34 protein-coding genes (2 of these 34 cut by a window edge) are annotated in these 57,671 nt (G+C 45.8%); 29 read left to right on the top strand and 5 right to left on the bottom strand.

Going from position 1 to position 57,671, the window contains the following annotated elements; genetic code table 11:
• Nucleotides 1–207: the 5' end (the start) of a DUF3667 domain-containing protein gene (locus B0I21_RS17715; RefSeq protein ID WP_133641823.1), read on the bottom strand. Its footprint begins 849 nt before the window's first position; only the first 207 of its 1,056 coding nucleotides appear in the window; the start codon lies at nucleotides 205–207; the stop codon falls past the left edge of the window.
• An 822-nt stretch (nucleotides 208–1,029) separates the two neighbouring features.
• Here B0I21_RS17715 and B0I21_RS17710 point away from each other — a divergent pair.
• From B0I21_RS17710 to B0I21_RS17685, 6 genes are all read left to right on the top strand, one after another.
• A complete protein-coding gene (locus B0I21_RS17710) occupies nucleotides 1,030–1,374 on the top strand; it encodes a hypothetical protein (RefSeq protein WP_133641822.1) in 345 nt (114 codons plus the stop codon).
• A 526-nt stretch (nucleotides 1,375–1,900) separates the two neighbouring features.
• On the top strand, nucleotides 1,901–3,406 hold the full coding sequence (locus tag B0I21_RS17705) for a sulfatase family protein (RefSeq protein ID WP_133641821.1): 1,506 nt from the start codon (nucleotides 1,901–1,903) through the stop codon (nucleotides 3,404–3,406).
• Between the two features lie 218 nt (nucleotides 3,407–3,624).
• Entirely contained in the window at nucleotides 3,625–5,064 is a 1,440-nt protein-coding gene (locus B0I21_RS17700) for a sulfatase-like hydrolase/transferase (RefSeq protein WP_133641820.1), read from the top strand.
• A 979-nt stretch (nucleotides 5,065–6,043) separates the two neighbouring features.
• A complete protein-coding gene (locus B0I21_RS17695; RefSeq protein ID WP_133641819.1) occupies nucleotides 6,044–9,106 on the top strand; it encodes a beta-L-arabinofuranosidase domain-containing protein in 3,063 nt (1,020 codons plus the stop codon).
• A 423-nt stretch (nucleotides 9,107–9,529) separates the two neighbouring features.
• Complete coding sequence (locus B0I21_RS17690) at nucleotides 9,530–12,763, top strand: SusC/RagA family TonB-linked outer membrane protein (protein WP_133641818.1); 3,234 nt, start codon at nucleotides 9,530–9,532, stop codon at nucleotides 12,761–12,763.
• A gap of 16 nt (nucleotides 12,764–12,779) precedes the next feature.
• Nucleotides 12,780–14,264, top strand: a complete 1,485-nt coding sequence (locus B0I21_RS17685; RefSeq protein WP_133641817.1) for a SusD/RagB family nutrient-binding outer membrane lipoprotein — start codon at nucleotides 12,780–12,782, stop codon at nucleotides 14,262–14,264.
• 235 nt (nucleotides 14,265–14,499) lie between these two features.
• Here B0I21_RS17685 and B0I21_RS17680 read toward each other — a convergent pair whose 3' ends face one another.
• Nucleotides 14,500–17,220: a DUF5695 domain-containing protein gene (locus B0I21_RS17680; protein WP_208292388.1), complete on the bottom strand. Its 2,721-nt coding sequence runs from the start codon at nucleotides 17,218–17,220 to the stop codon at nucleotides 14,500–14,502.
• Between the two features lie 524 nt (nucleotides 17,221–17,744).
• Here B0I21_RS17680 and B0I21_RS17675 point away from each other — a divergent pair.
• The 10 genes from B0I21_RS17675 to B0I21_RS17630 all read left to right on the top strand — a co-directional run bounded on the left by B0I21_RS17675 (nucleotide 17,745) and on the right by B0I21_RS17630 (nucleotide 30,328).
• Nucleotides 17,745–18,608 (top strand): AraC family transcriptional regulator, encoded by an 864-nt coding sequence (locus B0I21_RS17675; protein WP_133641815.1) that lies wholly within the window; start codon nucleotides 17,745–17,747, stop codon nucleotides 18,606–18,608.
• 96 nt (nucleotides 18,609–18,704) lie between these two features.
• Nucleotides 18,705–19,604: a dihydrodipicolinate synthase family protein gene (locus tag B0I21_RS17670; RefSeq protein WP_133641814.1), complete on the top strand. Its 900-nt coding sequence runs from the start codon at nucleotides 18,705–18,707 to the stop codon at nucleotides 19,602–19,604.
• Between the two features lie 4 nt (nucleotides 19,605–19,608).
• A complete protein-coding gene (locus B0I21_RS17665; RefSeq protein ID WP_208292387.1) occupies nucleotides 19,609–21,072 on the top strand; it encodes an aldehyde dehydrogenase (NADP(+)) in 1,464 nt (487 codons plus the stop codon).
• 10 nt (nucleotides 21,073–21,082) lie between these two features.
• Nucleotides 21,083–22,081, top strand: a complete 999-nt coding sequence (locus B0I21_RS17660) for a 4-hydroxyproline epimerase (protein WP_133641813.1) — start codon at nucleotides 21,083–21,085, stop codon at nucleotides 22,079–22,081.
• Between the two features lie 27 nt (nucleotides 22,082–22,108).
• The gene (locus tag B0I21_RS17655) at nucleotides 22,109–23,368 is read left to right on the top strand and encodes an NAD(P)/FAD-dependent oxidoreductase (RefSeq protein WP_133641812.1); all 1,260 of its coding nucleotides are present in this window, start codon (nucleotides 22,109–22,111) and stop codon (nucleotides 23,366–23,368) included.
• Between the two features lie 26 nt (nucleotides 23,369–23,394).
• Nucleotides 23,395–25,161, top strand: coding sequence for a DUF885 family protein (locus B0I21_RS17650; protein ID WP_133641811.1), 1,767 nt, complete (start codon nucleotides 23,395–23,397; stop codon nucleotides 25,159–25,161).
• Nucleotides 25,162–25,166: 5 nt separating this feature from the next.
• Entirely contained in the window at nucleotides 25,167–26,585 is a 1,419-nt protein-coding gene (locus B0I21_RS17645; RefSeq protein WP_133641810.1) for an APC family permease, read from the top strand.
• A complete protein-coding gene (locus B0I21_RS17640; RefSeq protein ID WP_133641809.1) occupies nucleotides 26,578–28,815 on the top strand; it encodes a S9 family peptidase in 2,238 nt (745 codons plus the stop codon). Before B0I21_RS17645 ends, B0I21_RS17640 begins: the two co-directional genes overlap by 8 nt.
• Nucleotides 28,816–28,946: 131 nt before the next feature.
• The gene (locus B0I21_RS17635; protein WP_133641808.1) at nucleotides 28,947–29,135 is read left to right on the top strand and encodes a hypothetical protein; all 189 of its coding nucleotides are present in this window, start codon (nucleotides 28,947–28,949) and stop codon (nucleotides 29,133–29,135) included.
• Between the two features lie 188 nt (nucleotides 29,136–29,323).
• Complete coding sequence (locus B0I21_RS17630) at nucleotides 29,324–30,328, top strand: 2-hydroxyacid dehydrogenase (protein WP_133641807.1); 1,005 nt, start codon at nucleotides 29,324–29,326, stop codon at nucleotides 30,326–30,328.
• Between the two features lie 474 nt (nucleotides 30,329–30,802).
• On the opposite strand, the gene B0I21_RS17625 is transcribed toward B0I21_RS17630, so the two are convergent.
• Nucleotides 30,803–33,334: a Kelch repeat-containing protein gene (locus B0I21_RS17625; protein WP_208292386.1), complete on the bottom strand. Its 2,532-nt coding sequence runs from the start codon at nucleotides 33,332–33,334 to the stop codon at nucleotides 30,803–30,805.
• Nucleotides 33,335–33,607: 273 nt separating this feature from the next.
• Here B0I21_RS17625 and B0I21_RS17620 point away from each other — a divergent pair, with 273 nt between their 5' ends.
• From B0I21_RS17620 to B0I21_RS17580, 9 genes are all read left to right on the top strand, one after another.
• Nucleotides 33,608–35,086 carry a glycoside hydrolase family 76 protein gene (locus B0I21_RS17620; protein ID WP_133641805.1) on the top strand — a complete coding sequence of 493 codons (1,479 nt, stop codon included), beginning with the start codon at nucleotides 33,608–33,610 and terminating at the stop codon, nucleotides 35,084–35,086.
• 131 nt (nucleotides 35,087–35,217) lie between these two features.
• Entirely contained in the window at nucleotides 35,218–37,026 is a 1,809-nt protein-coding gene (locus B0I21_RS17615; RefSeq protein WP_133641804.1) for an MSCRAMM family protein, read from the top strand.
• 2 nt (nucleotides 37,027–37,028) lie between these two features.
• Nucleotides 37,029–38,468 carry a glycoside hydrolase family 76 protein gene (locus tag B0I21_RS17610; RefSeq protein ID WP_133641803.1) on the top strand — a complete coding sequence of 480 codons (1,440 nt, stop codon included), beginning with the start codon at nucleotides 37,029–37,031 and terminating at the stop codon, nucleotides 38,466–38,468.
• A gap of 26 nt (nucleotides 38,469–38,494) precedes the next feature.
• On the top strand, nucleotides 38,495–41,674 hold the full coding sequence (locus B0I21_RS17605) for a SusC/RagA family TonB-linked outer membrane protein (protein ID WP_133641802.1): 3,180 nt from the start codon (nucleotides 38,495–38,497) through the stop codon (nucleotides 41,672–41,674).
• 49 nt (nucleotides 41,675–41,723) lie between these two features.
• The gene (locus B0I21_RS17600) at nucleotides 41,724–43,784 is read left to right on the top strand and encodes a RagB/SusD family nutrient uptake outer membrane protein (RefSeq protein WP_133641801.1); all 2,061 of its coding nucleotides are present in this window, start codon (nucleotides 41,724–41,726) and stop codon (nucleotides 43,782–43,784) included.
• 61 nt (nucleotides 43,785–43,845) lie between these two features.
• Complete coding sequence (locus B0I21_RS17595; protein WP_133641800.1) at nucleotides 43,846–44,661, top strand: DUF3823 domain-containing protein; 816 nt, start codon at nucleotides 43,846–43,848, stop codon at nucleotides 44,659–44,661.
• Between the two features lie 21 nt (nucleotides 44,662–44,682).
• Nucleotides 44,683–46,863, top strand: coding sequence for a hypothetical protein (locus tag B0I21_RS17590; RefSeq protein ID WP_133641799.1), 2,181 nt, complete (start codon nucleotides 44,683–44,685; stop codon nucleotides 46,861–46,863).
• A 128-nt stretch (nucleotides 46,864–46,991) separates the two neighbouring features.
• Entirely contained in the window at nucleotides 46,992–49,280 is a 2,289-nt protein-coding gene (locus B0I21_RS17585; RefSeq protein WP_133641798.1) for a GH92 family glycosyl hydrolase, read from the top strand.
• Nucleotides 49,281–49,428: 148 nt separating this feature from the next.
• Nucleotides 49,429–51,909 (top strand): glutaminase family protein, encoded by a 2,481-nt coding sequence (locus B0I21_RS17580; protein ID WP_243836224.1) that lies wholly within the window; start codon nucleotides 49,429–49,431, stop codon nucleotides 51,907–51,909.
• A gap of 231 nt (nucleotides 51,910–52,140) precedes the next feature.
• Here B0I21_RS17580 and B0I21_RS17575 read toward each other — a convergent pair whose 3' ends face one another.
• Together B0I21_RS17575 and B0I21_RS17570 are read right to left on the bottom strand one after the other, a co-directional pair.
• Nucleotides 52,141–53,676 carry a family 43 glycosylhydrolase gene (locus B0I21_RS17575; RefSeq protein WP_133641797.1) on the bottom strand — a complete coding sequence of 512 codons (1,536 nt, stop codon included), beginning with the start codon at nucleotides 53,674–53,676 and terminating at the stop codon, nucleotides 52,141–52,143.
• 208 nt (nucleotides 53,677–53,884) lie between these two features.
• Complete coding sequence (locus tag B0I21_RS17570; RefSeq protein WP_133641796.1) at nucleotides 53,885–54,778, bottom strand: helix-turn-helix domain-containing protein; 894 nt, start codon at nucleotides 54,776–54,778, stop codon at nucleotides 53,885–53,887.
• A gap of 201 nt (nucleotides 54,779–54,979) precedes the next feature.
• Between B0I21_RS17570 and B0I21_RS17565 the strand changes: the two genes are divergently transcribed.
• The 4 genes in view from B0I21_RS17565 to B0I21_RS17550 are tightly spaced (at most 43 nt apart) and all read left to right on the top strand, a layout consistent with a single transcriptional unit that may run on beyond the window.
• The gene (locus B0I21_RS17565) at nucleotides 54,980–55,615 is read left to right on the top strand and encodes a flavodoxin (RefSeq protein ID WP_133641795.1); all 636 of its coding nucleotides are present in this window, start codon (nucleotides 54,980–54,982) and stop codon (nucleotides 55,613–55,615) included.
• Nucleotides 55,616–55,625: 10 nt separating this feature from the next.
• Entirely contained in the window at nucleotides 55,626–56,372 is a 747-nt protein-coding gene (locus B0I21_RS17560; protein ID WP_166637893.1) for a carboxymuconolactone decarboxylase family protein, read from the top strand.
• 43 nt (nucleotides 56,373–56,415) lie between these two features.
• Complete coding sequence (locus B0I21_RS17555; protein ID WP_133641839.1) at nucleotides 56,416–57,462, top strand: alpha/beta hydrolase; 1,047 nt, start codon at nucleotides 56,416–56,418, stop codon at nucleotides 57,460–57,462.
• Between the two features lie 26 nt (nucleotides 57,463–57,488).
• On the top strand, nucleotides 57,489–57,671 hold the 5' portion of the coding sequence (locus tag B0I21_RS17550; RefSeq protein ID WP_133641794.1) for a nuclear transport factor 2 family protein. 264 nt of this gene lie beyond the right edge of the window; only the first 183 of its 447 coding nucleotides appear in the window; it begins with the start codon at nucleotides 57,489–57,491; its stop codon lies off the right edge, out of view.

The following is a 57,671-nucleotide window of genomic DNA, read 5'->3' as shown; positions in this document are numbered from 1 at the left end:
CCTTCCCGGTCTGAAGATTAGATTATTCATGGTTCCCCAGAATTGCCCATCGTAATGCGTGAAGTCTTCTACAAAATGCGTGAATAGATAATGAAAAGGTTGGCGGGTATGGGTATTTTCTTGCCCACAATGCGGGCAAAATCTTTGTTCAACAGTATGTCCGCAATTCAGACAATTTTTATCATCTCTTCGTTTTCCGTGGCTCATTTATTAGATTTTGAAAAAAAAACAACAACACTTCAATAAAAAGTGATATAAATAATTGAAAACAAGCAAGGTGGGTTTTTTAAAATAAATATTTTAAATTACTGATAGTTAGTGTTTTGCTTGTGTGTAGTGGTTGTTAAAAATTGACAGTTATCCCGTTTCAAAGATATTGTATTTTCTGTACTTCAGGAAATTTAAGAGAAAATAGATTATAATATACCGTTGTAATCGCACTAAAAAAGCTGCAATTGTTCCTGTGGTCATTTAATTCTGTGAGTATGTCGATCCCAGTGTTGCTTTTAAGATTTTATCCGGAAGATATTACGAGACGTGGTGCAAAAAATCGTATGTAAAATTTCCGCGTATCTGAAGCCTTCCCGTTGACCATATTTACATTATTCACAATGTGTTCGAAGGAATCTCAGTTGCCGGATCTGAGTAATAAAAAGACCATTGAGTTAAGATTCAAAACGGAACTATAAAAGAAAAATTATATTTGGAGAAAGGTGTCTGGAACACAGAATCTAAAACTTTGATCAAAAAAGAATTCAGGAATTCCAAAACAGGTCAAAATTCTTATGGATATACTATTAAAAACGAAGATAAAAATCGTTCGTCAGATAAGAAATCGAAGGCGTATTCTATAGAAACTGGTTTGTATGGTTGGAACGGACGCTGTTTTTGTATGGGGAACACTTTAAACCGGCGACAATGGAGAAAGTATCTTTGTGGCCGCAAGTATCTCTACACAACTATTGCTGAATGTTTGTCCTGAGGATGGGAGTGTTTATTCAAAGAAAAAACGTAAATAAATTGCTGATTATGAATAGGAAAAACATTGTTTATATAGCTTTAATGCTTATGTTATGCCCAATTTTAACAAAAGCGCAAAATAAGAAAGATACGCTGGCTATCCTCGAAAACGAAAGTGAAAAGCAAAGAATATTAGACTACAATTTCAATGAAAGCAAAAAAAAGGACTCCGTACTTATCCTTTACAACAACAAGTTTTATCGTTTAACAGATTTCGATTTAGCCAGTGTAGTTTCTGAAAATCGTCCATTCAAAATAATAAATGGACGAGATTCTATAGCTGAAATTATATCAAAAAGTGTAAAATCACTAATTATCATTGAGGATACAAGTAGCAGCAAGAAAAGTAAATAATAAGATTTCTCCAACTTATTTCAAGTTTTACCGTTTTTAAATCCTCTGCTTATCTAATAAGCGAAGTGTTAGCCTTGTATGCTTTCCACACAAAATAGATATAGTTGAATGTAACAACGTGCTTTACACTGCATGTGATCAACCATCTGCCAAAGGTAAATGTGAGCAAACAGTTAATCGTTTCTTTGGATTTATTTTATTGATATTTAGATATTTGCGGGCGATACGGAACGCCCTGATACTTCAATACAAAGAGCTCGACGAAAGTCGCGCTTTTTATGTTTAAGTACCAGTCAACTAGTGATTTTCGGTTTTTTGATACAAATCGACAAAAGACTGAGCTGCTATGGAAGATAATTTTGATTTACTTTGATCGTGTGTTAATGATACCGTAGGATTATTGCTGTCGTTCGGGATTCGTCTTTCACGCAACAACAGCATGTAAGCGATTTATAACTTTTGTGCGTCAGGATATGAATCGATTGTTTCATAAACCTATCCAGGAAACGGTGTTAGACTAGCCAGTATGATCATCTACTATTATAAAAAATATCTTTTGCCACATGGGAGACTGTTTGGCTTATTGCTAACACTGTTTTGCGTTCAGCTGGCTTTAGGTCAAAGCCCAGCTAAAGATAAGCCTAATATTGTTCTTATCATTGCCGACGATATAGGCTGGGCTGACATAGGGTTGTATGGCAATAAGGATGTTAAGACGCCAAATATCGATGCATTGGGGAAAGCTGGATTGCTGTTTAAGAATATGTACGTAACCACAAGCAGTTGTAGCCCAAGTAGAAATAGCATCATTACCGGTCGTTACCCACATAATACCGGTGCGCCCGAGTTGCATGAACCGCTACCTAATGATCAATTTATTTTTCCCGAGAAATTAAAAGATGCCGGCTATTACACCGCGCTTTCGGGTAAAAATCACATGGGTGGCACTGTAAAAAAAGCTTTTAATCGGCTGTCTGCTGGTGAAGGTCCTGGAGGAGAAGAAGATTGGGTTCGTATACTGCAGGATAGGCCAAAACATAAACCGTTCTTTCTGTGGCTTGCAGCGCATGATGCGCATCGGGACTGGCAAATAGATGATAAGGGCGTGATCTATGACCCCGATCAGCTAAGCGTACCGCCCATGTTGTACGATGGTGCCGAAACCCGAAAGGATTTGGCCAATTACTATCATGAGGTTTCGCGATTAGATTACTACGTGGGTCGTGTTGTGGATGAACTGAAAAGGCAAGGGGTATTAGAAAATACCTATATCATTTTTATGAGCGATAACGGCAGCCCATTTCCAAGAAACAAGGTTCGGCTTTATGATAGTGGCGTAAAAAGCCCCTTCATCGTGAGAGGTCCTGGTGTGCAGAACGCTCAAACCGAAGCTTTGCTCATGGCGATCGATATAGCCCCTACCGTACTCGAGATCGTTGGTTTACATAAACATCAACGTATACAGGGTGTCAGCTTTAATGCGCTATTAAAAGGAAAGTCGCAAGCTATTCGTGACTTTGTGTTTACCGAGCATAATTGGCATGTTTTTCAAGGTTACGAACGCATGGTGAGAAGCGGAAGTTGGGTATATATTAGAAATGGTTTTCCAGAGCGCCGTGTGATGGCAACGGAGTCGTCTAAATTATTCCCGGCCGGGAAAGAACTCTGGGAAAAACATGATCAAGGCCTTACCCAAGCCACACAAGAAGATGTTTTTCTCGTGCCCAGACCGTCAGAAGAACTGTTTAATGTCACCGAAGATCCATTTCAATTTACCAATGTAGCGACCGCTGAAAAAAATAAGAAGATACTTGATTACTTGCGTGTAGCGCTGGATACATGGATCCTAGAAACCGGAGACTCCAAGCCGAAAAATCCTACCCCGGATCGTGATGATATAGATGGCAATAAGTTACCGGGAAAATGGGGTAGAGGAGAAAAGCCTGGCGATATCCATCATGCAAGTCAGATCAACCTGCCTGGGCCCATCTTACAAAAGGATGTTAAAATGGAAAAACCTGTTGATTTATAAGTCTTAACGGTACGTGAGGAAATAAGGAAATAATAAGGCTGAACTGAACTCGACGCAAAGTTAACCGGAAATATTTCTTAACTTAATTCCGTTACTAGGATGGTGTTATGAAGTGTAAAAAACTGAAGGGAGCCATGACAAGGTAGTAAGTCGATGACTGTACACGAGTAACCTTTCCGTATTTTTTCGCTACGCCGTACTTAATTCAATGATCAATTATGCGTTTATATAAGACTAAAGGAAAGTTTTCATGGCTATTAGCCTTGGGAACTCTTATTATTTTGGGGTTTACACACGATGCGGACCCTGCCTTTGTTCATCCCGTGGAGTCCCAGAATAAGCCTAATATCATTATGATTTTTATCGATGATATGGGATGGTCTGATCTTTCCAGCTTTGGCAACACGGACGTTAAAACACCTAATATCGATAAACTAGCGGCTGAAGGCCTTAGCTTTGACCAGTTTTATGTAAATGCCCCTATCTGTTCGCCTTCGCGGGTGGCCATGATGACAGGTACCTATCCACAGCGATGGAACGTCACGTCTTTTTTATCCAACCGAAACGATAATGCCCAGCGGGGAATGGTCAATTGGTTAGATCCTGCTGCGCCAATACTTGCCAAAGACTTGAAACAGGCAGGTTATGCCACGGGGCATTTTGGTAAATGGCATATGGGCGGTCAGCGTGATGTCGATGAAGCGCCCAAAATTACCGAATATGGCTTTGATGAATCGCTGACCAATTTTGAAGGAATGGGTCCTAAATTACTGCCGTTGACCAAGGATGCCACCGGAAAGGTCGGCCGAATTTGGGAAGATGCGCAGCGGCTTGGGGGGCCTTATACATGGATGCAGCGGTCAGAGATCACTACCGGCTTTATCGATGCCGCCATGAATTTTATGCAGCGATCAAAAAAAGAGAGCAAACCCTTTTTCGTGAATATTTGGCCGGATGATGTGCATAGCCCCTTTTGGCCGCCTTTCGAGGAATATGGTCTGGCAAAAGCAGATGGCAAAAGGGCTTTATACTTAGCGGTGCTTGAAGCCATGGACAAGCAGTTCGGAAAGCTGTTCGACTATATTCATAACGATGATGAGCTTCTTAAGAATACACTCATCATCTTTTGTTCGGATAATGGACCCGAGGATGGTGCCGGAAGATCCGCTGGCCTTAAGGGCTATAAGGGACATCTATATGAGGGAGGAATTCGTTCGTCTTTAATCGTCTGGGGGCCTGGTTTTATTGATCAAGATGCTGTCGGGACTCGCAACAGCACGAATTATTTTTCGGCCATCGATCTTAAACCATCCATTTTGAAATTTATTGGGTTGGATACAGAAGCGAATGCAATGGTTGACGGGGAGAATATCTTGCCAACCTTGCTCGGTAAAACTTCGCAATCGAGACAATCGTCCATATTTTGGGCTCGTCCACCAGACCGGAAAAACTTTAAAGATTTTGACAAGCCGCTACCTGATCTAGCTGTTCGTGATGGGGATTTTAAACTCCTCTGTGATTTTGACGGCAAAAGGCCAGAACTTTATGATCTAACCAGCGATCCAGCAGAAAATAACAATCTCGCGAAGCGATATCCCAATAAAGTCAAACAGATGAGCAAAAGAGCGACAGAATGGTATCATGATATAAGGCCGTAAAAAGTATGTCGTTTTACAGCTGCCTGTACGTCTTTTTATATGACGTGTACTGCGGGCAAATGGCAGAACAACAAACAGATCGACTTGTAACAGCAGGAAATGCAGAAAAGGTTAAATACTGGTTTCTAAAGCAAATCAATCACCATTCCTGTGCGAGGACCGGAACTGGTAACGGGTAGTAAGCTGAAAATAAAATCCCTATCTATCAAAAACGATTGGACGACATTACTAGTAGAACATGCTGATTTTCATACTTATGGAAACCGAACTTAAAACGCACTCGTAAAATCAACGGATATCCATAAGGCGTAGATACGCTTTGCACATGTCTTAGATGCCTGTTATCGGAAAAACTTGAACCATATAATTATTACAATCACGCATATAAGGCACAATAATGTTTGACATGTAAATTTCACTTTCACGAACATTTTCTCCAATCGGTTTTTTACACGAGAAGAGCGTTGTCAAGGCTATTGCAACATTGATTTATTGGGTAATTATGCGAATATTTAAATCAAGAGTGCGGAATGAAAAAGATCCGTGAGATTTGATGGAAAGTTTCAGAACCGGACGGCTCCGACATAAGAACTCAAGTTAGTGAGATTTTAGAAAGTGGTGAAGCCGCGTTCAATGAAAGGGCAAAATGCTGACGTGTTACCATTAGCTAACCTAAAACCTTCTACCTGTTAATATCAAACCATGATTAGCTAAAATTAACGAAATGAAGCAGCCGGAAACTTTATACTTTTAGCATAAACTATCAAGCACGAGATTACCGAATGGGATAAGTTGGTTTACAGGCGATTATTGCGCGTTTAGCCATATTTCGGATGCGCATTACGAACGATTTGAAAGAGAAGCGTTGTTGAACATATGGATACATACTGGCAAGCTTTACTGACCTAGCTTTTGCAGAGAACGTCTCCTAAACCAAAGCCATACACACTGGTACTACTGTGCTGAAAATAATGTAAATATGAAAATGCATAAAGTATTCTTGCGTGTTATCCTGCTCGCCGTTGTGCTGAACAACAGTTTGGGGAGTGCGCAGGCACAAAGTGGTGACCAGATACTGGATGGTATCGGCGAAACGGGAATGATTGCGCGGTATGTCTTTGATGGCGATGTACGAGATTGGTCGCGAAACAACCTGCACGCCACCTTTCATACGGGAGAAGCGAAGTTTGTGCACGATGAGCAGTTTGGAAAAGTATTATCGCTAGCCGGTGGGAAAAACGATTATTTAAGTTTGCCCGCAGCGGCATTGACGGATCTGGAATCCATCAGTATCTCCGGTTGGGTTTTTCTGCGTGCAGACCAAGCAGGACAGCACTATTTTGACTTTGGACAAGATCAAGATAAGCATTTTTCTGTCGCTCCGTTAGGAACAAAAACACGGAAAGGGCTACAAGCACAGATTACCGCAGGAGAGGGAAGTGTGCAAGCCACCGTATCCCCGAATATCGCCATGAATAAATGGGTGCACGTAGCTGTCGTGGTTGATGTGCCGTCAAAGTCGTTGACAATGTATGTTGATAGCAAGCCGGTTAGCGAAACGAAAGATATACCGTCGGAGTTGACAGCGGTCTTCGGACAAGCAGACGCAAAAAAACAACTGTTCATTGGAAAGTCGTTGTCGCCTGATCAGCCCGCATTACAAGGTCTGTTACATGACTTTAGAATCTATCGCGTGCCGTTAAGCAGGCAGCAGATTGCGCGTATCTATTATAACGCGATGAAAGATCTGCATGAAGATTCGGCTCATATGGGTAAAGCTGAAGACGATCTGCCAAGCTTTTCGCTCAGCAAAGCACAGCTTTACAATGCCTATTTGCAGCATGTTTCCAACGTAACCGTGGAAACGCAAGTAGGTGAGCTTCCTAGATTGCCAAGCTACGTGGCCGGTACGTATAAAGATAATATGGTAGGCCCGAAAGTGCGTGTGATATGGCCTTCGCCAACCGATAATAATGCGGTGTTAGAAGCTGGTACCTATACCATCACGGGGCGTGTGCCGGGTACAGATCTGCAACCGAAGGCGGTCGTTACCGTCAAAGGTACAGGTAAATCCAAAACGCCAAGTTCCAAGCTGGTCGCTTTTAATTTAGATCAGGTTGCGTTGAATACCGATGCACACAACCAGGAAACGAAGTTTATTGAAAATCGCGATAAGTTCATCGCTACGTTAGCAACGACAGATCCAAACTCCTTTCTGTATATGTTTCGTCATGCTTTTGGACAGCCGCAGCCGCAAGGTGCCAAGCCGTTAGGCGTGTGGGATAGCCAAGATACCAAGCTGCGTGGACACGCAACAGGACATTACCTGACGGCTATAGCGCAAGCCTATGCCGGCACGAGCTATGACAAAGTGCTTCAAACAAATTTCGCGGAGAAGATGGACTATATGGTCAATACGCTTTATGCATTGGCGCAATTGTCGGGTAAAGCGGGGACGAGCGGTGGCACCGCTATAACGGATCCCACAGCTGTGCCTAAAGGCCCGGGAAAAACAGAATACGATTCAGACCTGAGTGCCGAAGGCATCCGAAACGATTATTGGAACTGGGGAACGGGATTTATCAGTGCTTATCCACCGGATCAGTTTATTATGTTGGAAAATGGTGCTAAATATGGCGGCCAAAAAAATCAAGTTTGGGCGCCTTACTATACCTTGCACAAAATTTTGGCTGGCCTAATGGATGTGTACGAAGTCAGCGGCAATGAAAAGGCGCTGGCTGTAGCTACCGGAATGAGTGATTGGGTTTACGCGCGTCTCAGCAAGGTTCCAACAGAAACGCTGATCAAGATGTGGAATACCTACATCGCGGGCGAGTTTGGAGGGATGAACGAAGCGATGGCTCGTTTATACGCGATCACGAAAGAACCAAACTACTTAAAGACAGCACAACTGTTTGATAACATTGCGATGTTTTATGGCGATGCGGAACATGCACACGGCTTGGCAAAAAATGTAGATACCTTTCGTGGTTTGCACGCCAATCAGCATATTCCGCAGATTGTAGGAAGTATCGAGATGTACAAGGTTTCGAATAACCCTGATTATTATAAGGTTGCTGATAACTTTTGGTACAAAGCGGTCAATGATTACATGTATAGCATTGGTGGGGTGGCCGGCGCACGGAACCCCGCTAACGCAGAGTGTTTTATCAGCCAGCCGGCAACGCTGTATGAGAATGGTTTTTCTGCAGGCGGACAAAATGAAACCTGCGCCACCTATAATATGCTGAAACTAACGAGCAGCTTGTTTCAGTTTGACCAGCGTGGCGAATTGATGGACTATTATGAGCGCGGCTTATACAACCATATTTTGGCTTCCGTTGCCGAAGATAGTCCGGCAAACACTTACCATGTGCCGTTACGACCAGGGTCGATCAAGCAATTTGGCAATCCGCACATGACGGGGTTCACTTGTTGCAACGGGACGGCGATAGAAAGCAGTACGAAGCTGCAAAATTCCATTTATTTTAAAAGCAAGGATGATAAAGCGCTGTACGTGAACTTGTTTATTCCGTCTACGTTGGAGTGGACGGAACGTAATGTTGTGGTTGAGCAAACTACAAGTTTTCCGAAGGAAGACCATACACAATTGACGATTAAAGGCAGCGGTAAATTTGATGTACATGTGCGTGTGCCGGGTTGGGCGACCAAAGGTTTCTTTGTTCACATCAACGGAAAAAAACAACAAGTTAACGCCACGCCCGGAACCTATTTAAAATTAAGCCGAAAATGGAAAGAGGGTGATGTTATCGAATTAAAAATGCCTTTCGACTTTCATTTAGACCCCGTGATGGATCAGCAAAATATCGCAAGCTTGTTTTACGGACCAATTCTGTTGGTTGCGCAAGAGCCAGAAGCCAGAAAAGAATGGCGCCAGGTGAGCTTCGACGCGAACGACATCGGTAAATCGATCAGCGGTGATCCACAGCAGCTGGAATTTACCATCGACGGTGTGTTGTTCAAGCCGTTTTACGAAACCTATGGGCGTCATTCGGTTTACCTTGATGTTACGTTGAAATAGTAGTTAGTCTTTCCAGCAGTGTACACAACCCGGGGTGATGCCGAGAAGCGTTCCAAAGAAATATGGAACCCCTTGTGGTCGATCGAAATGGAGGATACCGAGGAATAATAGCCTAATGGATCGTTTTTTTTAGGGATTGTGCTGTGATAAGGTGATTTGGTAGTTGTTTATACAAAATATTTGTTTAGTTAGTCTAGTTTAAGCCGCATTTCTTGATAAGATAGTGTGGCTTTTTTTATTTTTTGCTTTTGCTAATGCGTTTTATCTGATTTTTAGTTGTCCTGTTAATTAAAATATTGAACAATTATCATTTTTGGTGAATATCCGGTTGTTATGTGTTAATAATCGGTCTGTATGGTCTGTCTAATCTGTCGAAATTAGATTTATTAAATATTGAGTAACTAACTAAATGACAAAAACTAAATGAACAGACGTAAAATTGCTTTTTTAGCAGCTAGTTTATTGCTTTCTACGGGTTTGTTTGCGCAAACGCAACTGAAAGGTAGGGTTGTCGACGAAAAAGGGATGCCAATTCCTGGAGTTACCGTCACCTTAAGAGATGGAACGGCTACACAGACGGGTGCAAATGGAGATTTTTCCATCACCTACCAGCAGGCCGGATCCTTAAACGTGACAGCAATAGGGTACAATCGTAAACAGGTTAGTATATCTAATCAAACAAACATTGAAATTATCCTGGATGCTGATGCGAACGATTTGGATGAGGTCGTTGTCACGGCGATGGGGATTTCCAGAGAGAAGAAATCGTTGGGCTACACGATTCAAGATGTCAAGGCAGAAGAGCTGACAAAGGCTGGGCAGATCAGTGTGACGGGTTCGCTATCGGGAAAGGTCGCCGGTTTGCAGGTTAACCAGTTTGGTGGAACGGTGGGTGCTTCATCGCGGATTTCTCTAAGAGGAAACTCGTCGCTCAATGCAGATCAGCAACCGCTGATTGTCTTGGATGGAATTCCGATTTCGAATGACACCCAACGTTCGGGCGACAATACCTACAGCGGTGTCGACTATGGATCAGGAATCAATGATATCAATCCCGAAGATATTGAGAGCGTTACTGTGCTCAAAGGTGGTTCTGCGGCGTTGTATGGTATGCGTGCCGGAAACGGGGTAATCTTGATCACTACAAAATCCGGAAAAAGTGGTGGCAGAGGGATTAAGCTAGCCTACGATGGAAACCTAACGATTGATCAGGTTTCTACATTGCCCAAGTATCAAAATTTATACGGCCAAGGCTACAACGGTAGTGAGTTTTACTTTAATCGGGATGGCAATGGCATGTCTTATCAAGATTATGCCCTAGCAAATTCTTTCGCTTACGTTGACGGAACGGGAAGCGGTGGCGGCGTATACGACGGGTTTGACGAGTCCTGGGGCCCACGACTTGATGTAGGCTTGAAATTGCCACAATTTGATAGCCCTATTGTTGGTGGCGTGCGTCAGGCGACGGACTGGATTTCGCATCCCGATAATGTTCGGGATTTCTTTCAACTCGGTCGCTCGATGAACCATAACCTCTCGGTGATGGCTCAGACCGAAAAATCAAGTACACGTGCATCGCTCTCCTTTCGCGACCAAGTGGGAACCGTACCAAATACCGATCAGAAACGGTATGGCGTTCAGCTGAATACCAACATGACTTTGTCCGATAAGTTCTCCTACGATTTGAGTACCAACTATACGCGTACAGAGAGTGATAATATTCTAAGTCAGGGCTATGATGGTAACAACCCGATGAACGGCTTCATCTGGTTCGGTAGGCAAGTAAATAATGCAAGTTTGCGCGACCGTTGGGACGAAAAAGATGATCGAGGGAACTATACCTACAATAACTGGAATACGAACTATCACGTCAATCCTTATTTCAATGTCAATGAAAATACCAACGCCTACCAGCGCGATCGCTTTTTCGGGAAGACTTCTTTGTTTTATCAGCCTATAGAATATTTGAAGATCGAAGGACGTGCTGGTTTAGACTATTACAACGCGAAGACATTTGAACGCAATTACTTCAACAGTGCCTACCCATTTGGAGGTTTCCGCAACGCTAAAACCGATAATTCGGAGCTCAACTTAGATTTGATAGCTACCTTCAATAAACAAATCGGTGATTTCAACCTGATGGCCTTGGCCGGAGCAAACTATCGTAACCTGCAGTGGGATCGGTCGATGTTGGGCGCAGATGCGTTGACCGTATTAGGGGTTTACACAATAGCCAACAAGGCTGGTGATGCAATAACCGAAATGGACCATAGCCATATCCGTTCAAATTCTGTTTATGCCTCCGGATCCTTGGGTTGGAGAGATCAGATCTATTTAGACGTCAGTGCACGTAACGATTGGAGTTCGACGATTAAGGATGATTTCTTTTACCCATCAGCTAGTTTGAGCTGGCTGCCGACCACCACATTTGAAAGCTTACGAGGAGATGTCTTGAGTTTCTGGAAATTGCGTGGTGGATGGGCGGAGATTGGATCGGCAACAACGGCTTACCGTAACCGAAGTTATTACTATCCGCAGCCACAATCTTTCAAGGGTGTAGGCCAATTTTATAAAACCATGATCTACCCCAACGAACAGCTTCGTCCGGAAAGCATCCGTACCTGGGAAGTGGGTACCGAAATCGGGCTTTTTAATAACCGCGTGCACGCAGATATTGTCTACTATTACAAGAATACGAGAAACCAGATTATGGAGATCCGCACGTCAAATACCGTAGGCTTTAGCTCGATGCTGCTCAATGCTGGTGAAATTGAAAATAAAGGGATCGAAGTGCAATTACGTGGAGATATCATCAAAAAAGAAGATGGCTTTAATTGGTCAACGACTATTAATTACGCCAAAGATCAAAGTAAAATTATCGAGCTGTATCCCCAACTGGATTTAGACGTATACCAGATTGGTTGGACTTGGGGTATCGCTAACCAAGCGAAAAAAGGCGAACGCTGGGGAACCTTGGTTGGACCTGGATTTGATCGCGTGGAAGAAGGGGACATGAAAGGTGCCATTAAAGTAAACAATAGAGGTTTGGTTGTCAATAAAAATGCGCAAAACCTAGGGAATGTCACACCAGATTTCTTGGCCAGCTGGCGCAACGATTTCCGCTATAAAGATTTTTCTTTTGGCTTCTTGTTAGACCTACGTGTCGGTGGCGACATCTGGTCGCAAACGATGAATCACAGCTATGTGGCCGGTGTGGCAGAAATTACGGCTGAGAACGGAATTCGGGAGCGTGCGATTGTTGCCGGGCGTGATGTCATGACTGACGAACGTTTTGTGATGCAAGATGCGAACGGGAATTGGGTTGAAAATACCATAGAAACCGATGCGCAGACCTGGTATGAGAGCGGCGGTATTGCGGAGATGTATGTATTTGATGGTTCATTCTTAAAAATTAGAGAGGCTTATCTTACCTACAACGTGCCGACTCGTTACCTACAACGCGTGAAAGGTATTAACCGTGTCAACCTCTCGTTGATAGGCTCCAACTTAGCGTTATTGTGGACACATAAATCAAACACCATGCGTCTCGATCCGGAGACAGGAGGCGTATCCAGTGACAGCAGAGGTGTCGGCTTGGAGCAGGCATCTGTGCCTGCGGCACGAAGTTTTGGACTGAAATTAGGCGTTACATTCTAACCTGATGCAAAAGATTATGAAAAGTAAAATTAGTAAATTCATTATAGGAGCCTTTGTACTAGCAGCTACAACGGGCAGTTGTACCAAGTCATTCGAAGAAATCAATACCGATCCGGATGCTTTCGAGGAAGTTCCGCCGACAAACTTATTGGCCAACGTGCTGCGTAATACAGGCGAGTCCTTCGGTGGCGATATCGATGGCTACGGAACCTTTGCCGGGTACATTGTTAAAATACAATATTTAGATTACATGGCAGGCCTTACGCCGACGAATAATACCTATGGGAATCGTTGGGCAGCTTGTTACTACAACATCACCCAGTTGAACGAATTGCTTGCTATTACAGAAGAAACGGCAGATATCGATAAGAACGTCCGTTATGTAGCGCGCATCTGGCAATACTATATGTGGTCTTATCTGGTCGATGGTTGGGGGGATATCCCTTACAGCGAGGCTCAGAAGGGAGCAGCCGAGTTGGGTAGTATTGTTCGTCCAAAATACGATAAACAGGAAGATATCTATCCGTCGATTTTAGAAGGACTCAAAGTGCTTGCAGATGAGATGGCCGAAGATCCGGGCACAGATGCTGTGGGCGATGGCGATTTTATCTATGAGGGCGATATGGATAAATGGCAGAAGTTCTGCAACGCGTTGCGTCTGCGGATTGCGATGCGTATTTCGGGCGTGGCTCCAGACTTGGCCAAAAGTACCATTGAAGAAATCTGCGCAGATCCGATGGCTTACCCATTGTTGGAAACAAATGCGGAGAACTGTTACCTCACCTATCCTGGAGCAGCTCCGTACTGGGAGCCTTGGTATACCACAGGCTACACCGGTGATCGTCGCGTCGACAATTTCGGTATGGCCGATATTTTTATCGATCACTTAAATGAGACGGCAGATCCACGTATCGCAAAGGTGGCTAATGTTGCGGCAGATGGCGCATATCGTGGTTACCAGAACGGTGCGGCAGCAACACCACCCAATTTGCGTAACATATCTTTTATTGGTGATAAATATATGAATGATGCGGTTGGTTTTACGCCTTTTTATAAATCTTGCGAAACGTTCTACATGCTTGCAGAAGCTGCTCTATTGGGTTATAATGTTGGCATGACGGCGCAAGAAGCTTACGAGCAAGCGGTGCGTCTTTCCATGCAGGATAACCAGATTCCTGAGGCGGCGATCACGACTTACCTTGCCGGTGCAGGGATGTGGGATGGAACGAAAGAACGCATCTGGTGGGATATGTGGGTGGCGCTGTTTAAGGAGAATTTTGAAGCGTGGAATCTATACCGTAGAACGGGCATACCGTCTACCAATTATCCATCTTTGAATTCGGTTTATGGCGATGCACACAACGATCAGCCTTTCCGTTTGCCTTACCCCAATAATGAATTCTTATACAATGCCGAAAACGTAAATAGTGCGGCAGCAAATGTCGCCGATTTCGTCTGGGGAGAGCAACTCTGGTGGGATCAACGTACTGGAGTTTATTAGATCATCACTTAAACCTGAGATAATTCAAGCCGTTGCATCGATTCGATGTGACGGCTTTTTTAATGTTGTAGACCAACGGTGGAAGTTTTTTTGTTCCGGTCTCAAGATAAGTGATCGCTCTTTCCGTGTGGATAAAAATAGCTCAGGTAGAGCTGTCGGCCGGAGTATACGCGGAAAGCGTGCACATCTGTAGAGAAGGCACGCTTTCAACGTTTACGAAAATGTAAACAAACTCTTATTCTTCGTCTTTTACCAGTTTGATAGACGGTGTCGTATTCGGAATCACATAGCGACCCTGTTGGTCTTTTTCAAATTCCTTCAAACGATAGCCACTGTTTTCCGCTACTTGAAGCAGCAGCTTGGGGGTAAAGGTCGGGTTAAGCGTCTGCAAACTAAGTTCGATTTCTTTGCTTTTTGGATCGTAGGTTAACGCCGTGATTTCTCCTGCATCCATCGTCAACCAAAGCTTTTCCGCTGCCAGAAACACGCGTGCTTTAGCCGCGGTGGTGATAGCAACGTTGATCTTGCCTTTGTTCTCGCTCAGTTTTCCGCTGAACGCTAGCCAGCCAAATTCGGGATGGTTGATAATATAGGTGCCAGAATTTACGGCATACCCGTAAAAGCCAGATCCATAGTCCCCTGAAATGCCGTCATTTGCTAATGTCGACGGGTAAGAATGGAATGCTCCCGGAGCAAAGCCATCTTGTGTAACATTGGCGAGCGCACCCATCATGCCGGCATGGCCGATACGAAGTAGGTAGAAATCATCGGGATGCTCCCGGTAGTCCGCAAGAACGGGTATCGCATTTAATGCCGAGCCATAGTGATGTATTTGCCGCTCAATTCGAGCAAGCTTGCCGCCGTATACAAAATCCCAGTAGCGCCTTGCGCTACCGTTGTACCCCCAGTGCGGTACCGTCGGCATATAGGCAAGAATAGCGTTTAACGTGACCTCTGCCTTTTCATCAAAACCAAAATATTTTGACCAGACGTAGACCTCTTCCTGTCCGGTAGAATCCCAAGGCATCTCACTTCCAAAAGGATAGTTAAGCGTTTTCCAGTGCAAAGCCCGCTCTTTCATCAAGACTTCGAGCTTTTGGGCAGCTTCTGTTCGTCCTTCTTTCTTCAAATCAAGGAGGATCAATAAAAAGATACTGCCTTCCATCTGTCCAAATTGTGCATAGTGCGGGGCTTTTTCGACCATGGCAACGGTTGTTTGAAAGGCGCGGTCTAAATAGGTTTGCCAGTTTTCTTCCGTAACGAGCTGCTTGTAATTTCGCGCCAATCGGTAAAGCACCCAATGTGCCGCTGCCACATGCGGATAGTTGTATGACCGACCAATATTATCGGCTTCTTTCTTAGGCCAAGCCGCCCATGTTTTGTAATTGATGGAGTCACTGTAGGTGCCCTTTGGAAAAGAGTCGGGTTCGTAGTAGAACAAGCTTTTTACGACAGCATATTTATTTTCACCATCTTTATGTTGGATCCTGCCAAATAAAGTCTCATTTGCAAATCGTTTGAGCTTGTTGATTTCCTCCACATTGGGCTGCAACAGCTGTTTCATAATCGCGGCCAACCAGCTTGCGGCGCCGGCCTCATCACTTAAGCCCGCAAACCAAGCATTGCGATGCTGTGTAACAGGCGTTTTGGTTTCGTAATCGTAGGTGATGACCGACGGGGAACGGCCAAACGGATCATTAGGGTTTTCGTACCATTGGCTGGTTGTCAGGAAATGTCCCAAGTCTTTCACGACTTCTTGTTCGGGTTTAATGATCTTGTATTGAATCGTTTGCACCAAGCCATCGTCATAGGTGATTTTCAGTCGTGCGCGCCCCCAGGTATTTCCCTTGACCAGGTAACTTCTCCATTTACCCGCCGTTTGCGGCAAGTTTTCCAGTGTCAATGCTCCGGCCGGATAGACCTCCATATCTTTGACCTTTTTTCCATACTTGAGAAACAATTTCGCAGGGTTGTCCAACGGTACCAGATAACCGGGTGCGCCAACAGCAACTGGTCGCTCTTGGCGAACAAGCTCTTCCTCAATTTGCTTGATACTTGGCGCCAGCACGAAGCGCAAAGCATAGCTTTTTGATTCGCCTGCTTTTAACACGATTGAACTGGCCTCATTCCACTGTTCTACGCCTTTCCACTCATTTTCTGCGTAGGCTTTGCTATGGATTGTCCATTCGTGGAAACCTTCAAAGGTGATGCTCCTGGGGGTAGGGTCGCTATTCAATGGCGTATAGGCTTCGAAACCCGCATTTTTCTGTGGTACAACAAGTAGGCTAGGCCCTTTTCCGTGCAAACGGTTCACCTGGAGGTAGCCCGCATCTTTACCGATGTAGGGGTCAAAAAATACGTTATCGGCATGAGCGCTATCTAGATTTTTCCAATCCATGTTGTTGTTGAAGATCATGGGGATGCCGAGACCGCCGATTTCGTAGGATTTTTTACTGTTGTTTTTTAGCACAAAGCGTAGGCAAAGGTTGCCGTCTTTCTCTTCCCAATAACGCATGACCTGCAGAGGGACATCGCCTAGACTCGCTGTGATATCGGCGGCGGCCAATGTTTTTCCGGATGTTTTTAGTGGCACCACAGGTTTGCGAACCGTAGCCGATGAATAGGCCGTCCATGATGTTCCGTCTACCGGACGCAGCGCTAAGGTAATATCGCCTAAATGATAAAATTGATCACGATCGCGTTTCGTCAGTAGTTCGTCTGGGGTATAATCAAACTGTTGATCGTCCTTTAATTTTAAAGCAGCTGCGGTTTGCGATGAGTTCAAAATGCTGATGTTGAGCTTAGCGAGCGAGAAACTGGTGCTGCCATTTTCTACTCCCAGTGTCGCGGGCTGTTTTTTTACTTTTTCCCAAAATGGATTTTGCGCATACAGCTGTTGCGTGATCGGCGCTTGCAAGAGCAGCAATATAAAGGGAATTTTGAGTGCGTTGCGCATAGACATGATTTATGTTTTTTTAATAAAGGTTATCTGTTGTGTGTTGTTACTCGAGAACTTCAACAAAAATAAAGGCTTCCGCTGGCCTTTTCCTGTCGGATATTGGCTTTCATTTTTCGAAAATTAACCCAAACATCCATTTTTGTAACGCTTTGGCCGCGCCTGATGTTTTCCGTCGAGGTGCAGATAAGCTATTGCTGAACATTGCCTGCTTGTCGGTGCACGGTTTACGAATCGAACTGTGAAGATTATAGTAGCAAGTTGTTGATTTAATGTAGACGGGCTTGTTTTTCTATAAGAATAAGGGCTTGTTTTGTTGAATTAGGTGGCGATTGCATTCAAAAATAAGAGTAATTAAAGTTAAGGCACTCCGTTGCAAAAATCATATTGCATTTTAACCAACTATCCTCTTATTTTCACCATAACAGTTCCCTGCTCTTGTTAATATTGTGTTAATATCGTAACTTTCAATCATACTAATCAGGAGTGTAAGCAAGGTTTTTTAAAATCTAACACGTTCTACTATGAAAATGATTCAATTTAATGTGCCGTCACCGAAGGATAAGTCTGTGTATGTGCAAGAAGACAAGTTGTCCGATTTTTACCCCTATTTTCATAAACATGAGGAATACCAATTTATGTGGATCGTGAAGGGAGAGGGCACACTGTTTCTTGCCGATAGTTTTCATCCTTTCCGCGCAGACGATATCTTCCTGTTGGGGCCGAATCAGCCGCATGTATTTAAAAGAAATGCCGATGATTTGGAACATCTTGAAGTCGAGTCGGTATCCATATTTTTTAATCTTAAAGGCTCCTTGTCCAGTCTTTTTAATATGCCTGAATTGGGCAGTATCTTGGCGTTTATTCTGCAAAATACAAATGGTTTCAAGGTTCCGCATGCGTATACCAGTCGCATAAAGCGTCGGATAGGATTGTTGAAAAAAGCCGATATGATGGATCAATTGATGAGCTTTGTCTTCCTATTAAAAGAGCTTAGCTTGGTATCGCATGAGCTGAAGCCTCTTTCGGTTACTACGGTGCTCAACAAAGACGATGGCTTCTTGCGCATAAATGATGTGTGCCGCTATATAAAAGATAATTTTAGACGAAGCATCACACTGGAGGAAGCCGCGGATCACGCTAATTTAACGCCGCAGGCATTCTGCCGATACTTTAAAAAACATACCGGACTTACCTTCGTCAGTTACCTGAGTGAACTGCGGATCCAGGAAGCGTGCAAGTTGATTACTTCGCAACGGTACGAGAGTATTGGTTTGGTTGCGTACAACTCGGGCTTCAACAGTATCACCAATTTTAATCGAGTTTTTCGCTCTGTAACTGGTTTTTCGCCAAAAGAATACTACGGAAGGTATAAAAATAACGTGTAGTAGTTTGTACGTGTTAAAATGTGGTGAGATTTGGTTCAATCTCGACTAGCAAATACCTTTAATAGGCCATAGTTTTGAAAAAAACAATTATTATTTATGGCTAATTTAAATTGGAGTGGAATTTTTCCGGCGATGTTAACACCGTTTCATGAAAATGGTGAGTTAAACTTTGACATGCTTGCTGTTAACATTGAAGCGCAAATTGCCGCAGGTATTGAAGGACTGATATTGGCAGGATCTCTGGGAGAGGCAAGCACCTTGACTACAGAAGAAAAATTTGAACTATTAACGTACACCCTGAACGTAGTAAATGGACGCGTACCTGTTCTCCTTAATCTTACCGAAAATACAACGAAGGCAGCTGTAGCGTTTGCACAAAAAGCTGAAGAATTAGGAGCTAACGGCTTAATGGTACTTCCGCCGATGCGCTATAAAGCGGATGATCGCGAGGTTGTAGCTTATTTCCGAACCATAGCGCAGAGCACGCAGCTCCCCATATTAATTTATAACAATCCCGTTGACTATTCGACCAATGTAACGTTGGATATGTTTGAAGAATTGTTGCAAGAGCCGACTATCCAGGCGGTAAAAGAATCCACTCGCGACCTTACCAATATCACGAGATTACGCAATCGCTTCGGCGATCGCCTTAAAATATTAGGTGGTGTAGATACCATCTTCCTAGAATCGGTGGCCTTAGGCGCAGATGGCGTCGTGGGTGGACTGGTTGATGCCTTCCCGAAAGAAACGTATGCAATCTACGATCTGGTTAAGCAGGGACAAATTGAAAAAGCCCTGAAAATTTACCGATGGTTCATGCCACTTTTAGAATTGGATATCCATCCTAAACTGGTACAATACATTAAGTTAGCAGCAAGCAAAGTAGATCTGTGTACGGAACATACACGTGCTCCACGTTTAGCGCTTATTGGTGAAGAGAAAGAAAGAATAACGAAAATAATAGATGATGCATTAGCATCTAGACCTCAACTTTAATTTTATGCGTATTGAAATGTCCAATGAAAAAATCCAAGCTATCATTCAAGATTCACTAATTGGATACCAGTATTTGCAACGAATTTCGTTGGCAGAGCGTGCCGTACTAATGCACGCTATTGCCGATGAAATTGAAGCGCTGGATGACGAGCTCATCCAAACGGCCCATGCCGAATCCGCCTTGCCATTAGCGCGGTTGCAAGGCGAGAAAGGAAGGACGATCCATCAATGGCGTTCGTATGCGAATGCGGTAAAGACCGGTATTTATGCCGAAGCTCGAATCGACAAAAGCGATGGCGCAGCCAAAGCAGATATCAGAAAATATAATAAAGGGATAGGGCCGGTCGCCGTTTTTGGCGCAAGCAATTTCCCTTTCGCTTTTTCAACGGCCGGCGGTGATACGGCAAGTGCTATCGGTGCCGGATGCCCAGTAATAGTGAAAGAACACCCGGGACATCCGAAAACCTCTCAATTGATGGCTGACGCCATCTCGCGTGCATTGGCTAAGTTTGGTGCACCGGCTTCTGTATTTGGTTATGTGCATGGCGAAGGAAATGCCGTAGGTGAATCCTTAGTGCTGCATCCTGCCGTTAAGGCGGTTGCGTTCACCGGATCATTCCGTGGCGGAAAAGCTCTCTTTGATTTGGGCGCAAAGCGTGAGGAGCCGATTCCTGTTTTTTCGGAAATGGGCAGTGTAAATCCCGTTTTTGTATTGCCTGAGTATTTAGAAAAGAACGTCGCCACATTTGCTAAACAGTATATGGCATCATTGACCTTGGGTGTAGGGCAGTTTTGTACCAACCCTGGATTGCTTGTCGCGTTGCAAGGACCGGTGTTGGATCAATTGAAGACCCTACTGCAACAAGAAGTACGGCAAGTATCTGAAGCAACGATGCTACACAGCGGTATCGCCAGCGCCTATAACACGAGTAAAACAAAGCTCGCCAATCAGCCTTCGGTTAGTCTTGTAGGCGAGCGGATGGAAAGCGAAAAGGAAGCGGCAGGAGCAGCAGTCTTCTGTACCGATGGAGCAGTATTCTTGAAAAACCACGAATTGGCAGAAGAGGTTTTTGGTCCGGCAGGATTAGTGATCGAATGTGCCGATGCGACGGAGATGCAGGACGTTATGGAAGGCTTGGCCGGACAGCTAACCATTACCTTTGCAGCCACTGCGGCCGACGTCCAACAGCACTTAGCTCTGTTCGAAATTGCACAAGAAAAATGTGGACGTTTGCTTTTTAATGGTATGCCTACGGGTGTAGAGGTGGTGTATGCAATGCAGCATGGCGGCCCATATCCATCCACAACGGATAGCCGTTTTACCTCGGTAGGGCCGGATGCCGTGAAGCGTTTTTTACGTCCGTTGAGTTTCCAAAACTGGCCGAACGAATTTTTGCCAGCCGAGCTTCAAGACGAAAACCCGCTGCAAATAGAACGGATAATTGACAATAAAAGAGTGTTAGGATAGGGCTGATTAAATGAAGAAAACATTTTTTTGTATAGATGCACACACCTGTGGCTGCCCTGTGCGTCTCGTTACAGGTGGTGCTCCTCTACTTTACGGAAATTCCATGATGGAAAAACGACTCCATTTTATAGAAGACTATGACTGGATCCGTAAAGGGCTCATGTTTGAACCCCGAGGGCACGATATGATGAGCGGAAGCATGCTTTACCCGCCTGTTGATCCGCAGAACGATAGTGCTGTGCTGTACATCGAAACAAGCGGATGCTTACCGATGTGCGGGCACGGCACCATTGGTACGGTCACCATTGCTATTGAAGAGGGGATTATCATACCGAAGATCCCCGGAAAATTACGCCTAGAAACGCCTGCTGGCCTTGTGTTGATAGACTATAAGCAGGTAGGCCAGAAAGTAGAGACGGTGAAACTGACAAATGTACCTTCGTTTCTGCATAGCGAAGGTCTGCTTGTCGATTGTCCTGATCTGGGTGAAATCCACGTTGATGTCGCTTATGGTGGAAATTTTTACGGCATTATTGATCCGCAGACAAATTTTGACGATATCCGTAGTTTTTCTGCTAGCCAGCTTATTCACTATGGCAAGATCATTCGCGGTTTATTAAATGAAAAATATGAATTCGTGCATCCAGAAGATCCCAATATCCATGGATTGAGCCATATCCAATGGACGGGAGCTCCAACCAAGGAAAATTCTTCTGGCCGTAACGCGGTATTGGTTGGTGAAAATGCGCTCGATCGATCGCCGTGTGGCACAGGCACCTCCGCGCGCATGGCACAATGGTATGCCAAAGGCAAGTTGCAGCAAGGACAGGAATTTGTGCACGAAAGTTATATAGGTTCTCAATTTATCGGTAAAATCGAAGAAACGGTAACCGTAGCAGGAAAGCCTGCCATTATTCCTTCGGTGGAAGGCTGGGCACGTATCATAGGATATAATACGATCATTATTGATGATGATGACCCGTATAAAGAAGGATTTCAAGTAATGTAAATGTAGATAATTCGATAATAGCGTCAAGTGGAAACAAATAAAGGAACGGTAGTGGTTATTGGTGCTGGGATAGCAGGTCTATCTTCAGCTTTTTATTTAGTGCAAGAAGGATGGAAGGTCATCATTTTAGAGAAAAATACGTTAGCAGATAACTGTTCATATGGCAACGCGGGCATGATTGTTCCGAGCCATTTTACGCCCATGGCGGCTCAGGGTATTGTTGCGCAGGGAATAAAATGGATGTTTCATAGCAAAAGTCCTTTTTATGTGCGGCCCAACCTCAGTTGGAACTTGGTCAATTGGGGGCTTAAATTTTTGAAGCATGCCAACAAGCAACACGTAGACCGGCACGCCGAGGCTATTCGTGACCTGAATCTTTACAGCAGCACCTTGTACGATGCCTGGTCGGCGCAACCGACGTTTGATTTTGAATTAGAGCAATCGGGTATCATGATGTTGTATAAAAGTAAGGAAGTACAACATGAAGAGATCGAGTTGGCCAAGCGAGCGCAAGACCTGAACCTCGACGTTGATGTGCTGGATGCCGACGGCGTACAGGCCTTAGAGCCCGCGTTAAAACTGGATGTATTGGGCGCGGCTTTTTACAAATGCGATGGCAAGCTATACCCTCCTAAACTGATGAGCCAACTCATTGCATATTTGACGGAGCACGGTGTGGAATTCCATGAGCAAACAGTTGTCACGCACTTCACGACCTCTTCCCGTAAGGTGAAAGAAGTGGTAACCAATAAAGGCAGCTTCAGCGCCGACGAGATCGTCGTCACGGCAGGGGCATACCTGCCACAGTTGACATCGAAATTAAGCCTAAAAACACCGCTGATGCCCGGTAAAGGCTATTCGTTTATGTATAGCCCGCAGCAAGATAAAACATTGAAGCACGCAGCCCTTTTGCTGGAAGCACGTGTCGCCGTGACGCCCATGAATGGGCAGATTCGTTTCAGCGGTACCATGGAGCTGGGCTCTGCCGATGACAAGATTAATAGCAATCGCGTGAAAGGTATTGTGGAGGCTATACCGAAGTATTTTCCAACGTTGGAAGTTCCCTATCCGGAAAATAAGATTTGGTTCGGTTATCGTCCATGTCCACCGGATGGATTGCCCTATCTGGGTCGTACGGCCAAGCTATCCAATGTAACGCTAGCAGCCGGCGGCGGCATGATGGGACTGAGCTTAGGCCCTGCCTTTGGGAAAGCCGTAGCTGATATCCTTTCTGAACGCAAAACAGCAACCGATATCAGCGCGTTTAACCCAGATCGATTTGATTGAAAATAAACATAACACCCTGAACGATTATGATATCCTTAGAAGCATTAACCAAAAAGTCTATACTCTGTCTTTCGCTACTTTTCTCCAACAATATAACGATGGCCCAATCTACCGATTTATACGCGCACACCACCCCCATAGAGCCACTCGTTGTTCAATACGGTCATGATGTACAGGCAATAAACTATTTTTATGGCCCGATGCCGAAAGGTTGGGGTAATCAACCTGCAGCAGAATCGCCAGAACAAGTAGATAGGCTGCTGCAGCTGGATCAATCCTACTTGGATAAACTAAAAGCTTTTCCCTATAGCTCCTTGGAAACCAATGGACAAGTTGACTTTGTGCTCTTGAAGCGAAAAGTAAAACAGGATATTGAACAACTGACAGAAAAAAAAGAAACGTATCGGCGGCTTGAAAAACACCTCCCGTTTGCCCAAGATATTTATGCTTTTGAAAAGTTACGCCGACGAGGTACCGCTATCGACGGAGAGGCTGTTTCAAAAAGCCTTTATGATGCGGCAGGTAAGGTAGAGAAAGCGACTGCACAGCTCGAATCACTCCAATCGTTGCCCTCTTCCGATGTTGACTTTCTCAACAATATGGTGACCTCGTTGAAGTTGCGCTTAGCAAGTTCATACGACTTTTACAACGGCTACGATCCGATGTTTACCTGGTGGGGGCCGGCGCCCTACAAGCAGCTTGTCGAAAAGCTCGATGCCTACGAGAAGACCGTGGCATCCAAGAGTGACTGGAAGGTGTTTGACGACGGCAGTAGGATTGGCGGAACACCGATCGGACGCCAAGAACTGAATAAGCAATTGAAAGATGAAATGGTAAACTATACGGCTGATGAACTGCTAAAATTGGCCGATCAAGAGTTTGCTTGGTGCGAAGCCGAGTTGTTGAAGGCTTCCCGAGAAATGGGCTTTGGCAATGATTGGAAAGCAGCACAGGAGAAAGTGAAGCAATCTTACGTGCCCGCGGGTCATCAGCCTGAGCTGATCTTAAAGCTGTATAATGATGCGCAAGAATTTATTAAGAAAAATGAATTGATGGATATTCCGGCATTGGCCGATGAAACATGGGGCATGATCATGATGACGCCGGAACGCCAATTGGTTAACCCCTTTTTTACGGGCGGTCGTGAAATCAGTATTTCATATCCTACTGATGGGATGACGCAGGACCAAAAGCTGATGAGCATGCGCGGTAACAACCCTTTCTTTTCGCGCGGCACGGTACAGCATGAACTCAACCCTGGCCATCATTTGCAATATTTTATGAACAGAAGGCATAAGCCTTACCGCGAGCGTGCATTCAATACACCATTTTGGACGGAAGGCTGGACACTTTACTGGGAATTACTATTGTACAGCAAAGACTTTGCGCATACCCCCGAAGAACGTATCGGCATGCTTTTCTGGCGCATGCACCGTTGTGCCCGTATCACCTTCAGTATTAAATTCCATTTAGGTGAATGGACGCCACAGCAATGTATAAATTACCTGGTTGATAAGGTAGGCTTTGAAACGGCAAATGCGCACGGTGAGGTAAAACGCTCGTTCGAAGGACGCTATAGCCCGCTTTATCAGTTGGCCTATCTGGTGGGCGGACTGCAGCTGATGAGCATCAAAAACGAACTGGTGGATACAGGCGAGATGTCATATAAAGCATTTCATGACCGCGTGATCAAGGAAAACTATCTGCCGATGGAGATGTTACGTGCGATCATGACAGACCAAAAGCTGTCGCCCGATCATGAGACGTCGTGGAAATTTTACAACTTTAAGTAAGCTCCATGGAAAGCACGAAACCATCATTTCATAAATCCATGGGCTTGCTCGATGCCACGATGTTGGTGGCGGGAAGTATGATTGGATCGGGGATATTTATTGTCTCCGCGGATATTGCTCGCAATACGGGTTCTGCGGGCTGGATGATTCTGATCTGGGTAATCTGTGGCTTCATGACCCTGACGGCGGCATTAACATACGGCGAGTTGAGCGCGATGTTTCCAAAGGCAGGCGGACAGTATGTGTATCTCCGCGAAGCCTACAATCCGTTGGTCAGCTTCGTTTTTGGTTGGACATTTTTCGCCGTAATTCAGACAGCTACAATTGCCGCCGTGGGCGTTGCGTTTGCCAAGTTCACGGCCTACCTTTTTCCTTTTCTGGATGAAGACGTTTACCTCTTGGCATTGGGCGACTATCGGGTGTCGTCGGCACAGGTATTATCCATTGCCGTCATCGTTTTACTGACATTTATTAACTCCCGTGGAATAAACAGTGGAAAGCTCGTGCAAACGACACTGACACTGGTGAAAATTGTAAGCTTATTATTGCTTATTCTGTTCGGCTTCATGGCCTTAAAATATGAGGTCTGGAATATCAATTGGCTGTCTGCAGATATCTGGAGTCTGAGAAAACTTAATGTAGATGGCACATTTGAAGATTACAGCACGTTCGGTGCTTTTGGAGCGATCTCTGCGGCATTGGTTGGCGCCCTGTTTAGTAGTGACTCTTGGCATTCTTCTTCTTCTGTAGCTGGAGAGATCAAAAATCCACAGCGGAATATTGGCTTGAGCTTGGCGCTGGGCACAACAATCGTCACCATTATTTACATCCTTACCAATTTGATGTATACCGGCGTGCTGGATCTACATCAAATGGTTAATGCCCCGAAAGACCGTGTCGCGATGCGTGCCGCACAGGAAATTTTTGGTCCTTTCGGTATCACGATTATTGCCGTGATGATCATGATCAGTACATTTGGCTGTAACAATGGTATTATCTTGTCTGGTGCGCGGGTGTATTACTCGATGGCGCAGGATGGCTTGTTCTTTAAAAAGGTAGGCGTATTAAATCAGAATGCAGTACCGGCATATGCCTTGTGGTTACAATGCCTGGTGGCCTCACTATGGTGCTTGAGCGGCAAATATGGCGATCTCTTGGATATGATAACTTGCGTTGTTGTGGTGTTCTACGTTTTGGCCGTTGCCGGTGTTATTCGTCTGCGTTACACCCGGCCACATTTGCCAAGGCCTTATAAAGCCTTTGGCTATCCCGTGCTACCGATTATGTATATGCTGATGGGTACAACCTTTATCGTACTGATGCTGATCTATAAGCCAAATTATACGGTGCCCGGAATCCTCATCGCGTTGGCCGGTGTTCCTATTTTTTATCTTGTTAATAAAAAACGAAACAACCATGTTTAATCGATATTTTTATCTGTTGATGTTTTGTGTGCTTGCCAGTGCGAATAGCTTTGCGCAAGGCACCGTCGACGATTTTAAACGGGCCAAAGAGCTCCGTGGTAAAATGACAAATAAGGTCTATCATGTGCCTGCACAAATCAAATGGAATGAGCAAGGCGACCTCCTGTGGTACGAAAAGAATACAGCTGCAGGGAAGCAGTTTGTACTGGTCGATCCGAAAGCAGCCTCGAAGAGTACGCTCTTTGAACTTAACGCATTGACTGACGCACTGAAAGCAGCCCTCAATAAGCCGGTTGATGGCGCTTCCTTGCTGAGCGATCATATCAAATTGATCGATCGCGATCTGTTGGAATTTACCTACGATGGCTATGTATGGTGTTGGAACCGATCGACCAATAAGTTGGATAAGAAAGAAAAAGAAAAGAATGACCGCCGCGGCGGATATTGGGGGCAACGATTTGACGATAGCAAGGGCGAACCTATCGCTTCGCCAGATAGCTCGCTACTTGCTTATATCAAAAATAGCAACATCTATGTGGCTAAAAAAGACGAGCCAAAATCGGAAAGGCAACTCACGTTTGATGGAAGTCCTAGCGATTATTACGCGGCACACATCCACTGGTCGCCCGATGGAAAGAAGATCGCAACCAGCAAGGTAAGAAAGGCCGAGCTGCGTATCTTGACACTGCTGGAATCGTCACCGACGGATCAATTGCAACCCAAACTGCAGACGCGGGATTATCCAAAGCCCGGCGATGCGATATCGCAATATAATCCCGTGATTTACAATTTGGAAACCAATCAGCTTCTTCCGGCAGATCATAGACTGATTGATAACCAATTTTCTATTAGCCGGATTAATTGGCGCGACGACAGCCGTGCGATTACTTTTGAATTTAATAAACGCGGACATCAGCAATATGCCGTACTGGAGCTTGACGCTACCAAAGGAAGCAGCCGCTATCTAATCAATGAGCAAAACAAAACCTTTATAGATTACAGCGGCAAGCGATTCCGCGAAGATATTCAAGACGGAAAGGAAATGATCTGGGCATCAGAGCGCGATGGCTGGAACCATTTATATCGTTATAATGGGGAGACTGGCGAAGTGATCAACCAAATTACGAAAGGGGATTGGGTTGTGCGTCGCGTCGTTAACGTGGATGACGTGAAGAAGCAGATCATTTTTGAGGCCAGCGGAAAAAATAAAAAGCAAGATCCCTACTTCATCCAGTACTATCGGATAAATTTTGATGGGAGCAACTTGCAGGAGTTAACACATGAGGATGCTACCCACACCGCTACGTTCAATAAAGACTATAGTTATTTTGTCGATGTCTACTCCCGCATCGATCAAGTACCGACGGCAGTTTTGCGAGATCGCCAAGGTAAGGTTGTAATGGCCTTGGAGACAGGAGATGATGCCGCGCTTCGTGCGTCGGGATGGAAGGCGCCAGAGGTATTTACGTCGAAAGCCAGGGATGGAAAAACCGATATCTGGGGCATCATTATCCGACCGACCAATTTTGATGCGAGTAAGAAATATCCTGTGATCGAATACATCTATGCTGGCCCGCACAGTTCCTTTGTGCCTAAAACATTTATTCCCAATCCAAGCGGTATGCAAGAACTTGCCGAGCTAGGTTTTATTGTCGTGCAGATTGACGGCATGGGTACGTCAAATCGCTCTAAAGCTTTCCACGATGTATGCTGGAAAGATCTTAAAGATGCCGGGTTTGCGGATCGTATTATCTGGATGAAGGACGCCGCAAAAAAATATCCGTATATGGACTTAGCGAACGTCGGTATTTATGGTACATCTGCCGGTGGACAAAGCTCAACAGCTGCCGTTCTATTCCACCCCGAATTTTACAAAGTTGCGGTCTCTTCTTGTGGATGCCACGACAATCGCATGGATAAGATATGGTGGAATGAGCAGTGGATGGGCTGGCCGGTAGGACCGGAATATGCGGCTTCGTCCAATATCGATCATGCCGGAAATCTACAAGGTAAATTGATGCTCATCGTGGGTGAGCTGGACGATAATGTTGATCCGGCTTCTACCTACCAATTGACCAATGCATTGATCAAAGCAAATAAAGATCACGAACTGATCGTTGTGCCCGGAATGGGACACTCCTCGGGTGGCGAATATGGCGAAAAGAAACGCCGTGATTTTTTTGTCAAACACTTGATGGGCGTTAATCCACCATCTTGGACTGTACATTAGCACACACATACTATTTTTGTTTTATCCTCCGATCAATAGGCTCTCCAAACAGCCTATTGATCGGGGGATTTTCTATTTGTTTGACGGTCTAACAAGTCAAAATAGGACGGTCATTTATCAAAATGCGAAATATGCTATATTCTTCAGGGCATTGTGAAGATCATACCTACCGCGTGCAATATGTAAAAAGTAAAAGCGGTTCGTTCGGCCTATACGAATATCCGGAGGAAAATCCAATTTTGGTAACGAATGAAGATGGTAGCATACAGCGCAAGGACATTACCAAAACGTCAGTATTCCAAGGAATTCCAATAAGTTGATTATGATGATTCCAGAAAAGGAGGTGATCAACAACACGTTGGTTGTTCAAAATCCAAATCCAGATCAAGTGCCTGTTTTTGTTCCCTAAAACGTAAAGCTTAAATAAAAGACCGGAGACTAGCTGCTCCGGTTTTTTATATTTTGGGCCGGCTTATTATGAAAAGAAATTAATTCTTATATTTAAGATATGAAGATCGCTTTCTTTTCCACACAACCGTATGATCGCCTGTTCTTTGAACGCGAGAATGCAGCAGGCAAATTTGCCTATCAATTTTATGAAACGCACTTGGGACCGCACATTGTGCGGGCAGTGGAAGGAGTAGATGTGGTCTGTGTCTTCGTGAATGATAAAGTAAATCGGGAAGTTATCTCCGTTTTGGCGCAGAAAGGCGTGCGCTTAATTGCCTTGCGTTGCGCGGGATTTAATAATGTGGATTTAGCAGCCGCAAAGGAATACGGTATTGCCGTGTGCCGAGTACCCGCCTACTCTCCAGAAGCGGTAGCGGAACACACCGTGGCGATGTTGCTAACCTTGAATAGAAAAACACACAAAGCGTATAATCGCGTGCGCGAACAGAATTTTTCGTTAAATGGCCTGTTGGGATTCAATTTACATGGACGTACGGTTGGTGTCGTGGGCACAGGTAAAATCGGTAAAGCATTTTGCCGGATCATGCGAGGTTTTGGTTGCAGATTGCTTGCGTTTGATCTTTATCATGATGACGAACTCGTGAAAGAGGGCTTACATTACGTATCGCTTGACGAGCTATATCGCGAAGCGGATATCCTTTCGCTACATTGCCCGCTTACCGAAGATAATAGGCACCTGCTGAACAAAGCGTCGCTTGAGCAGATGAAAGATGGCGTCATCGTTTTAAACACCAGCCGCGGAGCGTTGATCGATACAGTTGCGGTTATTGACGCACTCAAAAGTCGTAAACTCGGCGGTTTGGCTATTGATGTGTATGAGCAGGAAGAAAAGGTCTTTTTCCGAGATTTAAGCGATACTGTTATCAAAGATGATACCTTGCAGCGGTTGATGAGCTTCCCGAATGTACTGATCACGGCACACCAGGCATTCTTCACCGATGAAGCCCTTGGACAGATTGCCCGAACGACTTTAGCGAATGTCGAGAAAGGCTTGCAACAGCAGGTTCGTGAGGATGATCCAGCTTTTCGTTTTAGTAGATGAACGTACGACAAAGGATGCAACAAAAATAAACGACAGGGTTTTGGGGCAAAAAGGGTAATGCGTACCGCGTATTGCGACAAAGTGCGACCGCTGGGAAGAGGTTTTTATTAGCAAGTCTTATGTGATACAACTATGATAGCGAAGGAGTCATTGAAGCGAATGAGTGTTTTAGGTGCTGCAATCAGTGATCGCGGCGATTGACCAATGTACATAAAAGAACATTGATGAACGGCACTTTAACGTTTCATCAAGCGATGGCCAAAGTAGGATGCTGCCGTGGCTTGGTAAGGGGGAGAGCATTAGATTATGTTCCAAAATCCAATCGAAAGGATTTTTGGACGTCATCTTCGCCTGGTAGGCAGCAGACTATTGCGGGTTGGACGGTGCGCAAAATCGCCTCGATGAAACAAAGATTTTTTGCGTACCTTTTTCATCTGAAAAAGTATGGCCCAGTCTTGGCAAAGGACAGGAGTGCTATTGCGTTACACGCAACCAAACCTCTTCAAAACTGCCTTTATACTCTTCGCCCATAAGACGCCGGTAGTTCTCTGCAAAGCGCTTATAGAAGGATCGCGCACGGTTTTCAAGCTTTTCTTTCTGCAAAGCATAAAGCCCCTGCTCGAATGCACGTTCGTTTGTTGCATCCACCATGATTAACGCCTCTGCCGCCCGGAATAAAGAAGACCAGTCTTTATCTGCTCGACTTTTAGCCAGTTGCTTTTCAAAGCGGTCAATCAGCATACTTTCGATATCATGTTTGGACTTGTCAAAAATAGGATCGTCCATGCCCAGCAGAAATTCACCCCTTGCCAGCACATATAAAATTTCCGGTGACAAGATATCGGCGCCTTCGACGAGTAGTTGCTGTAGGCGCCAATAATCACAGTAGCAGACCGCATCGAATACAACCCGATAATGCCCTTCTTCGTAAATAATTTCTATACCATCCAGTTCACTCAGTACCTTTCGCAGGTTATTGATGGCTACACCCCTTGAGGTTTTCGCTTTATCCTTTGGTTTGTCGGGCCACAGGAGGTGGGTCAATAGATTAGAGCTGATGCCCGTATGGGCGCTATGGAAAAGCACAAGGCAGAACACCTGTTGCAGGCGAGTACTAAACAGATGGGAAACATCTACACCTCGCCGATCCAACACAGTGAAATCGCCAAAAAGGTTGATGCGGTTAACCGCCGGTTGCTCGGGCAGCGTTGGCGCATCGGGCGCAACAGCGACAGGATCTGGCTGTTTTCGCCGACGATACCGTATGTAGAGAAAGGCACCCACACAGAGCAGGGCTGCTCCTAATAGGTACAAGCCCCTGTGGTTCCGGGTGCCGGAACCTGGAAAAGCATCAAGTTCGGATGCACTGATGGCCGGAAAATCCAAACTGTATAAAGTAAGGGTAGAGCGAACATCATCGTCCGATTCTTGTACCAAAGCAACTAGCTTATTGAGATTGGGATCAAAATATAAGTTGGCATGGGTGCTGATTCTGTCCGAGTAAATAGGGATGGAGTCCCCCAACGCTTCATACCTGCCGTCTTGCAAAGCAAAGCGGCGCAACTTAATAAAGGAATGGGTCAAATGCTCCGGATAGCCGAGCATATAGATCCAGTTCGAGTCAGGGATCACCAATCCTCGTGCCGGGACGAAAGGGCCATCTCTGCCGTCGACGTCCCAAAGCTTAGTCGTCTTTCCACTGCTTGGGTCTAAACGATAAAGGTCGTAGAAATATTTTCTGCCAACAATATGTTGACCAGATTCGTTGCCCATACCGCCAAAAATGTAGATTTTACCATCTACTGCTGATCGTCCTGCCGAAGTAAAATAACGCGGCAATATGGAGTCGCCGCGTATGGGCGCTTTTGACCATCGCTTATCGTGTAGGTTGTAAAATAGCAAATCATTGCTGTACACCATGTTGCCGTATCCACCAAATAATAGCAATTGGCGGCTGTCGGCTAGGTAGGAAGCGGCATGGTGATTGAGCTCGCGTTGCAGGTAATCGCTGCTCTCTATCCGCCAACTAAAATCCGCTAAATCGAGGCTGGCCACGGTAGGGCCCGTGTAGGGTGTGGTGTAATGCGTTTCATAGATATACAGCCTGTTCACTTCTGGAGCGATAAAGCTATTGCCTAACTTAATTTCAACGGGGCAGGGGGTTGAAAAGCGGACATGTCGTTGTTCCCCAGTTTGAATTTCGTAGATCGATATCGAATCCTTATTGACGTAGTAGATCCGCTTTGTTCTCGGATCATATACAGCACCCGAAGGCGTCGAGGATTGCATAGTTGTATGTTTATGCCAGTGATAGGCGTCGTTCATGAGCCAAGTACCGTTTGTTACCTTTCCCAAGACCTCCCCAGAAGCGCTATGAAGCTTGTCGCCCTTGCTCTCCCTTAGCGGAAAAACGATTTCGCGCTCTTTATTGCCGATGCGGAAGTTCCGAAGCGAAAAAGAGGGCACATCAATCATGTAATCGCTTCTACCAAAGGTAACATTCGCGGCATAGGGCGACGTAATGGGTACTTTAGCCGTCTTTATTTCTTTACCGGCAATTTGCAGCTCGACTTCCCCCTTATCCAAATCGTAGGCTATGCGCACCGGAAACCAGTGTTGCTCGATCAGTAATTCCAGCGGAATGTGAAACGTAATCAAATTCGCTTTCCCTTCTTCGTTTAGGCGGAATACCGCCCGCCCACCTTCTTTTTCATAATGCAAATTGATGATGGAGCGCTGATCGTCCTCTTTTATCCGGACGATGTAGCCCATCGTACTATTGTTTGGCACATGCAGATCAAAGTCAATCACAAACCGATCATGAAAGGTAAACGCGGCGTCGGAAAAAAACGTGGCTGAGGTACGCTTTTCAATAGGTTGACTACTGCCTGTAAACCGGATTCCCTGCCCGAAAAGCACAGCTGGCACAACCGAAAGGGTCGCGAACATAAATAGACAAAATAGGAAATATGGCGTTCGATCGATGTGCATGTCTTGACTTATCATCGTCATAAATAGGTTAGACAATTTATAACTTGTTGCAAAGGTAACTAATATTATATGAAAAAAATTACGCCGAATGGGTAGAAAGGTAGACTATCCTGCCCTACTGCAGACGGTGAAAAAAATGCTTAAAATAGGGGGGTTAATGTTTTTTTTACCGGTTAATTCTCAATTTTAACCCTAGTTTTAATCCTAGGTCTCCTATTTTGCCTGTGAAATGTGTCGGAAGACCATTACGCCAATTTGAATCGTGTTATAAACCTTATTACATTCGGAATGAAGATTTTTTTCATCGCCTTATTTTGCACCATACCCTGTTGTCTGGTCTCGGCAGCAACGGCTTTGCCAAGATGTGTTACAAGCATATTCACTAAGGGCGCCGCAGCTTATCCGGCCCCTGCACACGCGGAGGCGCTAGCTGTACAAAATTTGGACCGGGCCATCGGCTTGATCGATGTGACCATTGGAGCCTATTTTGACGCAGAGACCTTCGAGATGCGACGTTTTTATAATCCTTTTACAAAAGCTAAATCGAATGAGCAAGCTTCCGTATGGATGTATACGGCAGGAATTGAAGCCGTTAACGCGGTGCTTTCGGGCCTTAAAACGGCAAAAGAAAGCGGGAACAGCGATCTGTATAATCGGCATTACGTGCGCTATGTGGAATTGCTAGAGAAGCTGTATGCAGGGGCAGATTATTACTTGGGAACCTTTGAGCTTGTTTCGTATACACAGACAAAAACATGGTCAGTGTATGCCGTGGATCGCGTCAAGGAGAAAGGCAAGGCCAATGTGACAGGCGTCCTCAACGTGTATGATGACCAGATGTGGCTGATCCGAGAGTTGTTGGATTCGTATACATTGACAGGCAAGCGCGCTTTCCTCGAGAAAGCCGAGTACCTTACTGCTTATGTGTTGGACGGCTGGGACGTCACGCGCAATAGTAGCGGGAAAGAAAACGGTGGCATACCTTGGGGGCCGGGCTACACCACGAAACATGCCTGCAGCAATGCGCCGCTGATCAGCCCCTTAGTTTGGCTACATGAACTTTACAAAGGGAAATCCGATAACGTAGAACACCGCTTTATCGATGGGCGAGATCGGAAAACGCGCCGTGTCGAACAGCTGTCGAAAGAACAATACTACCTGCACTATGCACGCTCTATTTATGCCTGGCAAAAAGAACACCTGCTCAATGCAGATGGTGTATATGCGGATATGATGGGCGGCTGCGTGCCAAATTGCGATATCCGCTACGAAGAATTGGAGGGCACGCGTTACCGCGCGCATACCCCTTTGACGAAAGCCGTCGGAAAAGCCCATACCTACAACAGTGGTACGATGCTGTCTGGCGCAGTGGATCTATACCGTGTGACGAAAGAAGACCAATATGCCGAAGATGGCCAGAAGCTCGCCAAAAGCAGTTTTCAACAGTTTGCCGCCTTGGGGAAGGATGTGCCGCAGTATTATAGTTTCGAAACCAACGGTTTTAGCAACTGGTTTAATGGCATCCTGCTGCGCGGCTATGAAGAAGCTACGGAATTGGATGCACGCATTGGCGACTTTGTAATGGCCTTCCAGCGAAATCTGGACTATGGTTTCGATAACTTTCATCAGGATGGTTTCCTGCCAACAGATCTGTTGCGAGGTTGGGCAGCAGAGAAAGAATCGCAGGGCGTGGAAGGTATGTTTATGTTTACCTATGCTGCACAATACGCCGTTCTAGCCAAGCATCAGCTGGAGCAAGATTTGTAAACGCCCGCTGTACGAAATGATGATCCTACTAAAAACGAATATTTTGCCTAAAGAAGATAAATCCAAATACACCTAATAAACCAACAAAAAAACAACCTTAAAAAACACTGACCATTTAAAAAACTAATCGGATGAAAAACCTAAAAAAATTAATCCATGTGGCGTTAATCACGTGCATGGTCATGCTGCATATGGGCTGCAAAAAGGAACACGATTCTCCGGATAACCGGCGTGGGCAAGTTATAGGTACCATTACAGATGCCAACGGCGCACCTATCGCTGGAGTAAAAGTCACCCTTTCCGGTATCAAGGAAGAAGATCAGGTGGCCACAAGTGGGAATGATGGAAAGTATGCCTTTAGCAATGTAACCTACAGAACGCATGCTGTGACCTTTGAAAAAGATGGCTGGATGGCTGTTGGCCTCACCGTAACCGCTGCTGGCTTTGATGAAGCAGGAATGGCGACGGTCGATGTGGAGATGGTTAGTGCTTCGGCTCAGATTGTCGGTACGGTAACCGATGCGCTTAATGCTGGAAAGCCACTTGCAGGCGTAACCGTCTCGATTGGCGCAGTAGGTGGAACTGTAACGACTGATAGCAACGGAAAATTTGTCATTCCTAACCTCATTGAAAATAATTATAGTGTTTCTTTCACCAAAGGTGGATATGTCAGCATCGTCAGAACAATCACCGCCGCTGATTTTGTCGATGGTGTAGTTACGATCAACATCCCGATGGGGGGCGTCGAACTTCTTCGTGGATTAACAGCTATTGATCTGCAAAAGGCCGAAAAATGGTATTATAACGAGTACCGTGGCGGGCGCAATGCAGATGCCTACCCACACTGGGACTGGGCCTGTAATTATATGAGTGCTCTGGACTTTAGAGGTGCGTGGCAAGAGCAGAACGAAGGAACCACCTTACAGATTCGTAATGGCGCAGATCAGCGGGCTAACCCTGCCAATATGGATGTTTTTGACTCATTCGTATTTGGTAGCAAACTGATCACCGAAGACAACAAAATCCTTTCGCTGCGCGCACAAACCCACAATGCCGATGCAGCAGCGCCAGCCTATTTTGGTGTACAGGTCATTGACCTGAGCGCCGCAGAACCGAAGACAGAGAAGGTCGGCAATACCCGTACGCACGGAGGTGGCTATGCTGATTTCGATTTTGATCTGAGTGCATATGTCGGTAAGGAGGTCATCATCGCCATTGGCATCTATAGGCAGTCAACAGGCGACTATTGGAAACAACTGGTCCTTCGCGCAATTCGATTTGCCGATAGGAAGGTAGAGAACTGGGATTGGCTTCCTGGAACCGAAGTCGTCCCGGGTTGGAAGCTTTCGCAAGAAACCGCACGATCGACCATGCCGCACACGAAAAAAACGTTTACGGGATTGAGCCCTATCAATGGTAACCGCGACAATTACGTGGATGCCTATCGTGCCTGGAGAAATGTGTCTCACGTGGCCTCCGAGTGGATGTTTATGCCATTAAAGAAGGATCCGGAAGTATTTCCTTCGGAGGGCTATATCATCAAGACACGCAACACACCAGACGTTGATACAAAAGTGCCTGAAGCCTACCTCTATGCGAAATATTCGATCGCGGCTGGTAGCAATAAGCTGGCACTGAGCACCCGTAATTTCGGCAATAACTTCACCTATTTTAAACTAACAGCAATAGCGAACGACGGCACAGTAACGCACCTTTCGCCTATGGCCAACACAGCACAGCAAGCATCAGCAGCAAATGATGGTTGTTGGCGGTTCAAACATGGCAATGGCGGAGCCGGTAATCCAGAGGCATACGCTGTGTTTACCTACGACCTCTCGGCCTTCAACGGCAGCGATGTGACCTTAGCGCTCGGCGTATATAATGGTGAAGCGAATACAGGAGAGAATAAACTGGTGATACACACTATTAAAATAAACTAAAGATGAAAAAAAGTATGATGATCGCGATGGGGAGCCTGCTATGCTTCTTCATCTGTGCCTGTGATAAGGCAAAGAGCGATGGGGAAACGGCGCCGCCAGAAGATAAAAATCTGGCGACTAGATCCCTGACGCGCGCTATGGAAATTACCGATAATGCGCTCACGGCCTATTTTTCGGGAAGTGGGATGACCATGGCGAGGTATTACAATCCCTACACCGATAGACGGTCGGCAGAAGTAGGTAGTGTGTGGATGTATACGAGTGCCATCGAGGCTGTGACGGCTATTATGCACACGTTAAAGACGGAAAAGGAAAAAGGCGATGCTACGCGCTACAACGAACACTTCAGTCGGTACGAGCAAGAGCTGATGAAGCTCTACGATGGAGCCGAGTATTATTTAGGGACATTCACCCTTACCTCATATACAGGCACGAACGAATGGACGGTCTATGGCGTCAATCGTGGAAGTTCCAAAGGCGGTGCACGGGTCGAAGGTATCGAAAATGTGTATGACGACCAGATGTGGCTAATACGCGAATTTTTGGAAGCCTATAAAGTGACGGGTAATGCTGATTTTTTGAGCAAAGCGGAATACCTGACCGAATATGTGCTTGATGGTTGGGACTGCACAATGGACGCAAATGGAAATGAAGTCGGCGGTATATCTTGGGGCCCAGGTTACGCCACGAAGCATGCCTGTAGCAATGGCCCTATGGTCAGCCCACTGGTTTGGCTGCACGAACTTTACAAAGGGAAAGGCGACCAGACAACGCATCATTACATTGATGGAACCGATCGAAGAACGCGAAGACAAGCACAAATGAATAAGGCGGACTATTACTTAATGTTCGCTAAAAAGATCTACGATTGGCAGAAAAAGGCCTTACTTCGCGCTGATGGCGTATACGATGATATGATGGGGGGATGTACGCCAGGATCTCCCCAATTGGAACAGATAAACGGGGTGAGCTACCGCAGAGGTACGACCTGCCGTGACCGGGTGGGGCCTGCCATTACCTATAATAGTGGTACGATGTTATCAGGAGCGGCCGACCTGTACCGCGTCACGCAAGACGGCAAATACCGGGAGGATGGAGCAGCTTTGGCTAATGCATCGTTCTCGTATTTCGCAAAAAAGGGAGTCAATGTTGCTGAACATTACACCTTTGATATCAGCGGTTTTAGGAACTGGTTCAATGGCGTGTTGATGCGGGGTTATGTAGACCTTTATCCTGCGCACAAAGCGTCTGACGCATACATTGCCGCGTTTCAGCAGAATCTAGATTATGCCTATGAGCATTATTTCCACAACGGCCTATTGCCGACAAACTTACTGGTGGGCTGGAACCGCGATCGTGGTAAAAACGATACAGAGGGGATGTTTACTTTCGCCTTTGCAGCCGAATACGCGGTTTTGTCTAGATATGAACAAACAAAATAGCTAACCCATAGCAAAAATAAACCTGTATGATTAAGAATTTAAAGATGGAAACGAGAACATGGATACAGACGGTAGTGTTTGTATTTCTCCTAATTCCTGCCATGTCGTTGGCACAAAATAGATATGTTTCCGGGATCGTGACGAGCGCTGACGGGCAGGCGCTTGCCGGCGTATCCATATCCGTGAAAGGAGCATCTCCGGAAGTGGCGACCAGCACCGATGTGGAAGGAAGGTACAGCATTCAGGCGCCTGCGGGCGCTGTGCTACATTTTTCCTTTGTCGGTTTTGTCCATGTGGAAGAGACCGTCGGCAGCAGAAGCCAGATAAACGTCGTTTTGCAGACGGATGAGTCGGCCTTGGATGAGGTGGTTGTTGTGGGCTACGGAACACAACGCAAAGTATCCCTCACCGGGGCTGTCTCGAACATTAAAGGCGACGAAATGAGACGCACCAAAAATGAAAACCCGCAAAATATGCTGACAGGGCGTATTCCGGGCGTGCGTGTTTGGCAGCGCAGTGCAGAGCCGGGAAATTTTAACAATAGTTTTGACATCCGCGGCCTAGGAAGCCCGTTGGTGGTGATTGATGGCATACCGCGTACCACCGCCGACTTTCAACGGCTGAATCCCAATGATATCGAAGATATATCCGTATTGAAAGATGCATCAGCAGCTATCTATGGTGTTCGCGCAGCAAATGGGGTAGTACTCGTCACCACAAAGAAAGGAACAAAAACAGGCAAGGCTAGCATAGCACTAAGTAGTGCCTACACCTTTCAAAAGCCATCGGGACTGCCCGTACTGGCCGACCCCTATGAAACGATGACCATCTACAATGAGATGGCCCGTAACAATATCGGATCGCCGTATGATATCATTTACACGCCAGAGCGTTTTGAAGCTTTTCGATCCGGAGAGAGCCGTACCACCGACTGGACATCGCTACTTTTTTCTGATTATGCGCCACAAAGCCAGTCCGATTTGAGTATAACCGGTGGCGGAGAGAAAACGCAATATTTCATCGGTATGGGCTACCTGTATCAAGAAGGGTTTTTCAAATCCGGAGATTTGAACTATAACAAGATCAATCTGCGTTCAACCATCAATACGGAAATTGCCAACGGCCTCACGTTTGACATCAACCTAAGCGGTGTATTAGACAAACGGAACAGCCCTTACTCTTCTTCGGTGGATATTATTCGGAACTATTGGCGGCAAGGTGTGCTCATTCCAGCCTACGCCGATCCGGGGAACACCATGCTGAACTATGAAGGATTGGATCTGGAAGAAAATAGCATCGCCAAAATGACCTCTGACATTTCGGGGTATCGTAACCGTGCCCAACGATATTTTCAATCTTCCGCTAGCCTGAACTATGATTTTGGTACCGCCACGGAGGTGCTTAAAGGTTTGTCAGCAAAGGCTTTGTTTAGTTACGATTTCCGTATGGATGATAATAATATCAATCGCCGGGAGTACTACCAATATGCATATAATCCGTTGACGGAAGTGTATGATCCAAAATTGTATAATATTAGTTCGCCCAATCAGATCCGGCGCGAGATGTTTAACAGGCAGCAAATGCTGGGGCAGTTTATTTTAAACTACAACAGAACATTTAATAGCGACCATCATGTCTCTGGTTTATTAGGGATGGAAGTACAAAAGCAGACGGGCGATAATTTCTACGCGCAACGCAATCTAGCCTTTGCCATGGATTATCTGTTTGGCGGTGTTGCCCAAGATCAGCAGGGCGGGATGAACAGCTCATTAAATGATATTTATGAACTATCCAATGCGGCGCTCTTCGGAAGAGCCAACTATACCTTCCGTGACCGCTATATTGCCGAAGCGCAATTTCGCTATGACGGTTCATCGAAATTCGTACCGGGACGTCAATGGGGTTTCTTTCCCTCGGCTTCCTTGGGTTGGCGAATCTCTGAAGAGCCATTCTTTAAAGATTGGTCGGCTATGTCTTTTGTGAACCAGCTGAAGCTGCGCGGAAGCTACGGTGTATTGGGCGACGATGGTCAGCTGGAATATGATTGGGCAACCGGCTACGTGTATCCAGCAACGTCTGGAAATGCCGAAAATGGCTATTACAACCAATATGCACCAGGTTACATGTTTGGAAACGAGTTTATCTATGGCGTTTCTACATTGGCATTGCCAAATCAGATGAGTACTTGGTTCACCTCGCATACCTTAAATCTAGGCGTTGACTTTGAAGGATGGAATGGTCTTTTCGGCTTTGCTGTGGATTATTTTGAACGGGAAAGAAAAGGGCTGTTTGCGCGCCGTTCGGGCGAGCTTCCTACAGTGATTGGCGCTACTGCTCCACGGGAAAACCTTGATAGCGACAAGCACTTTGGGATGGATGTGGAGCTTTCCCATAGGAACAAAATTGGTGAGCTGTCCTATCGCATGAAAGCCATTGCAACCATAACCCGGCAGAAGCACCTCGTAGGCTCGGAGAAAGGGCCTTGGGGAAATTCCTACGATCGCTGGCGTAATGACAACCTAAATAACCGCTACCAAGGCATGCAATTTGGATATGCCGGTGCCGGTCGTTATCTGGATTGGGATGATATCCGGAGCTTTCCGATCTACAAAGATCGCGACATACTGCCCGGTGATTACAAATACGAAGATTGGAACGGTGATGGCGAGATCAACGGCTTAGACATGCATCCGCAGGCGTTTGATAGTACGCCTTGGTTAAATTTTAGTTACAGTTTTGACGCCAATTATAGAAATTTTGATATGAGCTTCTTATTGCAAGGATCTGCCTTGGGCTCCATGCAATACAGAGAACCTTTGTATGCCATCTGGGGAAGTAATGGCGGTGGTGTGCTTGAACAATATACCGATCGTTGGCGCCCGGTAGATCCACAGGCGGATCCATGGGATCCTTCCATCGAATGGACCAGTGGCTATTATGGATTTTCAGGAAGCTATCCGTTTGAGACCTCTACTTTCAACCGCGTAAGTACCACCTACCTGCGTCTTAAGAGTATCGAACTGGGTTACACCCTGCCTAAATTTCGTGTAGGATCATCCATGAATATAAGGGTGTTTGCAAATGCCTATAATATATTCACATTCACAAAGGTGAAGTTCGTCGATCCGGAGCATCCAGAAGACGATTTGGGCCGGCTCTATCCGCTGAACAAAACATTTACGGCAGGGCTTTCGCTCGGCTTCTAACCTGTTTGTATTATGGATCCTATCAAGACAACAATCAAGTAACATACACATGAAAAAGATAATTCAATTTGCACTGGCGTTTATCGTGCTATTCGCCTCGTGTTCAGATTTTTTAGATATACCGCCAAAAAATATAATTGGCGATGACAACCTGCTGAGCAGTGAATCGGGGATGGACGTATACCTCGCCAGAATGTACAGCAATATGCCGTTCGAAGATTTTAAGTACATGGCTCAATGGGGTGTGGAATTCAATGGGTGGCTAGCGGCGATGGGTATTGAGGGTACGGGTGAAGCGCTTAACCGCGATGGTATTAGCTCCGCATTTACGGGCGAGCGCACACCCTATTGGGGGAAGGCGATGACCTTGCTGCGGGATGCCAATTACCTAATCGAGGCGCTCCCACAATATGGCACCTCATTCCCCGAGGATATCTACAACCACTATCTCGGCGAAGCCTACTTCGTGCGGGCAGTTGTATTTAATGCGATGGCCAGACGATTTGGCGGCGTGCCGTTGGTCACAAAAGTCATCCAGTATCCAGCCGATCAAGCGGAGCTGGAACTGCCTCGTGCGAGCGAGGAGGAAACCTGGAACCAAGTGTTGGCCGATTTTGACCAGGCCGCGCAACTGCTGTTGCCAGCAAGTCCTAAACGCGGATATGCCAATAAGAATGTAGCCTTGGCATTTAAGTCAGAAGCCATGCTCTACGCTGGAAGTGTAGCAAAATACAATGAAACAGTACCAGGCCGTCTTACCGGATTAGGAGAGAAGACGGGCGTACGGGTTATCGGCTTCGCGGAAAACGCATGGCAAGCGGCTTCTGCCAAATATTTTAGAGAGGCCTACCTCGCTGCACGAGCGGTGATGCAGAGTGGCAACTATGCGCTCTACAAGAAAAGATGGGCAGCAAATAGCCCGGAAGCGCAATATCAAAATATGGTTGATATGTTTAGCGATTTGGAAAGTCCGGAAAATATTTACATCAAGGAATACACGTTTCCGATCTCCACCCATGGATACGATGCCTATAGTGCACCCTTTATCTTTAAGGCACCTTTGGCATCAGGCACCTGTCCAACCCTAGACTTTATGGAGCTTTTTGAAGGTTTTGACCGTTATCCAGATGGTACCATTAAGGTGACCACTGGTAGTTCAAACACGCAGGGCGATTATTTGCTGTATGATAGCCCTATGGACTTTTTTAGAAATGCCGAACCTCGGTTACGCGCCTATGTTATTTTCCCGGGCGATCGCTTCAAGGGCGCAGATATTGAAGTTCGTGCAGGCATATATACCGGCGCCGTACCCGTACGACCGTTGTTTAACAACTATTCGTATCAAGCGGCGGAAAACAGGTATCAAAACCTAGATGCTTACCGCGCTACTCCGAAAACGCTTTATCTAAGTCCGCGGGAAGGAAATGCGCAGGAATTGGTGAACTACAACGGAAGACAAATGACTGCCGCCGGAGCTAACGGACCATTTTATGACAATGGAGAAGGAAATTTAACCGGCCTTTATGGGAGAAAATGGTTAAACCCAGACCCGTCGGCCGTAGCTGGTGAAGGGCGGTCGGATCAGCATTTTGTGCTCATGCGTTATGCCGAAGTACTGTTAAATGCTGCAGAAGCGGCCGTTGAACTTTCGCTCGCAGGAGAAAGATCGCCTGATGGATCAGACTTGATGCAGGTGGCCACACAAGCGGTGAATGATATTCGGGAGCGTGCGGGCGCATCGTTGCTCGCAGGGCAACTCACGCCAACAGAAAGCGGACGCAATACCGTGCGCAAGGAACGACGCAAAGAACTGGCGCTCGAGCATAAGTCCAAATGGGACATCCGCCGTTGGAGAGTGCAGCATTATGAAGGACGCAATGGTTTCTGGGGCGAAAATAGAAACAAGGATGCGTTTAGCAATAATATCCGCTATCGTTTCCGTGGGCTTTACCCGTTCTTTTCGACCAACAGTGGGAAATACTTTTTCGATGCTCGGTTTCAATGGGTGAGTTTGAAAACCTTTGAGTACAATGTGATCGACTATTATTTCGCTATTCCGGGAGGAGAAGTCGCAAAGAGTGCATTGATAGACCAGCAACCTAACCGATAAGGCTGCGGTGTATAGTGCGGAAGTAAGAATGAATTTGAACAAAGAAAATCAAAAAATAATCATGAAAAAGACAAGCATTTTTATATCGTTAACGTCTGTTTTCTTTTTGGCCTCGTGCAGTCTGTTCGAACTGGATAATTATCCAGCTCCGGCTGAAACACTGCAAGGGGAAGTGGTCGACGTAGCTACTGGAGCGCGTGTGCTAACGGACCAAGGAAGTGAAGGCATCCGGGTGCGCCTCATCGAGACGAGCTGGGGCGATAATGTGACCCCAAATCCAGATTTTTTCTGTATGCCAGACGGAAGTTTTCAAAACACGAAAGTTTTCAAAGGAACGTATAATGTACAGGTAGACGGTCCGTTCATCCCGTTATTGCGGGAGGATGAACGGGGTGTGCCTATTGCTGATGAAACAAAAGACATCGATATCGAAGGCGTTACCCAAGTTAAATTTGAGGTGCAGCCCTTTCTGAACGTGGAATGGGTGGGGGAACCTCAAGTGGTCAATGGCAAGATACAGGCCAAAGTTCGTGTGAGCCGAGGAGTGACAGAAGATGAGTTTCGTCAAAAAATTGAGCCCATGGGCGGCTATAACAGCAGTTTCCAGAACGTCACCGATATACAACTTTTTGTCAGCTATTCCTCGTCAGTGGGCTATCGAGCAAGAGACGAGCGCTGGACGAGCGCCATCGACTATACAGGATCAGCGTTTAATAGTCTGCTGGGGCAGACCGTCACCATCGAGTCAAACGGAACGATCCCCTCTGGCCGGATTGTCTTTATCCGCGCGGCGGCCCGTATTAACTACGATACCCCAGCGGGAAGCGGCACCAGACGCTATAACTATACGGCTGCGAAAGAAGTATTTGTGAATTAAGGACAGGAAAATAAATCGGCTATGAAAAATTGGACTGTATATGTAGGCATGGCCGTTCTGCTGGGAGGCGGATCGGTTATGGCCCAACAAAAAACAGATAGGGTAAAAACAACCTTTCAAACCTCGCGGGAATGGCGCCCGACGATTGATAATCGTGCCGATGCGGTGATGGTTTACGGTGTAGGGGGCAACCCCTCGGACAAGCACAAGCGGGTGCCCTTTGCCGAGCGCGTGAAATCATGGAAGGACCGCGGCTATACCGTACATTTTATGACGGGTATCGCGTGGGGCGAATACCAAGACTATTTCACCGGGCAATGGGATGGGCAGTGGCATTTGGATGAAGGGCAAGTAACCCAAGCTCAAGACACGATTTGGCATGGGCACCTGGTGCCCTATATCGTGCCAACGGATAATTTTCTAAAGTATCTGAAAGAACGCCACGTAAAGCCGGTGATCGACGCCGGCATAGATGCCATATTTATGGAGGAGCCGGAATTCTGGGCAAGGGCAGGATACAGCAAGTCTTTTAAGCGGGAATGGAAGAAATACTATGGTTTTGATTGGCGCCCGCAACACGAATCGCCACAGAATACGTACCTCGCAAACAAGCTTAAGTACCATCTCTACTACAAAGCCCTACAGGAGGTATTTACCTTTGCTAAAACATATGGAAAATCCAAAGGTATGGATGTGAAATGCTACGTGCCTACACATTCCCTCGTCAACTACGCCCAATGGATGATCGTATCGCCAGAGGCTAGCTTGGCCTCCCTGCCAGCGGTGGATGGCTATATAGCGCAGGTGTGGACGGGGACCTCCAGAGAACCGAACTATTTTAATGGAAAAGAGAAAGAGCGCGTCTTTGAAACCGCATACCTAGAGTACGGTTCCATGGCGTCGATGACAGCGCCAACCGGTCGAAAAATGTTCTTTTTAACGGATCCTATCGAGGATCGTGCGAAAGATTGGGTAGATTATAAAACCAATTATCAAGCTACCTTTGTGGCGCAGCTGCTGTATCCGCAGATAGCCGATTATGAGGTCATGCCTTGGCCGGAGCGTATCTACGAAGGGCTATACAGAACCAATCCAAACAGTGATCAAAAACAGCGAATTCCGCGTCATTATTCCACGCAGATGCAGGTCATGATAAACTCCTTGAATCAGATGCCCTTGAGCGACAATAAATTGTCGGGCAGCGAAGGCATATCGGTATTGATGGCTAATTCGTTGATGTTTCAACGTTTCCCCACGCACGCGGGCTATGACGATCCACAGTTGGCCAACTTTTATGGCCTCACGCTTCCTTTTTTGAAACGCGGGGTGCCTGTAAAGACCGTCCATATCGAGAACCTTGGATTTGAAAAGGCATTGACGGATACCAAAGTGTTGCTGATGACCTACGCGAACATGAAGCCATTGGATCCGATTGCACATGAGCAGCTGGCCGCCTGGGTGAAGTCGGGTGGGCAATTGATCTATTGCGGCACGGATAAAGATCCGTTCCAGACGGTGCAGGAATGGTGGAACACCAAAGGCAATATCTATCCAGCTCCTGCAGATCACCTTTTTGAAAAAATGGGCATCGCTGCTGGGGCTAACGATGGTTTGTATGCCTTTGGGAAAGGGGCGGTGCAGATTATGCGAGTAGATCCTAAGGAATTTGTCCTGAAAACAAACTATAGCCAGCAGCTGACGAAGTTGGCTCAAGAGCGTTATCAAGCGGCTACTAAAGAAACATTAGTATTTAAGAATAACTTTCACCTGCAACGTGGCCCATTTGAGCTGCTCGCGGTGCTGGATGAAAGCGTTAACGAAGATAACTATACCATCAATGGGATGCTGATCGATCTCTTTGACCCAAAGCTTCCCGTATATCGGACGCGATCTATATCCCCGGGCGAGCAGGCCTATTTTTTAAACGTTGATTTGGTTAAAGACAAGCAAAAGCCACAAGTGCTAGCCGCCGCCAGTCGGGTGTACGATGAGCAGATGGGCAAATCAAATTATTCCTATGTCGCTAAAAGTCCTATAGAGACAACGAACATATCGAGGATACTGCTGCCCAAACGGCCAAGAAGTGTGCTAGTGAATGGCGCAGAGGTGTTTGACCAGCAACACTGGGATGAGGCATCCAACACCTACCTGCTAGGCTTTGAGAATAACCCGGAAGGCATTGCCGTGAAGTTTTTGTGGTAAACCGACAACGTATTGGTCATCGTGACTGCAATTAAAAAATAAGGTATGAAATGTCCATCTTTGGAAAGCGCAAACCCGCATGAATTTGCCAGCTGGCAAATGGCCGTTAACACACAAATGATATACATATGAAACACAATTCTTTTTTTCTGTTTGCCTTATTATGGATGCTGTCTATCCAGAAAATTGCCGCACAATCGCTGCAACCGGTAGATTATGTGAGCACATTAGTGGGGACGTTATCCAAGTATGAACTTTCGACAGGAAATACCTATCCCGCTATTGCCCGTCCATGGGGCATGAACTTTTGGACGCCGCAGACCGGAGATATGGGAGACGGATGGGTATACACCTATTCGGCCGACAAGATTAAAGGCTTTAAGCAAACCCATCAACCCAGTCCGTGGAATAACGATTATGGACAGTTTTCGTTGATGCCTATAACAGGAAAGCCTTTATTTGACCAAAATGCGCGAGCCAGTTGGTATTCACATAAAGCGGAAATAGCAAAGCCCTACTATTATAGTGTATTCTTAGCAGATCACGGTATAACGACAGAGTTCAGCCCGTCAGAACGGGCCGTCGTCTTTCAATTTACTTTCCCCGAAACGGATAGTGCATATGTTGTCATCGATGCTTTTGATAAGGGCTCTTTCGTGAAGCTGATCCCCGAAGAAAATAAGATTATCGGATACAATACGCGCAACAGTGGGGGTACACCCGAGAACTTCAAGAACTATTTTGTTATTGAATTCGACCAACCGTTGGACAGCTATTTTTTAGTAGACAACGGCAACCTGAAAGCCCAAAAAGGTCTTGAGGTAACCACAGATCACGCAGGAGCGATTGTCGGATTCAAAGGACTAAAAAAAGGGCAGCAGATAACGGCTCGCGTCGCTTCCTCATTCATTAGTTTTGAACAAGCCTCCTTAAATTTAAAGGAGGTACGTGGGAAGTCACTGCAGGAGGTTGCAAATGAAGGGCGTGCCGCGTGGAACGATGTTCTTGGACGTGTGCAGATTAAAGATAAGAATCTAGAACGTTTGCAGACTTTTTATTCCTGTCTATACCGTTCTACGCTCTTTCCCCGCGACCTTTCCGAAATAGATGCGTCCGGAAATCGCGTACACTACAGCCCATATAACGGAAAAGTACTACCCGGAGAGATGTTTACTGATACAGGTTTTTGGGACACGTTCCGTAGCTTGTTTCCGTTACTGAATTTGTTGTATCCTTCGATGAACGACCGCATGCAGGAAGGCCTCGTTAACGCGTATAAAGAAAGTGGCTTTTTACCCGAATGGGCTTCCCCGGGACATCGCGCCTCCATGATCGGAAACAATTCGGCCTCTGTTGTGGCAGATGCCTATCTGACCGGGCGAAAGGGCTACGACCCAATGCTACTTTGGGAAGCCGTGCAATGGGGAACAAATAACGTGCACCCTACGAATACCTCTACTGGAAGATACGGCCATGAGCTGTATAATACTTTAGGATACATTCCTGCAGATGCGGGAATATCGCAAAATGCTGCGCGAACATTGGAATATGCCTATAATGATTGGTGTATATATCAGTTTGGCAAGGCTTTAGGACGACCAGACGCCGAAACCAACATATATGCCGAAAGGGCACTTAATTATAAAAACCTGTACGATCCATCCACGAAGCTGATGCGAGGAAAGAATAAAGATGGGACATTTGTTAAAAATTTTGACCCCAGCGCCTGGTCAAAGGAGTTTACGGAAGGCAACTCGTGGCATTGGAGCTTTTGTGTATTCCATGATCCGCAAGGGTTGATCGACCTGATGGGAGGCGATAATGCATTCACCGCGATGTTAGACACCGTATTTGTGGTGCCTAGCCAAGAGGGAATGAAAAGCCGCAGTATGATTCATGAAATGCGTGAAATGCAGATTATGAACATGGGGCAGTATGCGCATGGTAACCAACCTATACAGCACATGCCGTACTTATATAATTATTCTGCCTCTCCTTGGAAGGCGCAGAATAAGGTGCGCGAGATCATGGATAAGCTCTATTCCGCAGGCCCGGATGGCTATTGCGGTGACGAAGATAATGGACAAACGTCAGCCTGGTATGTGTTTTCATCCTTAGGTTTTTATCCGGTTGCGCCAGGGGCTGGCGAATATGTGTTGGGGTCTCCGCAGTTTGATGAAGTAACCGTGAGCCTTGAGAATGGAAAAAAAATAATTATCTCCGCAGAAAATCAGTCCAAAGAAAGTGTCTACGTGAATCAGCTACGTGTCAACGGAAAAAAATATACACAAAACTATTTGCGTATCGAAGATTTGTATAAGGGGGCTAAACTTAACTTTAGCATGTCCGCACAACCTAATTTTTCTAGAGGTACAGCAGCGGCGGATAAACCGTATTCTTTTTCTCGAGGCCGTTAAAAAGGGAAAAGTGAAGCAGCTTAGCAATGCGTGCTTAAGGAAAACGAAAAATGAACAGTTGGTGCCATTTTTTGAATATTATCTGATAGTTAGGGCAAGGAACCTTAGCGTATCTTTAACACAAGTGATAAACTGAATAAAATACAATATGACAGAAATAATGAAGTGTAGCAGACGAGGAGTGCGTAGATGCTTATGGCTGTTCGCGTCGGTTTTCAGTGTGCTGGCGGCTTCCGCCCAGAACAACCAGGCTCGGAAGGCTCCAGCTTATCCTTTGGTGACCCATAATCCCAATTTCAGTATTTGGTCAACGAGCGATGTGCTGACCGATAAGGCTACAGAGCATTGGACGGGGGTGGCACATGGCTTGACCGGGTACCTCGAGGTAGATGGCACAACCTATCGTTTTATGGGCATGGATGCTCCGCAGTACCAAACGATTATGCCACGTGTAGGAGAAGAGGGGAAAGCAGCGGTGATGTATACCGAGAAAGCCCAAGCGAAGGATTGGCAGGCATTAAGTTTCAAAGCCGCTGATTGGAAGGAGGGCGTGCTGCCCATCTCTGATAATAAATCGGTATCCGGCACATTTTGGAATTCCGATAACATATGGGTGAGGCGGGAGTTTTCGCTGGATAAAGTAGTTCAAAATGAACCGTTGTATCTGAAATTACATCATGATGATAATGTCGAAGTGTACCTCAATGGGAAACTTGTTTTTGAGAAGGAGGGATGGAATAATAGCTTTGAGTATTTTGATATTTCGTCCAAAGCCAAAGGGCTGCTGCGTGTAGGCAACAATGTACTTGCGATACATGTAAAGAATACAGCGGGCGGGCGGTTTCTCGATGTTGACTTGGTAAGCAAGCTACCATCTGGCAAGGCAGGCGTGGCTGTTGCGCAGCAAACGGGCGTAGATGTGCATGCCACACAAACGGTGTATACATTTGACTGTGCCGGCGTCGCCCTAAAAGTAACGTTCACTTCACCACTCTTGCTAGACAATCTTGATCTTCTCGCGCGGCCTGTTTCTTACATTGCCTACGAGGTCAGCTCGAAAGATGGCAAGCAACATCGTGTTAAGGTTCACCAAGAAGTGTCTTCGGACATCGCGGTATACATGTCCGATCAGCAAGAAGTCGAAGGATGGGCTTACACGGATGGAGAACTTTCTATCCTGAAGGCGGGTACTGTCGAACAGCCAACTTTACAAAAAGGCGCAGACGATATGCGTATCGACTGGGGTTACCTATACGTTGCGGCACCTGCAGGTAAAGATGTCAAACAATACCTGTCGGGGAGCAATGCACAAAAAAAGGACAGTCCATATCGCGGCAAATCGCTATCGTTGCATACCGAAATCTCATTAGGCGCGGTGGGAACTTCCCCTGTAGAGCGTTTTCTAACCATCGGATATGATGAAGTGATCGCTATTCAGTATTTTAACCAAGATCTACGCCCTTGGTGGAACAAAAATGGCGACCGTGCTTTCGAATCGCAACTACAGGCTGCGGTGGAAGATTATAAAATACTAATGCAGCGCTGTGCTGATTTTGATAAAACCCTACAACAGCAGGCTTATGCGGCCGGAGGAGAAGAATATGCACAGCTCTGTGTTATAGCATATAGACAGAGTATCGCTGCGCATACCTTAGTGGAAGGGCCGGCAAAAGAAGTATTGTGGTTATCCAAAGAAAATAATAGCGGCGGATTTATCAACACGGTGGATGTGACCTACCCATCATCACCTTTGTACCTGCTCTACAACCCGGTGTTGCTGCAGGGCATGCTCAATGGTATTTTCCATTTCAGTGAAAGCGGAAAGTACCCACATCCGTGGGCTGCACATGACCTGGGAACGTATCCGCGCGCGAATGGACAGACCTACGGCGAGCCGATGCCCGTCGAGGAGTCAGGAAATATGCTCATTATGACAGCAGCGATAGCGCAAGCCGAACGCAATGCCGCATATGCGGCTAAACATTGGGACATATTAACCAAGTGGACGGATTACCTCGTCAAAGAAGGGCTCGATCCAAAAACGCAGCTTTGTACCGATGACTTCGCTGGCCACCTTGCTCGGAATGCCAATCTTTCGCTGAAAGCGATTATGGGTATCGCCAGCTATGCACGGCTTGCAGAACTGCTGGGAAAGAAAGATGTTGCAGATCGCTATCAGAAGATTGCGCAGGAGATGGTGCCCAAATGGATGGCCATGGCCGATGGCGGAGACCACTACGCACTTACCTTTGATGACCCCAATACCTGGAGCCAAAAATATAACCTCGTCTGGGATAAGGTTTTAGATTTTGGCTTGTTTCCAAAAACGGTGGCTGCAAAGGAAATTGCCTATTACTTGCCGCGTATGAATCGTTTCGGCTTACCCTTGGACAGCCGGAAGAACTATACGAAAAATGACTGGATACTATGGACGGCAGTCTTGACAACGGACCGGCCGACCTTCGAAAAGTTTATACACCCGGTGTTTCAACATGCGATTGAAACACCATCCCGCGTGCCGCTGAACGATTTCTATGATTCTACGAATGGTATTCGGGAAAATTTTAAAGCGCGTAGCGTTGTCGGTGGATTCTACATGAAGATGTTAGCAGATAAGTGGAGTAAATAGAAGTTGTTAGGGCGTGAGCGATAAGCTCATGCCCACAACGAATTTTCCATCATCCAATCCGCAAACATATTCTTTACCTTCCCGCCTAGGGAAGGAAATAGTAAAGATTTGATCAACGTCATTCTTTTAGTACATGGCTTTCGATCGCTGTCAAACGGTATGGTGTAATGCGATGGGTCAGTGTGGTACTTTAATCTTATCGCTCCCTACCTTCATTACCACTTGTGTTTATTAATGCCTCTTCATTTTGAAGTAGCTAAAAACGGCAGGCTCATTTGCGTTGCCTACATGTATTAGGCCGGGGCGTGCAACACGATCCCATCGGGTCAGCGCAGCGGCATCTATAGCTTCCTTATTTATTTTATTCCAGGCTTGACCGTCTGTGCTCCAAAAGAAATCACAATACACACCACGGGTTACTTCAACTTTGAGGTACATAGGATCTGCTTTGTGAACGATTGTTTGAAGTAAGGTTTCTTGTCCATCCTTCACCGATTTTAAATGAAGTTCCTTGCCCTGAGTATACAAAAGAAAAAGGTTTTTATGATCTCCGTAAAGCGTTAATCCTTTTGCCGCATCATTCTGATTAACAACCTGCGTCTCAAAGCTGTAGTGTTGAGTCGTCGGGCGGATACACATCACGGTTCCGTAGTTATTGTCCGACTTTGGCGTTCCTTTTAAATGAAGCTGTTTATTTGCTAGTTCGAATTCGTTAGTCGCAAAAGCGTAATTCCATGTCCATGCTGGTTTCAGGCTTTGGCTATCAAATGAGTCCTCAAAATCCGGAGTTTCCTTCTGCTTCTTGGCAGCCTCGATCAGCTGTTGATTGCGGACAGCTTCTTTTCCGGTAACAAAGTAAGGCCAACCTGCTGCGTCCATTTTGATCTGTTGCAGAATAGGCTGACGCCCCTGATAGACATTGTCGCCGGCAAGATAGCCGTGGCATAAATAATAGTGGTTATCGTCCAAGCCTTTTACTCCCGTTCCGTGCCCTACAGAAACGTATTCCTTGCCGCCGGTTAAGATCGGATTACCTTCATATTTTTCGTAAGGTCCGGTAAAGCTTTTGGCGCGTGCCACGCGGACATCATAGTTGCTTTTCGGGCCGCAGCAGTCGCGAGCAGCATAGATCAAATAATAATAGTCACCCTCTTTGTAATGATATTGGCCTTCCATACCAATGCCTTCATCATCGCGCAGCAAGGAAAACAGCTCTCCTTCCAGCCGTAAACCATCGGCAGACAATTTACTTCCAACAATTTCAATGTTTCTTTCATCCAGCCCATATGCTTTCCAAGTGATGTACAGTTGGCCCTCATCCTCAAAAACAAAAGCGTCTATAGCCTCTGTTCCGTGATCGATCAGGATGCCATGATCCACAAACGGACCTTCCGGAGAATTAGCTATCGCAACGCCAATGCAGGTTACGCCATCGGAACGGCGTCGAGCCGTATAGTAACAATACACTTTTCCATTGAGCTCGTAGAGCTCGGGTGCCCAAAAAGAAGATGACGTCCATTCGGGTTGAACGTCGAAAATATGTCCGATTTGTGTCCAATTGATCAGATCCTTAGATTTAAAGTAGGGATAAAAGGGCGCCCACTCCGACGATGTAGATGTTGCGTAATAGGTGTCATGGATACGGATGACACTAGGGTCAGCGAGATCGCCTGAAATAACGGGGTTTGTGAATTTTTGTGTGGATGAGCACGCGGTGAGTAGCACTAATAAAATTAAATATAGAGGGCATGGAATGAATGTATTCATAAGTGGGTTAGCTTCGTTTCATAAAGGATTACACGTCCAGTGTGCATATAGATGCTTAGGTTTTACGTATGCCCGCTCGTGGCAATAGTGTAGACATTATCAAATAATACGCCACTGGATTACATCCCTAAAATAGCATGTATTATTTAATTATCCTTGCCTTTCATACTTTTGTTACGCATAAAACGACGCATGGTACAACGTTTTTTTAACTCAAATTTTTGAATTCATTAGGCGTCACGCCCTCTTTCTGTTTAAACAGGCGGCTAAAATGCTGCGGATATTTAAAGCCCAGCTCGTACGCAATCTCGCTGATAGATTGGTCACCGGCAGAAATCCGCTCTTTTGCTGCATGGATAACATGCGTTTGAATATATTCCTGAGCAGACACACCGATTTCCTTTTTAATTAAATCACCAAAATAGTTGGTCGAGAGGTTTAGTTCACCAGCACACCAAGAAACGGATGGTAGTCCCAGTACCTGTGGCTTATCCGATAAGTAGTAGCTCCTAAGCAACTCCTCAAAGCGTTCCAAAATACCTTTATTGACATGCTCCCTCGTGATAAATTGACGATCGTAAAAGCGGGTACAATAATTCAAAAATAGCTCGATATTGGAGACAATGAGCTTTTTACTATGCTTGTCAATAGCGTGCTGCAACTCATATTCAATTTTCCCAAAGCAATCATGGATAATCTTTCTTTCCTGTTCGGACAAGTGCAGGGCTTCATTAACCGCATACGAGAAAAAATGATAATCAGTCATGTTTTTACCCAGCGTGGTTCCGGCAATTAAATCAGGATGAAACACGAGCGCAAGTCCTTGTGGCTGATAATAGGTATCACCACTTTCGCCGATAGCCTGTTGAGGAGCTAGAAATATTAAGGTTCCTTCCTCGTAATCATACGTATTCAGCCCGTAGCGCAAATCACCACAATATATCTGTTTGAGAAAGACCGTATAAAAGCCGTAGCGCAGACGTTGAAGTTTCCTCGGAGCAGCTTTTTCCAAATGAACCACACTGACCAAAGGGTGAAGCGTCGCATTGTTGTTGAAATCATTGTACTCTTTAACACTGCCGAAATAACGTATATCTTCCATAGCCTCTATTGTTTATAGCTTACAAAGCAAAATTACGAAATCATTCTCCCCATTGTTGCCTGTTACATGCGAATCAGTGATTTTGGTAACGAACACCGTAATCGGTATACGCCGGAAGCCAACAATTAACCACAACTTTGTTCTGTTCACGATATAGGACTATGATCACCTGGAGATAAGGGTATACACATTATACGCAGCATGATAAAAAATAGCAATTGGATAACGAAAATAGCAGTCCTTATGTGGGTGTTGCCATTGTCTTGTACTGCCACAACGGATACAGCAGGTCAATATGAACAACCGGGCATCGAGCCCGAACGCGTGCTGATCGTTTATGTATCACGAACGAACAATACAAAGGCGGTTGCTGGCATTATTCATAAACAGGTTGGGGGTACGTTGCTTGCATTGGAATTAGAAAACCCTTATCCCGAACATTATCAGACGACTGTTGATCAAGTAGCGGAAGAAAACCGGAGGGGATATCTGCCGCCACTCAAAACGAAGGTCGAGGATATTGCAAAATACGATGTACTGTTTATCGGCTTTCCAACGTGGGGAATGCAGTTACCTCCACCCATGAAAAGCTTTTTAAGCCAACACGATTTAAGCGGTAAAATAGTAGTACCTTTTAATACGAACGCCGGTTACGGCATCGGTAACAGTTTCGAAACGGTAAGGCAGCTGTGTCCAAACAGCACCATCATGGAGGGTTTTTCCACGCAGGGTGGTAAAGAACGCGATGGCATTTTGTATGTAATGGAGGAGGATAAAGAAAAACAGGTGCAGGTAGACGTAATAAAATGGTTGCAGAAAATTCAAATGAAGCACTAAATAGCAAGGTATGATGGAGAAACGACAAAGAGGGTTAATCACCCTGTTGCTTATCGTAAGTATTGGCATGGCAGGAAATTTACAAGCGCAACAGAACATGACACACGAAAGCGGATTAAGTCCGAAAGAACAAAGCATTATAGCAATTTCGGCATTGACGGCAAAAGGTGATTTAGAACCGCTGAAAATAGCGTTAACCAGCGGACTTGAAGCAGGTTTAACCGTTCATGAAGTAAAAGAGGTCTTGGTGCACAGCTACGCGTATTGCGGGTTTCCGCGTAGTATTAGAGGCTTGCAAACGTTTATGGAGGTGATAGATGAGCGAAAGGCAAAAGGCATAGCCGATAAGACAGGCAGAGGTGCGTCGCCCATCGACCAAAAAAGCAGTAAATATGCGCGCGGTAAAAAGATTTTAGGGGAATTAACCCAAATGCCGCAACCCGACACACTTACAGGTTATTCAGCCTTTGCGCCAACCATCGATACGTTTTTGAAAGAACATTTATTTGCCGATATTTTTGAACGGGATGTATTGACCTATGCCGAAAGGGAATGGGTGACGATCTCGGTAATAGCCAGTATTGAACATGCAGAACCCATGCTACGCTCGCACCTAGCCATTTGCTTGCAGGTAGGGTTAACGCCGGAAAAGCTGCAGCAATTTGTAACGATTATTAAATCAACGGTAGGAGATAAGGCCGCTAAAGCAGCGCAAAGCGTTTTAAATGAAGTGCTCGCCACGAACAAACTAAAATAAATTGAAAATGAGAAGTATAACCTTTCTAATAATAGCAATATCGATGTCTGCTCATATACATGCACAAAACAAAACGACAGAAATGGAAAGAAACGTGTTGCTCATCGAGGAGCAGGGCAGTTTTGCCGTCGGAGGAAAGAGAATAGTAAAAGATGGAAATTTCGATTTAACAAATCCACTACAACCTGATGGACAAACCTATCACGGCGACCATGCCTATGTTTTCTATCAAGTTCCACCGAAGGCTCGAAAATACCCGCTGTTTTTTTTACATGGCGCAGGGCAATCGAAAAAAACCTGGGAAACGACTGCCGACGGGCGTGAAGGATTTCAAAACATATTCTTAAGAAAAGGCTTCGGTGTGTATTTGCTTGACCAACCGCGGCGTGGCGAAGCCGGCAGAAGCACGGTCGAAGAAACTATCAAAGCAACGCCCGATGAGCAGTTTTGGTTCACCCAATTTCGAATAGGCAACTATCCCGACTACTTTCCGAATGTTCAGTTTCCGAAAGACGAGGCATCGTTAGCACAGTTCTACCGGCAAATGACTCCGAATACAGGGGCCTTCGATGGCAAGGTGATCACAGATGCGGTTTCGCAGTTATTCGATAAGATTGGAGAGGGCATTTTGGTAACTCACTCGCAAGGAGGAGGGCCTGGCTGGTTCACTGCAATAAAAAATGATAAAGTCAAAGCGGTAGTGGCCTATGAACCGTATAGCAGCTTTGTATTCCCTGAAGGCGAATTGCCCGAACCGATTCAATCAACGGGGCTTTTTGGCGCATTGAAGGGCGTGGAAATTCCGTTGTCTGACTTCGAAAAACTAACCAAAATTCCGATTGTCGTTTATTACGGCGATAACATAGCCAAAGAACCTACCCAAGTATGGAATAAAGATCATTGGCGGTCGGGGTTAGAGATGGCGAGGTTATGGGCAAAAGCCGTCAATAAGCATGGTGGCGACGCAACAGTGATACACTTGCCCGAGATCGGCATTCATGGTAATACCCATTTTCCATTTTCCGATTTGAACAATAGGGAAGTGGCCGACCATTTGGCAGCATGGCTGAGAGAAAAAAGCTTAGATTAATTAATAGATATACAATACAATTTACTATGAAAGCAACAATTATAGGACTGTTTTTAATCGCTATCGCCACACAGTGGTCATGGGCCCAGCATGCTGCCACAGAGCGGGAGATCATTAATCTCTCGAAAGAAAAATGGCAATGGATGTCAGATAAGAAGGTCGATACCTTGAACGCCCTTTTCCACGAGAAAGCGGTTTTTGTCCACATG

This window comes from Sphingobacterium paludis, assembly GCF_004364125.1.
Lineage (GTDB): Bacteria > Bacteroidota > Bacteroidia > Sphingobacteriales > Sphingobacteriaceae > Sphingobacterium > Sphingobacterium paludis.
The sequence above is the reverse complement of the archived record's forward strand: the minus strand, read 5'-3'. Positions and strand labels throughout refer to the sequence as shown.

Bases quoted from the DNA above. Each gene is read 5' to 3' on its own strand.
- B0I21_RS17710 (WP_133641822.1), top strand. From the start codon at position 1,030: ATGAATAGGAAAAACATTGTTTATATAGCTTTAATGCTTATGTTATGC.
- B0I21_RS17705 (WP_133641821.1), top strand. From the start codon at position 1,901: ATGATCATCTACTATTATAAAAAATATCTTTTGCCACATGGGAGACTG.
- B0I21_RS17700 (WP_133641820.1), top strand. From the start codon at position 3,625: ATGCGTTTATATAAGACTAAAGGAAAGTTTTCATGGCTATTAGCCTTG.
- B0I21_RS17695 (WP_133641819.1), top strand. From the start codon at position 6,044: ATGAAAATGCATAAAGTATTCTTGCGTGTTATCCTGCTCGCCGTTGTG.
- B0I21_RS17690 (WP_133641818.1), top strand. From the start codon at position 9,530: ATGAACAGACGTAAAATTGCTTTTTTAGCAGCTAGTTTATTGCTTTCT.
- B0I21_RS17685 (WP_133641817.1), top strand. From the start codon at position 12,780: ATGAAAAGTAAAATTAGTAAATTCATTATAGGAGCCTTTGTACTAGCA.
- B0I21_RS17680 (WP_208292388.1), bottom strand. From the start codon at position 17,220: ATGCGCAACGCACTCAAAATTCCCTTTATATTGCTGCTCTTGCAAGCG.
- B0I21_RS17675 (WP_133641815.1), top strand. From the start codon at position 17,745: ATGAAAATGATTCAATTTAATGTGCCGTCACCGAAGGATAAGTCTGTG.
- B0I21_RS17670 (WP_133641814.1), top strand. From the start codon at position 18,705: ATGGCTAATTTAAATTGGAGTGGAATTTTTCCGGCGATGTTAACACCG.
- B0I21_RS17665 (WP_208292387.1), top strand. From the start codon at position 19,609: ATGCGTATTGAAATGTCCAATGAAAAAATCCAAGCTATCATTCAAGAT.
- B0I21_RS17660 (WP_133641813.1), top strand. From the start codon at position 21,083: ATGAAGAAAACATTTTTTTGTATAGATGCACACACCTGTGGCTGCCCT.
- B0I21_RS17650 (WP_133641811.1), top strand. From the start codon at position 23,395: ATGATATCCTTAGAAGCATTAACCAAAAAGTCTATACTCTGTCTTTCG.
- B0I21_RS17645 (WP_133641810.1), top strand. From the start codon at position 25,167: ATGGAAAGCACGAAACCATCATTTCATAAATCCATGGGCTTGCTCGAT.
- B0I21_RS17640 (WP_133641809.1), top strand. From the start codon at position 26,578: ATGTTTAATCGATATTTTTATCTGTTGATGTTTTGTGTGCTTGCCAGT.
- B0I21_RS17635 (WP_133641808.1), top strand. From the start codon at position 28,947: ATGCTATATTCTTCAGGGCATTGTGAAGATCATACCTACCGCGTGCAA.
- B0I21_RS17630 (WP_133641807.1), top strand. From the start codon at position 29,324: ATGAAGATCGCTTTCTTTTCCACACAACCGTATGATCGCCTGTTCTTT.
- B0I21_RS17625 (WP_208292386.1), bottom strand. From the start codon at position 33,334: ATGATAAGTCAAGACATGCACATCGATCGAACGCCATATTTCCTATTT.
- B0I21_RS17620 (WP_133641805.1), top strand. From the start codon at position 33,608: ATGAAGATTTTTTTCATCGCCTTATTTTGCACCATACCCTGTTGTCTG.
- B0I21_RS17615 (WP_133641804.1), top strand. From the start codon at position 35,218: ATGAAAAACCTAAAAAAATTAATCCATGTGGCGTTAATCACGTGCATG.
- B0I21_RS17610 (WP_133641803.1), top strand. From the start codon at position 37,029: ATGAAAAAAAGTATGATGATCGCGATGGGGAGCCTGCTATGCTTCTTC.
- B0I21_RS17605 (WP_133641802.1), top strand. From the start codon at position 38,495: ATGATTAAGAATTTAAAGATGGAAACGAGAACATGGATACAGACGGTA.
- B0I21_RS17600 (WP_133641801.1), top strand. From the start codon at position 41,724: ATGAAAAAGATAATTCAATTTGCACTGGCGTTTATCGTGCTATTCGCC.
- B0I21_RS17595 (WP_133641800.1), top strand. From the start codon at position 43,846: ATGAAAAAGACAAGCATTTTTATATCGTTAACGTCTGTTTTCTTTTTG.
- B0I21_RS17590 (WP_133641799.1), top strand. From the start codon at position 44,683: ATGAAAAATTGGACTGTATATGTAGGCATGGCCGTTCTGCTGGGAGGC.
- B0I21_RS17585 (WP_133641798.1), top strand. From the start codon at position 46,992: ATGAAACACAATTCTTTTTTTCTGTTTGCCTTATTATGGATGCTGTCT.
- B0I21_RS17580 (WP_243836224.1), top strand. From the start codon at position 49,429: ATGACAGAAATAATGAAGTGTAGCAGACGAGGAGTGCGTAGATGCTTA.
- B0I21_RS17575 (WP_133641797.1), bottom strand. From the start codon at position 53,676: ATGAATACATTCATTCCATGCCCTCTATATTTAATTTTATTAGTGCTA.
- B0I21_RS17570 (WP_133641796.1), bottom strand. From the start codon at position 54,778: ATGGAAGATATACGTTATTTCGGCAGTGTTAAAGAGTACAATGATTTC.
- B0I21_RS17565 (WP_133641795.1), top strand. From the start codon at position 54,980: ATGATAAAAAATAGCAATTGGATAACGAAAATAGCAGTCCTTATGTGG.
- B0I21_RS17560 (WP_166637893.1), top strand. From the start codon at position 55,626: ATGATGGAGAAACGACAAAGAGGGTTAATCACCCTGTTGCTTATCGTA.
- B0I21_RS17555 (WP_133641839.1), top strand. From the start codon at position 56,416: ATGTCTGCTCATATACATGCACAAAACAAAACGACAGAAATGGAAAGA.